The organism is Neisseria sp. P0022.S010 (assembly GCF_051956635.1).
Genome location: NZ_JBQCXF010000001.1, coordinates 1 through 57,671, shown reverse-complemented (window position 1 = coordinate 57,671; position 57,671 = coordinate 1). Strand labels below are relative to the sequence as shown.

The window sequence follows — 57,671 nt, the reverse complement described above, 5'->3', positions numbered from 1 at the left end:
CGGACAAGTCGTCAGCAAAGAGACCCTATCCATCGAGGCACTCGACCGCAAACTGGCTAAATTTGACCGCAGCATCGACGTACACATCTCCAGCATCCGCCACAAACTGGGCGATGCCTCCCTGATTCAAACTGTACGCGGCTTAGGCTACCTGTTTGTTAAAAACTAAAGATTAAACAGATCAATGAAACTGTTTCAACGCATCTTCGCCACATTTTGCGCAGTCATCGTCTGCGCAATCTTTGTGGCGAGTTTTTCATTTTGGCTGGTACAAAACACCCTCGCCGAAAACCAATTCAACCAACGCCGCACCATCGAAACCACATTGATGAGCAGCATCATCTCCGCGTTCAACTCGCGCGGAGACAGCGGTGCGCGCGAAATTCTTTCGGAATGGAAAAACAATCCGGTTTCCAATGCCGTTTATGTGATTACCGGCGACGATAAAAAAGATATTTTAGGCCGCAACATCGACAGCCTGTCCATCGAACGCGCCCGCATCTTCGCCATCAACAATCCCGAATCCGATTTAGCCCACATCGAATACGACCGTTTCGGCGAAGAATACCTCTTCTTCATTAAAGGCTGGGATAACCATCAAGCCCAACGCCTGCCCAGCCCGCTTTTCATTCCCGGCCTGCCGCTTTCGCCGATTTGGCACGAATTTATTATTCTGTCTTTCATCATCATCGTCGGCCTCTTGATGGCATATATCCTTGCCAACAACATCACCAAGCCCATTAAAATTCTTGGCGGCGGTATGGACAGGGTAGCCAACGGCGAACTCGAAACCCGCATTTCCCAGCAAGTTGACGACCGTGACGACGAATTGTCCCACCTTGCCGTACAGTTCGACAAAATGGCCGAAAAATTGGAAAAACTTGTGGCCAAAGAGCGTCATTTGCTCCACCACGTTTCTCATGAAATGCGTTCGCCGCTGGCGCGCATGCAGGCAATTGTCGGCCTGATTCAATCTCAGCCGCAAAAACAAGAGCAATACCTCAAGCGGCTTGAAGGCGAGCTGGTGCGCATGGATACTTTGGTAGGTGAATTATTGACCCTCTCCCGCCTAGAGACTTCCAATATTCCTTTGGAAAAAGAAAACCTCAAACTCGTTCCGTTCCTAACCAACTTGATTGAGGACAACCAAAGCATTGCCCACCAAAACAATCAAAGCGTTACCCTGAGCATTGACCCCAAAATCCCTGAAAATGCCGTGATCAGTGCCAACGAAGGCTATCTGTACCGCGCCTTTGACAACGTTATCCGCAATGCCATCAACTACAGTCCGGAAGGCAGTACCATTCAGGCCCATATCGGACAAGACGGCAAACACTGGATTATCGATGTTACCGACAACGGCCCGGGTGTCGATGAAATGCAGCTTCCGCATATTTTTACCGCCTTTTATCGTGCCGACTCCAGCGCACACAAGCCCGGCACCGGCTTGGGACTTGCCTTGACGCAACACATCATGGAGCAGCACTGCGGCAAAATCATTGCTGAAAATATCAAACCCAACGGCCTGAGGATGCGTTTTATCCTTCCCAAAAAGAAAGCCGGAGACAAAAAAGAAGCCTAAAAATAAGGCCGTCTGAAACTCTTCAGACGGCCCAAAACACAAATAAGGAACCATCATGAATGCAACCGTCCAAACCGGCTACTTCTTCATGCCCGAACACATCATCCTTGTCGGCGCCAGCGAACGTCCGCACAGCCTTGGTGAACGCATTTTCAGCCACCTGCTCGGTTCCTCATATCAAGGCAAAATCACGCCCGTCAATCTCCGCCACAGCAGCGTCGCCGGACTCCCTTCCTACTCCAGCCTCAGCAAAATTCCAGGCCAGGCCGACTTAGTTGTCGCCGTCATCCCGCACGACCATTACGACACACTGTTCAAAGCCTGCCGCAAAAAAGGCCTGCGCCACATTATCCTGATCCAAGATTGGGAAAACCTGCCGCCCGAATCCTGCAAAAACGCCCGTTCCATCATTCAAAAATATCACGGCGACGAATTAAACATCAGCGTTTGTAACAGCGCAGGCGTCCAACTTCCCTCACTCAATCTCAATATCGGCACCCAAGCCGACTATCCGGCCGGCCATATCGCATTACTCACCGGCCACAGCACTGTCAGCCGCAACATCAACCATCTGCTGAACACAATGCATCAAGGAGTATCGCGCCATATCAGCCTCAACTACAACCTAAGCCCCACCACATCCGCCGACTGGCTCAACCGCTTCGGCCACAACCGCCATACCAAAGTTGCCGTCATCCACTACAATCCGGCCGAAAACCAACGCGAGCTGTTCAGCGCCATCCGACACTTTGCACGCCACACCCCGCTTATCCTGTTGTCCACACACTACACCGACGACACAGACAAAGCCGTCCTACACAGCCTCAGCCGCCATTGCAACTTCCTGCCGGTATTCAATACCAACGAACTCGAAGCAGCCTTAAAAGCCCATCTTTCCGGCATTCCCGTCATTACCCATCCCACTATTTTGTCCGATACGCCGATAGAATGGCTGCGCAGCACCGCCGATGCCTGCCAATTGACTCTCAACCTTCCAACCGACGCACCATCCATCCAACAAGGCTGCATCGGCAGCGACCCCACGCCCGCACGCATCCACCGCCTGGCACTCGAACAATTGCAAAATCCGCACACCCAAGCCCTGCTCGGCATTATTTCGCCGGACACACCAGATGCGTACGGCATTCATCAAACACTGAATAACTTAGCACAAAAAACCAGCAAGCCCATTCTCATCAGCCATCGTTTTTCAGACGGCCTGACCCGGTTCAACACCCCGGAAGAAGCCTTGCTGACACTTTATTTCCGCAATCAAACCGCCTGTTTGCAACAAGCGCAAAACACCCCCGCCCCGGCCAAAACAGGCCGTCTGAAAACGCCTAAAAACAAAAGTATCGATAAAGCCATTGCATCTGGTCAAACCGAACTGATGGCAGAAGCCCTATACCTGCCTCCGTTCCAAACCCAAAAGCACAATGCCGTTCAATTCCGATTCAGCCGTCATCCCATTTACGGCAAGATCCTGACCGCCCATTACAACGGCCAAACCCAAGCCGCATTACCGCCCTTTACCACGCTCGATATCCAGCGTTTAAGCCAATTTGCAGAACTTGACAACACTTCCGTTCTCAATCAATTCCTGCACTCCCTAAACACGCTTATCCACAACAATCAGCATATCGGCGACATCATCCTCAACTACAACGGCAGCCAATACAGCAGCACCATCATTCCCGAAATTGTGGAAAAACCAGCCGCGCCGACAACCAAAATCCCCAAAAAAGCCGTCCAAACCTTAGAACAAGCCGCCGCCAAAATGCAAAGTGCCGCCGCCTACCTCCAACAAAAAAATCCGGCTGCAGCCGAATTCCTACGCAACACCGGCGAAGCCGCGTCCGAACTGCTGCACCCTAAAACCGAAACACCCGAAATACAAAACGTACTCGCCCCCTACCCGAATCAAACCGACACATTCGTCCTGCCCGACGGCAACACCCTGCACATTCGCGCACTAGAGCCTGAAGATGCCGAAGCCAAACAAAAATTTGTCCGCCAATTACCTGCGGCCGACCGCTATACGCGCTTCATGACCCACACCAACGAATTGCCGCAGCCTACACTCGCACGGCTGACCCGCCCCGATTTCCATAACGAATGCGCATGGGCCGCCTTCGCTTCAGACGGCCGTATCGTCGCAGTCAGCCGTTATAGCCGCATCAATCGCAACGAATGCGAATTCGGCATTACATTGGCCGCCGAAGCCCGCAAAACCGGCTTGGCCGGCAAAATGATGAGCCTCATTATACAAACTGCCACACAGCAAGGTTATCAAACCATGAATGCGGAAATCCTCAAAGAAAACACACCAATGCTCAAACTCGCTGAAAAATCAGGATTTACCGTTACCCCGTTGGAAACCGACCGCGGACTGTATCAAGCAAGCCTCGATTTGAACGAATGGCAAAACAGCAACAAAAACAAATAAAAACTTGCATAACCCGTGTGAAATATCCTAAAATTAGCGGTTTCTATATATCCGCATTTTTCAAAAGGACTCAAAATGGTAGTTATCCGTTTGGCTCGCGGCGGCTCAAAACACCGCCCTTTCTTCAACGTAGTCGTAACTGACTCTCGCAACCGTCGTGACGGCCGCTTCATCGAGCGCGTAGGTTTCTACAACCCCGTTGCCAACGAAAAACAAGAACGCGTACGTTTCGACGCAGACCGCATCAACCACTGGGTCGCTCAAGGCGCGAAAGTTAGCGATGCAGTTGCCAAACTGATTAAAGAGCAAAAAATCGCTGCTTAATCAGCTGAAACGACCATGACAGACACTCAAAAACGGGTAGCCATGGGCTACATCAAAGGCGTATTCGGCATTAAAGGCTGGCTTAAAATTGCCGCCAATACCGAATACACCGACAGCCTGCTGGACTACCCAGAGTGGCAGTTATGCAAGGATGGCAAAACCCTGAATGTCACGCTTGAAACAGGTAAAATTGTCAATGGCGAACTTCAGGTCAAATTTGAAGGTATAGACGATCGCGATCAAGCATTTGCCTTGCGCGGCTATACCATCGAAATTCCCAGAGAGTCATTCGCCCCTACTGAGGAAGACGAATACTACTGGGCAGATTTAGTCGGCATGACCGTCATCAACAAAGAAAATATCGTCCTCGGCAAAGTCAGCAACCTGATGGAAACCGGCGCGAATGATGTTTTGATGATTAAAGGCGAACACGGACAAATCCTGATTCCCTTCGTCTCCAACTATATCGAATCTGTTGATACCGACAGCAAAACCATTATCGCCGACTGGGGTTTGGACTACTGATGCTGATTCAAGCCATCACCATTTTTCCAGAGATGTTCGACAGTATTGTCGAATATGGCGTTACAGGCAGGGCAAGAAAACAAAACCTTTGGCAGTTTCAAGCCATCAATCCCCGAAAATTTGCCGACAACAAACTTGGCTATATCGATGATCGCCCCTTCGGAGGCGGCCCGGGAATGATTATGATGGCACCGCCGCTTCAAGCGGCAATTGAAGAAGCTAAAACAAACTCGCAAAAACCTGCCAAAGTAATTTATCTCAGTCCGCAAGGTCAGCCGCTGACACACAAAAAAGCCGCAGAACTTGCCGAACTGCCCCATCTTATCCTTCTATGTGGACGCTATGAAGGCATAGATGAAAGACTGTTACAACGCAGTGTGGACGAAGAAATCAGCATTGGCGACTTTGTTGTCTCGGGCGGTGAATTACCCGCCATGATGTTGATGGATGCCGTCTTAAGATTGGTACCGGGTGTATTGGGCGATATACAGTCAGCCGAACAAGACTCATTTTCAGACGGCCTTTTAGACTGTCCTCATTACACCAAACCCGTAGAATTCCAAGGCATGATGGTTCCTGATGTCTTACGTTCAGGAAATCATGGCTTGATTGCCGAGTGGCGATTGAAACAATCGCTGCGACGCACTTTAGAGCGCCGACCCGATTTATTGGAAAAGCGCAGTTTAATCCCAAAGGAATCCCGCCTCTTAAAAGAAATCTTGCAAGAGCAACAGGAAATCCAATCATAACTTAGGAAAAACAAATGAACTTGATTCAACAATTAGAGCAAGAAGAAATCGCTCGCTTGAACAAAGAAATCCCTGAATTCGCTCCAGGCGACACCGTTGTCGTATCTGTACGCGTGGTTGAGGGTTCTCGCAGCCGTCTGCAAGCATACGAAGGTGTGGTTATCGCCCGCCGCAACCGTGGCCTGAACAGCAACTTCATCGTTCGCAAAATCTCTAGCGGCGAAGGTGTAGAACGTACTTTCCAACTGTACTCTCCTACCGTAGAAAAAATCGAAGTTAAACGCCGTGGTGACGTACGTCGCGCCAAACTGTACTACTTGCGTGGCCTGACCGGTAAAGCGGCCCGCATTAAAGAAAAATTGCCTGCTCGCAAAGGTTAATCGCTTTCTTCAAAAACCCACTTCAATGAAGTGGGTTTTTTGTTTTTATACAAGATCTCCTCGTCTTTCTTACACAATCCTGTAAGCCAATCACAATTCCCATCTCACGCATAAACTTAAACAGAATCATAACCCCCTACTTTTGACCTCTATAAAAAAGGCCGTCTGAAACAAAAGATTCAGACGGCCTTGAATTACATCGGGCGGTTATTTAAACCATCCTGCTAATGCTGGAATACGTGATAACAACAATGTATCCAAAATCCAAATAACAGCGATTGCGGCAACGGCCGTTGGGAAAATCACAGCCAAAATCAGAAGTGGCACAGCCATTGCCCACCATACCGGCAATTTGATTTTCTGCGCAGGAGGAACCAAACCACGCGCTTCAGAAGGACGGCGTTTCCACCACATCACACAGCCGCTGACACAGATAAAAATAATCGCCAGGCAGAACACAACATTCGCCAACACGCTCCACCAGCCCAGTGTACCCATATGCAAAGCAATACTTGCCGCCATGAATTTACCAAACCAGTTGTAATCATCGAAATGAATATCAGCCAGGATTTTGCCGCTGTATTGATCAATATGTACCGTACGGTCGGCGGTCGGACTAATCATATCGTAACTCATTGAGTCTTGCGACAGCGTCCATACACCGGTCTCACCCTTAGGTAAATTAAGCTGATAGCGGCCTTTAAAGCCAATTTCGCGTGCAAAGCGGTCAACCGTCTCCAACGTCATCGGCTCGCTCGGATTAATGCCGTTTTCGCCCAGTGTCGTACCGGAAACCGGCATAGGCGTCAGCTCTAAAATCCACGGTACTTCTTTGGATTTGCCATCATTCAACACATCGCCATGAGTTGGCACGGAAGATACCGGATTAGGTTCCACGCCCCATTTGCCGGCTGGGAATTGGCTCCATGCCTGCACAGCCTTACCGCCCCAAATACCTGCCCAAGCAATACCAGACAAACAGAACAGCAGCAAAATCAAAGAAACCCAAGAGCCAACCGCACCGTGTAGGTTACGCCACCAAGAACGGCCTTTGCCTGCTTTAGGTAAAAGGACGGCCTTCAGACTACGCTGTTTTACCCACCACAAATAAATACCGGTCACAATCATGATGATGGTTAGCGACGCAGCAGTTTCCAACAGGTAGTCACCAGTCGCACCCATCATCATATCGCCGTGGATTTCATCCATCGTGTGATACCAGCCTTGACCGCGCGGCATCGTGTTCACGACTTTTGCCGTATAGGGATCAACAGCAACCATAGTGGCTTTATCGTCATTGTTCACGCGGAATACGGCAACCATATCATCTGCGCGCGGCGCAATATACTGCACTACAGAAGCAGTTTCCGGATTCACAAACTGTCTGGCAGCTTCAGCCTGAGCCGACAAAGGCTGAACCACTGCCTGCGGCGTAACATGTATGCGTTCGCCTTCTTTACCGGTGATATTGGCAAATAGCAGCATTCCCAACCCTGTAACAGCGAGCAGGGTTAAAAACGGCGCAACCAAAAGTCCGGCATAGAAATGCCATCGCCAAACAGTCAAATAACGGCGGTTAGCCTGTTGTTCATTTTGGGAAGTTGGTTTTGTTTCCATATATTCTCTTTATATAATTAAAGCAGACTAATCCTTAAGAATTATTAGCAAGCATTTTAATCAAAACCATTCATTTACGAAACCGTTTTTCAAGCGTAGCTTTGAAATACTTCAATATTTAGTTTGCAGGCCGTCTGAAAAAACAAAATAGACAGAAAACAACACTTTACTGAAAACCCGTTTTAATCATTGCGGTTTCGGCAGAATTTGGTAGAATACAGGCATTACTTATTTATTCATCAAGCCGCCAAGCTTTGGCGGCTTGTATTTTTATTTCCAATCCGGCTCCCGCGCGTGGCCGGATAAAATTTTAAAAGCATCATCATGCTTTCATGGAGAACTCAATGCAAAAAATCCCTTTGACCGTCCGCGGTGCAGAATTGTTGAAACAAGAACTTCAACACCTCAAAAGCGTAGCACGCCCAGAAGTCATCGAAGCCATCGCCGAAGCACGCTCACACGGCGACTTGTCTGAAAACGCAGAATACGAAGCCGCCAAAGAGCGTCAAGGCTTTATCGAAGGCCGTATTGCCGAGCTGGAACACAAACTCTCTATGGCCCACATCATCAATCCTGCCGAAATCCATGCCGAAGGCAAAATCGTATTCGGCACAACAGTAACACTGGAAGATTTGGAAACCGAAGAACAAGTAACCTACCAAATTGTCGGCGAAGACGAAGCAGACATTAAAAAACGCAAAATCTACGTTGGCTCCCCAATTGCCCGTGCCTTGATCGGAAAAGAAGAAGGCGACGTTGCAGAAGTTCAGGCCCCCGGCGGCGTGCGTGAATATGATATTATTTCCGTACAATACATCTAAATAAACTCAAGGCCGTCTGAAAACGTTCTCAGACGGCCTTTTGTTACACCATCACAACTAAAACAGAATTTCCCAAAGAGAAACCAGATGAGTCTGCCCTACAAAATCACTCAAACCGCTGCTGCCATTTGGCTAGGCATGCAACTGACAGCAGGCTATATTGTCGCCCCCATCCTATTCCATCTCCTGCCTAAGATGCTGGCAGGCGAAATCGCCGGCATTTTGTTTGCCATTACCGCAATATGCGGCTTAGTTATTTTTGGCGCAGCCTATGCCTTTTTCAGACGGCAACTGGCCTCCCTCTCTTGGTGGGTTTTGGTACTTTGGCTACTCTTAGCCTGTAATCATCTTTTGGTTACGCCGGTTATCGAGGCGCACAAGTACGGACTGGATAACTGGCTCTTATCCCTAGTAGGCGGAACATTCGGCATTTGGCATGGCTTATCCAGGATTATTTTTTTAATCTGTACGATACTGGCAGCGATGTGCGTATGGAAATGGCCCGGGCCAAACTAAACTGTTTTAATAAAAGGCCGTCTGAAAATAAATCTTTCAGACGGCCCTTCTCATTTTGAAATCACGAATTATCTTAATTACTCAAATACAAGCCATAAAAAATGCCCCGCATATCGCAGGGCATTTTTCACAAACCGATTAAGGTTTAGCGTAACCGTGAACGCCATTGTAAGGAGCTGGGATCCAACCTTCATCAGTAGCAGGCAATTCGCCTTGACCTTCGATAGTTTGGCCTGGAGCAACTTGACGAGTGACAACGCTGCGGATTTTAACATCAACGCGGCGGTCAGGTTCGATACAAGCGATAAGAGCAGCACGTTTCTTAGCTTTAGAAACTTTTTTGCCCAGTTTAGCAACTTCAGCTTCACAAGTAGCAGTCATGCGAGCTTGAGATTCGCCCAGACCTACTGCAGAGATTTTGCTAGAAGCAACGCCATGACCTACCAAATAGTTAGCAACTACGTTAGCACGACGCTCAGACAGAGCTTGGTTGTATTGCTCAGAACCCATGAAGTCAGTGTGACCTTCAACACGTACAGTTTGTACGCTTTCGTTGCTCAGGCGTTGGGCCAAAGCGTCCAGGTTTTCTTGAGCTTCAGGACGCAAGTTATCTTTGTCGAAGCCGAACAGAGTTTTAGTAGACAGAGAAACAGTTTCATCAACATACTCAGGAGCTTGTTGTACAGGAGCAACTGCTTCGCGGTCACCACATTCAACACGGCCTTGGGTAGCTTTGTCGAAGTAGCTGTTTTTCCAGCATTCGCCGTAGTTGTTACGGACGATTTCTTGAGATTGGCTGCTTACGGTGTAACCGTGTTTGGTATGCGCTTCGCTGGCCATTGCGGTGCCAGAGGCAACCAAGGCAACGAACAATGCGCTTAATTTCAGCTGTTTGGTCATTTTATTCCCTCATCAAATTGTTATGCGGCGGACTAGGAAAGCAACCGCTGCAAAGTACCAATATACAGGCCGCAGTATCAAAACAGCGACAAATCGGATATATCAGGTTGCACTATAAAGAAGCGCAAGGCAAACTGTCAATACTCGATGCCTTCAAACAATTATGAAGTGCCTGCTTCCTAGTAGTTAATCATGCCGAAAAATCAATCTTGTGTCATTAATTTAGGGCAAAATCAGACAATTCACCTACCCGAAGTTGTACAAAAACAACAAAATTCCTTTCCCTCTTCCTTCCTGCATTTCCTGTTTTCATATCATTAAAAGATATTTTCATTAAAAACAACCATTTTCAAAACTCGGGGCAAAACTGGGCAAAATATGTTAAATTACAGACCGTTTGTCGCACAAAATCCACAATAACAACGTATCCGATACTGCTACCATGAAACTGCAACAATTACGTTACGCCCTTGAAGTTTACCGGCACAATCTGAATGTCTCCGAGGCTGCCGATGCGCTTTTTACATCCCAGCCCGGCATTTCCAAACAAATCCGCCTGCTTGAAGAAGAATTGGGTATCCAAATTTTTATCCGCAGCGGCAAGCGTGTGGTTTCCGTTTCGCAACCGGGCAAAGCCGTGTTAGAGATTTCGGAACGGATTTTGCGCGATGTACAGAACATTAAAAATATCGGCAGCGAATTTACCGATCATGACAGCGGCTCCCTGACCATTGCCACGACGCACACCCAGGCACGTTATGCATTGCCTAAAATCGTTGCAGAATTTGTGAAAAACTACCCTAAGGTCAATTTGACCATCAAACAAGGCAGCCCTTCCGCTATTGCCCAAATGGTCAGCAGCGGAGAAGCAGATTTGGCAATTATTACCGAACGCATTGACGATCACCCCGAGTTAGGCAAACTGCCCTGCTATGAATGGAACCATGCCGTCATTGTCCCGCACGACCACCCTCTTTTAGACTGCCGCAATCCTTTAAGCCTTGAAAATTTGGCTTCTTTTCCGCTGGTTACTTACGAATTTGCGTTCAACTCCGGCAGCAGCATTGCGCGTACCTTTAATAAAGCGCATATCGAGCAACCTGATGTTGCCTTATCGGCTGCCGATACGGATGTATTGAAAACGTATGTACGCTTAGGCTTAGGCGTGGGTTTGATGGCCAAAATGGCTTACGATCCCGTTGTCGATCAAGATTTGCAGCTGATAGACGCGGCTCACTTATTTGAGCCGTCGCCCACCTGGATAGCCTTGCGCACCGACACTTACCTGCGTGGTTATGCCTATGATTTTATACAGATGTTTGCACCAAAACTGACCCGCGAAGCGGTTGACCGCATTCTGTACACGCCGGTCGTTGAAGACTTTTCAATTTAACATCTAACTATCACTTGCGTAACTTAACAATTATTCTTTAACTTGTGTTAAAAAGGCCGTCTGAACAATTTCAGACGGCCTCAGATTCAGATAGCGTGCGAACAACCGGAAACCATTTTCTTCAAAGTTGTCGCATCTAGGATTTTGATGTGCTTGTGTTCAACCGAAATCAAGCCTTCGTGATGGAATTTGGATAAGGTGCGGCTGACCGTTTCCAGTTTCAGCCCTAAATAGCTGCCGATTTCCTCACGCGACATCCGCAGGATAAAATCGTTGGCGGCAAAACCTCGGGAATAGAGACGCTGAGATAAGTTAAGCAAAAATGCGGCCAAGCGCTCTTCGGCGCGCATATTGCCCAAAAGCAACATCACGCCCTGATCTCGGACAATTTCACGGCTCATCAAGCGGAAAAAGTGAGAGCGCAGGCTGGGAATATCCTGACCGAGTTCTTCAATGTGCGTAAACGGAAGCTCGCATACTTCGCTGTCTTCCAAAGCCACAGCATCACAACTATGAATATGGGAACAAATCCCATCCATCCCGATCAGCTCGCCCGACATAAAAAAGCCGGTTACCTGATCCCGTCCATCCTGGCTGGCGACTGTTGTCTTAAAGAAACCTGCACGGATGGCAAATAAAGAGGTAAACGGCTCGCCGGCGCGAAATAAGTACTCGCCTTTTTTCAGACGGCGGCTTTGACGGATCACCGCATCCAATTGTAAAAATTCGTTAGGCATTAGTCCGACAGGCAAACACAGTTCGCGTAAAGAACATGTGGAACACAAGGTTTTCATTTGATGTGTTGCATTGTGTGTAGCCATAACGCACCTTTAATTTGCTTAGTTCTCTCAATCCCTGATTAAGCCGAATAACTATTGACCCATATCAAAGTCGGCATATCATTATGAGGCATTCTACCAAACTATCGAAATTTTGACTAAAATTTTCCCTAATTTCCTTACTTCATACTACAAGCCCCGACCATGAAAATCATCCCCATCTCAAATAACACCAACACAAACAATGAATTACCGGAATTCGACCGCGAATTGATTGCCAGTTTGCCATCAAGCGGTCCGCGTTATACATCCTATCCGACCGCCGACCGCTTCCATGAAGGCTTTAAAGAAGCCGAATATATCCAAGCTTTAAACCTGCGCAACATGGGCGCGCTCAACAAACCCCTTTCACTCTACATCCACATTCCCTTCTGCAATACCATCTGCTACTACTGCGGCTGCAATAAAATCATTACCAAAGACAAAAGCCGTGCCGATGCCTATATCCAGTATCTGGAAAAAGAAATGGAATTGCTGGCACCGCATTTGGGCGGACGACACCAGCTTGCGCAACTCCACTTCGGCGGCGGTACGCCGACATTCCTAAGCGACGACCAACTCGAACGCGTCTTCGAAATGATCCGCAAATACTTCCAGCTCATCCCCAACGGCGAATACTCCATCGAAATAGACCCGCGCAAAGTCAGCCGCGAGACCGTCCTCAAATTGGGCAAACTCGGCTTCAACCGCATGAGCGTCGGCATTCAAGACTTCGATCCTAAAGTGCAGGCAGCCGTCAACCGTATCCAAAGTTACGAAGAAACCAAAGAAGTCATCGATGCCGCCCGCGAAGCAGGGTTCAAATCCGTCAGTGTCGATTTGATTTACGGCCTTCCGCACCAAAACACCGAAAGCATCAAAACCACCATTGACACGGTCTTGTCCCTCGACCCCGACCGCCTCGCCCTCTACCACTACGCCCACCTGCCGCATATCTTCAAACCGCAACGCCGTATCGACACCAATGTCGTACCCGGCAGTGAAGAAAAACTCGATATGCTGCAATATTGCGTTCAAACCCTGACTGAGCGAGGCTACGTTTTCATCGGCATGGACCACTTTGCCAAACCTGACGACGAGCTCTCCATCGCACTCAAAGAAGGTTTCCTGCAACGAAATTTCCAAGGTTATTCCACCTATGCCGACTGCGACTTGGTGGCGATCGGCGTGTCCTCTATCGGCAAAATCGGCAGCACCTACTCCCAAAACGAGCGCGATATCGATGCCTATTACGCCGCACTCGACGCCGGACACCTGCCCATCATGCGCGGCTACCAGCTCAATCAAGACGACATTTTGCGCCGCAACATCATTCAGGATTTGATGTGCCGCTTCTCGCTCGACTATCGGATTTACGAAAGCGTGTTCGGCATTCCGTTTAGCCGTTATTTTGCAGCCGAACTGGAAGATATGAAGCAACTGGAAACCCTCGGCCTGGTCCGCCTCAAACCGCACGGCCTGACCGTTACGCCGAAGGGACGTTTCCTGATCCGCAACATCGCCATGGTGTTCGACTATCATCTGCGCCATAAAGAAACCAAAGCCAAATATTCACAAACCGTATAAACACTTAGGCCGTCTGAAAGTATGTGTTATATTTCAGACGGCCTTTTTTCACATCAAAAGCAACAAAATGGATCAACCCGATTTCTTCCCCATCCCCAGTCCCTGTATAGGTGTCTGCGAAGCCAATGCCAAAGGTTATTGCAAAGGCTGCCTGCGCAGTCGGGAAGAGCGCTTGTACTGGCTCCAGATGACCGACAGCCAAAAGCATCAAGTCATGCACCTTCTGTCTCTCAGGAAAGCCAAAATCCGCAACCGCAAAATAGAAAAGCCCGACACGGGCGAACAACCGGTTCAAAATCTGCTCGATTTCTAAACCGCCCTCACCACACACACCAAAAGGAAAAACATGAAAAGACTGCTCGCCTGCCTGCTTGTGCCATTGACCGCCCTTGCCCTGGGTGCCTGCAAACCCGCCTCAACTTCACCCGACAGCAAACCTACCGAACTCAACTGGCAGCAGCCCAAACTCACCAGCAATGTTTGGAAAATCAGTAAAGAAGGCCAACCCGATTCCTATCTGCTCGGCACCATCCACATGGGGCAAACCAATCAAACCTTGTCTTCCGATGCCCTCAAACTGTTGCAATCCGCCGACCAACTGACCACAGAAGTTGACGCATTGCCGGACAGCAGTCCGGAAACAAAAAAAATGTATCAAAAATACTTCAAAGAAGTCATGAGTACCGAACCGCTCAGCCGCAAGCTTGGAAAAGCAGATTTCCGTCTTTTACAAGAAATCTATTCACAAAATGAAGAAAGCCGACCCATCGCCAAAATTGCCGACAAACTCCACCCGTGGGCAGCATTGGTTTTTGCCGGCAGCGCATTTCCCCAAGGATATAGCTCAGAAACCGGTGCAGATATGTTGCTGACCAACGCAGCAGTCAATATCAACAAACCGCGTGGTTCATTAGAAAGCTTGGACGAAGTTTCCGCAATCTTCAAAGCACAGCCAGAAGAAACCATGATCAACTTTCTGAAAGCCAGCATTAAAACCAATAAAGAAGAAACCGAAGATGTCAAAAAACTCCATCAAGCTTATTCAGACGGCCGCTTTGAAGAACTCATTCCACTTTTGGAAGAAACCGAACAACGCACCCTCAAACGTGTTGATACTAAGTACGCCAAAGCCATGTACGATTGGCTGAAAAACGATCTCCTGATCCGCCGCAACCAGGCATGGCTGCCTAAAATCCGCAAGCAATCCGCCAAACAAAGCACCATCTTTGCCGTCGGCATTGCCCATTTACCCAGCGAAAAAGGATTAATCGAACTATTGCGTCAAGAAGGCTATCGAGTGACGCCCGAACCCAAAGTCCTGATTTGGCAATAAATCCCAATCCAACAACAAGGCCGTCTGAAATTCTTTCTTTCAGACGGCCTTTATTTAATCTCTATTAAATGAAGCGGTAAGCAATGTTGAGCGCAAAATCAATCGCCCAATGCCGCTACCATCACCGCTTTAATCGTGTGCATCCGGTTTTCTGCCTGATCAAACACGATGCTGGCTTCGCTTTCAAAGACTTCTTCCGTTACTTCCACACCATTCAGGCCGAATGTCTCATAAATCCACTCGCCGACTTTGGTTTTGCGATTATGGAAAGCAGGCAGGCAATGCATAAACTTGACTTGCGGATTTTCCGCCGCCGCCATCAGCTCAGGCGTAACGCGGTAATCTTTCAGCAAATCGATACGTTCCTGCCACGCCTCTTTAGGCTCACCCATGCTGACCCACACATCGGTATGGATAAAATCCACGCCTTTTACGGCTTCTTTCACATTCTCTGTCAACAGAATCCGTCCACCGGTCTCTTTGGCAACAGCCTGCACCGTCTCGATAATGTTTTCAGACGGCCACAGGCTTTTCGGCGCACCGATACGCACGTCCATGCCCAGTTTCGCAGCCAACACCAGCAACGAATTGGCCATGTTGTAACGCGCATCACCGACATAGGCAAACGCAATTTGGTTCAAAGGCTTGTCGCTATGCTCGCGCATCGTCAGTGCATCAGCAAGCATTTGAGTCGGGTGGAACTCGTTGGTCAAACCATTGAACACAGGCACGCCTGCATACTTGGCCAGCTCTTCCACCACATCCTGTCCAAAGCCGCGATACTCGATGCCGTCAAACATCCGCCCTAAAACACGCGCCGTATCCTTAATGCTTTCCTTATGCCCGATTTGGCTGGCAGAAGGCTCCAGATAAGTTACTCCTGCCCCTTGGTCGCGTGCGGCCACTTCAAACGCGCAACGGGTGCGGGTCGATGTTTTCTCAAAAATCAGGGCAATGTTTTTTCCCTGCATCCGCTGCACCTCGTTTCCTGCTTTTTTAGCGGCTTTCAATTCGGCGGCAAGGTCGAGGTAGACGGTGATTTCTTCGGGCGTGAAATCCAAAAGTTTCAGGAAATGGCGGTTTTTCAGGCTCATGTCGTATTTCTCTTTTCTAGCGTGGGCGTTGCCCAACATTTTTCTCCGTGCAGATTTCGTCGGGCTTCCACCGACCTTCTGCTGCTCAATTTTTTAACGTGCGAAGCCTGCCCGAAGCATGGCCCCTTATCCTCTATCAAAACTCAAAACAAGGCCGTCTGAACCTCGCCTCGCTCCAAGGCAAGCAACGATTGTTTGCGGTTCAAACCGCCTGCGTAGCCGGTCAGTTTGCCGTCGCTGCCGATAACGCGATGGCAGGGAATCAGGATAGACACTTTGTTCTGCCCGTTGGCAGCGGCAACGGCGCGAATGGCCTTAGGATTACCCAACTGCTGTGCCTGCTCCTTGTAGCTGCGCGTTTCGCCGTAAGGAATAGTCAGCAACGCATTCCATACCTGCTGCTGAAAGGCCGTGCCTATCGTTTCCAAAGGCGTCGCAAAAACTTTCAGACGGCCTTGGAAGTATAAATCCAATTCTTGGCGCAAAAGTTGCGTTTGCTCATTTTCTTGAAAAATAAACTGTCCGTGCAAAGCTTTTTGGACAGCCGTGATTTCCTGCCCTAGCTGTTTCTGACCGACAAATTCCAGCAGACACAAACCCTTGCCACCGAACACCGCCAACATCTCGCCCAAAGGCGTGGCAAGCGCGGCTGCAGTCAGTTCGTTCGGACTATCCGGATAACGCTTTTCCAACAGTCGGATGGTTCGGCGGGTACGGACATATTCTTCAGGGGCGCAACCGATACTGTCGATAAAATCCTGCTCAAGCTGCTTGGCTTCGTGTCCCGTAAGACGCTCGTGCAGCAAGGCTTCGAAGCCGGTGGAAAAATCGGTTTCCAGTCGCTCGCGGATTTCATTCCACTTTGATGGAAGCGCATCTAAAGAAGGCAGAGTAATCATCTGCATTTACTCCCGATAATCAACAAACCCCAAACGATTACCCGACGGATCAAAAAATTCCACAGCCCATCCGGTACGAATACGGAAAGGTTCACTTAGAAAACGGATATTTCTACCCTGTAACGCCGCATACTTCGCCTGCACATCATCCACTTCAATCCACACAGCAGGTGTCATATTGGGAAATTTATTCCGCTCTTTGAGAATGATGGCAGCTTCTTCTTCACCCACCCGAAAAGCAACCATGCCACTTTCGGAAAAGTCGAATTTAACGGGCAAATCCAGTACATCTTGGTAAAAACGGCAACTGGTAGCCAGATCATCTGTAGGAAAGAAAAAATTATCGTACTTCATCATTATTTCTCCTTATCAACGAGTTGGTATCACAATATCACTTAAGAAAATTGAATGGAATGCCCTATCAATAAAAAGACTTAATAAAAATCTACCTTCCTGAAAATGTGTCCCCGTATCCATTGCCATTCTTATTATGATAAAGAATTGATTGAACCGTCGTAGGATGTTCCTTAAGGTATTGCCTCAATATATGCCGATTTTGGCGGAGTAATAACCTTTCTGTCGTTTTCAGACGGCCTTTTCACTTCAACAAGCGTTTCAACATACCCTCATACACCGCCGACAGCTTCGGAATATCTTCCAAACGTACGTTTTCGTTGATTTGGTGGATGGTCGCGTTGGACGGGCCTAATTCGATGAGTTCTTTGGCAATGGCCTTGATGAAGCGTCCGTCCGAAGTGCCGCCAGTGGTGGACAATTCGGCCTCAACGCCACAAATCTCGGCAATGGCTTCGCGTGCCACGTCGGTCAGTTTTCCTGCCTGAGTCAGGAACGGTTGGCCTGAACAAGACCACTGCAAATCGTATTGCACACCGTGTTTGTCCAAAATGGCGTGGACGCGTTGTTTCAGCCCTTCTTCGGTGGACTCGGTAGAAAAGCGGAAATTGAATTTGACGTTCAGCTCGCCTGGAATCACATTGGTCGCGCCTGTGCCGCCGTTAATATTGGAAATTTGGAAACTGGTCGGCGGGAAGTATTCGTTGCCCTCGTCCCAAACTTCCTGCGTCAGCTCCAGCAAGGCCGGAGCAAAAGTATGCACGGGATTGATGGCCAAATGCGGATAGGCAATATGGCCTTGCTTGCCTTTGACGGTCAGATTGCCCGACAACGAGCCGCGGCGGCCGTTTTTCAACATATCGCCCAATTTATCCACGGCAGTCGGTTCGCCGACGATACAGTAATCAATCAATTCGCCGCGCGCTTTCAACACATCGACGACTTTGGTCGTGCCATCCAGCGCATCGCCCTCTTCGTCCGAAGTAATCAGGAGCGCAATGCTGCCTTGATGATCGGGATGTTCGGCAACGAAACGCTCGCAGGCGGTAACGAAACAGGCAATGCTGGTTTTCATATCCGCTGCACCGCGACCATACAAACGGCCTTCACGCTCGGTCGGTTCAAACGGAGGCGAATCCCATTTTTCAACAGGACCTGTCGGCACGACGTCGGTATGTCCGGCAAAGCAGAACACCGGAGCCTGTGTACCGCGGCGCAACCAAATGTTTTTGGTGTCGCCGAAATGAAGCTCTTCTACGGCAAAACCGATTTTTTGCAGGCGTTCGGCCAGCAGTTGTTGGCAATTTTGGTCATCCGGTGTAACGGACGGGCGGGAAATCAACGCTTTGGCGAGTTCTAGGGATTGGGTTTCGGTCATTGTGTTCACTTTGAAAAACAGGCCGTCTGAAACGTTCTGAATATGATTTTCAGACGGCCTTGAGTTTATTTAAAGATACTGAATGGGCAGTTTGTCTTTCTGCGTCCTGAGTTATTTTCCATGACAAGCTTCATACAGCGGCAGTAAGTCTTCCACTGTTTCCACTATCCATTTCGCGACATCCTGCTTGCCCAAATCATCGCGTTCGATGTGTTTGCCGATACAGAAGAAATCTTTGTCGTCTCGAAGCTTTCTATCGCCGTCGCTTTGTTGGGCAACGGTACGATAATCGTCATATTCACTTTCCGCACCGTGCCACATATCGAAGGAAGCGTATTTTTCAGTATCAAAATTATCCAGCCAGCGGTTGTAATCAGGCAACGCAATAGGGGAAACATCGGCTTTATAGCAGTGCCAATCCAAGCTGACGCTCAAACGGCGGCGGTTGAGCAAAATCGATAAAATTGCTGCGGAATTTTTATATTGTTCGTATTTGAAATAGGCAAAGAAATGGGCGCGGACCTGCCAGCCGTTACACCAGCGTTCGATATGCGGCGGCGCAAACGGCGCACCCAATTCGGCGGCAACCTGCTGGATCAGCTGCTGCCATACCTGCCAGTTTTCTTTATAGTCGGCCTTAATTTGCGGAATACTTTCAGGCTGGTATTTTTTAAGCTGGGAAAATTGGAAAAAGGGAATATTGAACAAATCGCAACTTTTTGGGGTCAGCATAATATATCCTTGAGACGATTGTTTCAGACGGCCTTATTTGCGGCGGCGTGCAGCCATAATTTCGCCGATTTCGGTCAGTTTTTCCTTGGGGATAAAGGTTTTGCCCATATCAAACAGCGGCTCTTCAATCGCCAGATGAACATCATATCCTGCGACAAAGCGTTTGAACGCTTCCGCATCAGGAACATAGGCGTTGTCTGCTTCGAGTTTGGCAAATTCGGCGGATACTGCCGCCCAGTTGTTGTGCAGGCTGACATGTTGGCGCAACAGCTCGTCAACGCTTTCTTGAGCTTGCGGCGCATATTGCAATAGAAGCGGGAAGAAATTTTCTTCTTCGTCTTCATGGTGCAACGGCGCGGCAACATTAAAATATTGGGCAATCTGGCGGATGGTTTGCAAAACGATTTGATTGCAGCCGTTTTCGGCAATATAGTCCGACAACATGGCAACCTGGCTGCAGAAACGGCGCACTTTACCATGACAGGCGTACAACATTTCAATGGGTTCGGCAAAAGTAACGCTTTTGGTTTCAAACGGATTCATGGTTTTGAGGTTTTATTCTTAAATTAATGTTTCCAGATTATAACAAAACAGCCTGCGCAAGGCAGGCTGTCTGTTTTCAAGCTTAAAGCGGATTAGTCAACCAAAGTAACTTTACCGTTCATCAAAGCACCGTGACCTGGGAAGGTACAAGCGAATTTGTATTCGCCGCCGGCCAATTTAGCAGGATCCAGAGTCAGGGAAGCTTCTTCGCCGCCGCCAACCAGTTTGGTGTGGGCAACAACGCGTGCGTCGTCAGGTTTAACGTAGTCAGTTGCAGCAGCACCGGCACCGTCTTTGAAAATACCGTCCATGTCTTCGGCTTTACCGATGACGATGTTGTGACCCATGCTTTCTTTAGGTTGGGTACCGGTGTGTTTCAAAGTGATGGTGAATTCTTTACAAGCTTTGCTTACTTGGATTTCTTTAGTGTTGAACTGCATAGCGTCGTTGGCTTCAACAGTAGTCGCGCAGTTGCCGGCAGCAGGAGCGGCGGCAGCATCGGCCGGAGCAGCTTCAGATGCAGGAGCAGCATCGGCAGGTGCAGTAGTTTCTGCAGGAGCAGCTTCAGAAGCAGCGGAAGCAGCAGGTGCTTCAGCAGGTTTTGCAGCTTCTTGAGAGCATGCAGCCAAGCCGATAACGGCAGCGGAAATCAGAGCCAGATAAGCTTTCATTGATGTATCTCCTAATGATGAGAGTCTTGTTAAGTTCTATTAATAGAACCCGCGCGAATATATTAACAAAGGCAAATGCCAGACTTAAACTTATTTCACGCAGAACGATAAGAAATTCAGGCGTTATTTTGCTACAAACTTCACACGAAATCAAAGTTTCAGGCCAAGTTTACATCAGTTTACCTAAAAGAAAACAGTTACTGTTTAGGTCGTATTTCTTTAGTATTAGATGCTATCAGTCAAATGAAATAAGTTTTAACATTTATTAACCATAATCTCATTTGGCATGATTTTATCGGCTGTGTTTGCGTACCAATTCTGCCAATGCAGCTGCCAATTCGGGATGCCTGCCTTCCAATTTGGCCGCAGCCGCATCGAAGCTGTCCAAAGCGGCCTCGCTCAATCGCAAGCTGTTGGTTTTTGGCTGGGACGGAGGTTTGGGGATCACCCTGACCGCCACTTCCCGTATTCCGTCGTGCAATGCTTGCAACTTGGGCAACATGGCGGGCAGGATCATTTTCAAACGCGAAGCAGCCATATTGTTGGCGGCCAGCAAAACCAGTCTTCCGTCTTCAACACAGGCCGTCTGAAAATGCGGATGCAGGTTGACCGGCAAAACCGTTTTGATTTTTGCATCCAATTTCCGCCATTGTTGCGATTGTTGCAACAAGCCCTCCAATAAGCGGTCGCGCTTGCCCAATTGTGCTAAATCCATATATTTCAGACGGCCTTTCAGTAAATTAACCAAACCATTACAATTGAAATACGGCAAAACCGCCTTTATTTCAAACAGCATTACCGCGTTATACAAGCGCTTGTGTTAAAATCCCAATTTCGCCCACTATTATATCAAGGCGCAGGAATTATTCATGCTGACAAACATTGCTAAGAAAATCTTCGGCAGCCGCAACGACCGCCTGCTGAAACAATATCGTAAATCCGTTGCTAAAATCAATGCACTCGAAGAACAGATGAAAGCGTTGAGCGACGCGGATTTACAGGCCAAAACCGCCGAATTCAAACAACGCCTCGCTGACGGACAAACGCTAGATGATATTTTGGTTGAAGCCTTTGCCGTCTGCCGCGAGGCATCCCGCCGTGTATTGGGCATGCGCCACTTCGATGTACAACTGATCGGCGGTATGGTCCTGCACCATGGCAAAATCGCCGAAATGCGTACCGGTGAAGGTAAGACATTGGTGGCCACCCTTGCCGTTTACCTGAATGCATTGTCAGGAAAAGGTGTACACGTCGTTACCGTCAATGACTACCTCGCCTCCCGTGACGCGGGCATTATGGAGCCGTTGTACAATTTCTTAGGATTGAGTGTCGGCGTGATCGTAGCCGATTTGCAACCTTTCGAACGCCAAACCGCTTACGGTGCCGACATTACTTACGGTACCAACAACGAATTCGGCTTCGACTACCTGCGCGACAATATGGTGACCGACCAATACGACAAAGTTCAGCGCGAATTGAACTTTGCCGTTGTCGACGAAGTGGACTCCATTTTGATCGACGAAGCGCGTACGCCGCTGATTATTTCCGGCCAGGCAGATGACAACATCCAGCTCTACCGCGTGATGGATGCCGTTCCGGCCCACCTTATCCGCCAAGAAACCGAAGAAGGCGAAGGCGATTACTGGGTAGATGAAAAAGCACACCAAGTTATTCTGAGCGAAGCCGGTCACGAACACGCCGAGCAAATCCTGACCCAAATGGGCTTATTGCAGGAAAACGACTCGCTCTACTCTGCCGCCAATATTTCCCTGATGCACCACCTCATGGCGGCATTGCGTGCGCACACCCTGTTCCACAAAGACCAACACTACGTCATTCAAGACGGAGAAATCGTGATTGTGGACGAGTTCACAGGCCGTCTGATGGCCGGCCGCCGTTGGTCCGAAGGCTTGCACCAAGCCGTTGAAGCCAAGGAAGGCGTAGAAATCAAACGCGAAAACCAAACGCTTGCATCTATTACCTTCCAAAACTACTTCCGCCTGTACAGCAAACTGTCCGGCATGACCGGTACGGCCGACACCGAAGCCTTCGAGTTCCAAAGCATTTACAACCTCGAAACCGTCATCATCCCGACCAACCGTCCGGTACAACGCAAAGACTTCAACGACCAAATCTTCCGCTCGGCCGAAGAAAAATTTGAAGCCGTTGTCAAAGACATTGCTGAATGCCACAAAAACGGCCAACCGGTTTTGGTCGGCACCACCAGCATCGAAAACTCCGAACTGGTTTCCCGTTTGTTACACGAAGCCGGTCTGCCGCACAACGTTCTGAACGCCAAAGAACACGAGCGCGAGGCATTGATTGTGGCCCAAGCCGGTAAAGTCGGCGCAATTACCGTTGCCACCAACATGGCGGGCCGCGGTACCGATATTGTCTTGGGCGGCAACCTCAAACATCAAATCGAAGCCATCCACGCCGATGAAACTCTGAGCGAACAGCAAAAACAAGCGCAAATTTCCGCCCTTGAAAGCGGCTGGCAAACCGAACACGACCAAGTTGTGGCCGCAGGCGGTTTGCACATTATCGGTACGGAACGCCACGAAAGCCGCCGTATCGACAACCAATTGCGCGGTCGTGCAGGCCGTCAGGGTGACCCAGGCTCTAGCCGTTTCTACCTGTCGTTTGAAGACCCATTATTGCGCCTCTTTGCTCTCGACCGTGCCGCCGCCATCCTCAACCGCCTGGCACCCGAGCGCGGCGTTGCCATCGAACACGGCCTGCTGACCCGTCAAATCGAAGGCGCGCAACGTAAAGTCGAAGGCCGCAACTTCGATATGCGTAAACAGGTTTTGGAATACGATGACGTTGCCAACGACCAACGTAAAGTGATTTACCATCAACGTAACGAAATCCTGACGACTAAAGACGTCAGCGATTTGACTCGCGAAATCCGCGCCGACGTTATCAGCGACTTGGTTGATTACCACATTCCGCCTGACAGCATGGAAGAGCAATGGGACATTCCGGCACTTGAGCACCAACTTGCCGCCGATTTCCGCCTGCATGTCGATATTAAAGGCTGGCTGAAAGAAGACAGCACTTTGGACAACCAAGACATTAAAGAGCGTCTCATCAAACGCATCGAAGACGAATATGCTGAGAAAGTCGAATTGGTCGGCAAACAAGCCATGTCGGATTTCGAACGCAACGTTATGCTGCAAGTTATCGACAACCAATGGCGCGAACACCTCGCCGCCATGGACTACCTGCGCCAAGGCATTCATCTGCGCAGCTATGCTCAGAAAAATCCGAAACAAGAATACAAACGTGAAGCTTTCATCATGTTTGAAAACCTGTGGCGCAGCATCAAACAAAACATTGCCGCTTTGCTGACTGCCGTTCAAATCGAGCGCAACAGCGAATACGACCACACCGCCGCACAAAGCGTCAGCGATGTTCAAACCGTCCACTCCGACGCGCCCGATATGGAAGAATTGCTCGGCCAATCGCAAACCGATTTGGTGACCGAAGCATTCGATCCTGACGGTACCGACTTCAGCCCTGAAGCGCTTGCACAAAACGGCCTGATTGTTCACCGCAACGATCCTTGCCCTTGCGGCAGCGGCCTGAAATACAAACAGTGCCACGGTAAATTGAACTAAGCAGTCAATTCAAAAGGCCGTCTGAACAATGAAACGAGAATCTTTGATTTCGTTCTCACGTCTGTTCAGACGGCCTGAGAATTATCCAAACAAAAAATTTCCAAACCCAATTTCAAAAGAGTATCCCTATGGCAGGCAATACTTTCGGACAAATCTTTACCGTTACCACTTTCGGCGAAAGCCACGGCGCAGGCTTGGGCTGCATCATCGACGGCTGTCCGCCCGGATTAGAATTGAGCGAAGCGGATATCCAATTTGACCTTGACCGCCGAAAACCCGGCACCAGCCGCCACGTTACCCAACGCCGCGAAGCCGACCAAGTCGAAATCCTCTCCGGCGTATTCGAAGGCAAAACCACCGGCACTCCTATCGCCCTCCTGATCCGTAATACCGACCAACGCAGCAAAGACTATGGCAATATCGCCACCAGTTTCCGTCCCGGCCATGCCGATTACACCTACTGGCACAAATATGGCACACGCGACTACCGCGGCGGCGGTAGAAGTTCCGCCCGCGAAACCGCCGCACGTGTTGCCGCGGGAGCAGTCGCTAAAAAATGGCTGAAAGAAAAATTCGGCACGGAAATTACCGCCTACGTCACCCAAGTCGGTGAAAAAGAAATCCAGTTTGAAGGTTACGAATATATTTCCCAAAATCCTTTTTTTGCCGCCAACCAAAGCCAAATTGAGGACTTGGAAAACTATATGGACAGCGTACGCAAAGCATTGGACTCTGTCGGCGCAAAACTGCATATCGAAGCGGCTAACGTCCCCGTCGGCTTGGGCGAACCGGTTTTTGACCGCCTCGATGCAGAAATTGCCTATGCCATGATGGGCATCAATGCCGTCAAAGGCGTAGAAATCGGCGCAGGTTTTGATAGCGTAACGCAACGCGGCAGCGAGCATGGCGACGAGCTCACACCTCAAGGTTTTCTATCCAATCACTCAGGCGGCATCTTGGGCGGCATCAGCACCGGGCAAGACATTCATGTGAATATTGCCATCAAACCGACCAGCTCCATCGCCACACCGCGCCGCAGCATCGATATAGAAGGCAATCCTGTCGAGCTTGCCACACACGGCCGCCACGACCCCTGCGTCGGATTACGCGCTGCTCCGATTGCCGAAGCCATGCTGGCATTGGTCTTGATTGACCACGCCTTACGCCATCGTGCACAAAATGCCGATGTACAGGTCAATACACCGGACATCGCCAAACTGGGAAAATAACCGTTTATTTCTGAATATTCTCAGAAAAATTTAGCCAAATCACAGTCTTTATACTACAATAGCACCTTATTGCCGTATGAAGAAAATACGGATTTAGATTAGAGGAATACAACCGCAATGGCACAAGAAACCGCTTTGGGCGCTGCGCTGAAATCTGCCGTCCAAACCATGAGCAAGAAAAAACAAACAGACATGATTGCCGACCACATTTACGGCAAATATGATGTGTTCAAACGATTCAAACCGTTGGCTGTCGGCATCGACCAAGATTTGGTTGCCGCCCTGCCCCAATACGACCCTGCACTGATTGCACGCGTACTGGCCAACCACTGCCGCCGCCCACGCTATCTGAAAGCCTTGGCCCGTGGCGGCAAACGTTTCGACCTGAACAACCGCTTCAAAGGCGAAGTCAGCGCAGAAGAGCAAACCATCGCCCAACAGCATCCTGCCGTTCAACAGGCATTGGCTGCACAAGCCGAACGCCAAGCCGCTAAAGCTGCCGCTGAAGCAGAAGTGGCTCCTACTCAAGCTGAGGAGACCAACAACGCTGCTGAATAATGTTCAGACGGCCTGTTATAGCTTGTTCTAAATAAAGACCCCGATTCAATGACTTTCTTTAATGTCGTTGAATTGGGTTTTTTATTGCCTTAACCTTATAGTGGACTGATTAAAAATAGCTTTGTTTGCCCTCACCAAACCAAGTTTTGAAACCAAAAATCTTTTCTAAAATATTCCCAATAAGGTATTTCTCTATCACCTTGATTATTCTTGTATCAGTTCAAACATTGAAAAGCATGATTTATGCATCGTTAAAACAAACTAAAATCTATCCTTTACAAAAATAAGCAAAGGCCGTCTGAAATCTATCTTTCAGACGGCCTTTTTCAATCAAGTAGTCTTAAAACACGGCCTGCAAAACCAAATAGCTGACAACAGACAAAACGGCAGCAGCAGGCAAGGTAATGACCCAAGCAAGGCCGATCGGTTTCATCAATTTCCAGTTGGCATTGCGGTTAACCAAGCCGATACCCAAAACGGCACCTACCAAGATATGGGTACTGGAAACAGGCAAGCCCATAAATGATGCGGCCATCACAACGGCGGCGGCAGAAAGCTCTGCAGAAAAACCTGACGCAGGGTGCATTTCCGCCAAGCTGGTCCCTACGGTTTTAATCACTTCTTTACCAACAAACCACAAACCGACGATCAAAGCGATACCGAAAGTCAACATAGCAATCGGCGGCACGGCGTTTTGAGCAGTAATGCTGTTGGTACGCAGCACATCCATAATCGCGGCAAACGGACCAATCGCATTGGCAATATCGTTCGCACCATGGCTGAATGCGAAACCGCAAGCGGTAAATACCTGCATCCATGAGAACATTTGGAAAGTCGATTTATCCAAATCTTTGCGTTTCAAACTTTTGGCAAATACAAACGTACCCATCCAAATAGCCGCACCGATCATGAAAATGGTCAGGAAGCTGTTGACATTGCTCATGCCCAAATGCAGATTTTTCAGACCTTTGAAAATCAACATGGCCGCAATCATCATACCGCCGACAGAAGCAATAAACGGCACCCAGGAATGCAGGGCTTTGTAAGAATCCACTTCACCCTTACGGCTGTCAAAGCGGTACAGGCCGCGATAATACTCAGACTGCAACTCTTCGGGATCAAAGTCCGGCTCATCATAAATTTGGGCATCGTGCGCCATTTTGGTGGCGTATTCGACTTTTTCAGATTCACTTAAGGCCTCAAAAAACTGGCGGTGCTCTTCTTTATAGGCTTTCTTCTCCAGTTTGATGCCTTTCAGCGTATTGCCGGCCCAAGAGTTGTAATCCAAAACATTTTTCTTAATTCGTGAAAACAACAGATAGGAAACGATGCCGCCCAAAACCGGGGACAAAATCCAAGATAAGGCAATCTCGCCCAATTTATCCCACTGAATCAATGCAACGGAATCTACGCCGTTTAACGTCGCCATGCACAATGCACTACCGACAATACCGCCGATAATGGCATGCGTTGTCGAGACAGGAAGGCCTTTGTGCGACGCAAAAAGCAGCCACAATGCCGCAGCCAAAAGCGCAGACATCATAATAAAGACAAACTGCATCGGATCCAAATGCATCGCATTCAAATCGACAATACCCTTGCGGATGGTATCTGTCACCTCGCCGCCGGCAATCACTGCGCCGCTGACTTCAAATACTGCCGCAATCAGCAAAGCTTGCGGAATGGTCAATGTGCCGGAGCCGACACTTGTACCAAAAGAGTTGGCAATATCGTTACCGCCCACATTAAACGCCATGAAGACGCCGAAAAAGGTGGCAAGGATAAACAGGCCGGAGTGGTTGTAATGGGTATAACCCAGGCCCCAATAAATAAAATAGCCGACCATGCTCACAAGCATAGCGGCGAAAGCCGTATTAATCAGCTTCAAGTTCGCACTCGACTGAGTTTGAGCCATGGAAAGTTTCCTTTTGGAAAACATGTTGAGTCGCGCTATTTTAACCTCTTTGTAATCTTTCTTGCACCAACTATTTACATTAAACGCCGAAATTCCCGTAAAAACGTCAAAAGGCGTTAAAATGTCATTTTACCTTCCCTTTCTGTAACCGAAATGCAACCCCAATACTATATCGGCATCATGTCCGGAACCAGCATGGACGGTGCCGATGCCGTACTGATTCAAATGCAGGGCAAACAATGGCAACGCGCCGTCGCCCACAGTTTTCTACCCTATTCAGACGGCCTGCGCCAAGAATTGTTGGCACTGCAAGACATAGGCGAAAATGAATTGCATAGAAGCAATATCCTGGCGCAAACACTCAGCCGCCTATACGCCCAAACCGTACAGCAACTGTTGACAGAGCAAAACCTGTCTGCCAAAGACATTGCCGCAACCGGCTGCCACGGACAAACCATCCGCCACGCGCCTGAACACGGTTACAGCATTCAACTGGTCAACCTCTCGCTTTTAGCCGAGCTGACCGGCATTTTCACGGTCGGAGACTTCCGCAGCCGCGACCTTGCCTGCAACGGCCAAGGTGCGCCCCTCGTCCCAGCCTTTCACGAAGCACTGTTTCGAGATGCGAATGAAACCCGAGCCGTACTCAATATTGGCGGCATTTCCAATATCAGCATCCTCCCGCCCGACAGCCCTTCTTTCGGCTTCGATACCGGCCCCGGCAATATGCTGATGGATGCATGGATGCAACATATTTGGCAGCAGCCTTACGACAAAAACGGGGAAAAAGCCGCACAAGGCGAAATCCTCCCTGACCTGCTCGCTTCCCTGCTCGACCATCCTTATTTCAGCCGCCCTTATCCCAAAAGCACAGGCCGAGAGTTGTTTTCCCTAAGCTGGCTTCAAGGCCGTCTGAAAGGTGATGAAAAGCCGGAAGACGTAATGCGCACATTGGTCTTTTATACTGCACAAACCATTTTTGATGCGACCAAACAAGCTGCCCCGGCGATTCATCATCTTTATATCTGTGGTGGTGGCATCCGCAATCCGGTGTTAATGCAAGACTTAGAAACCCTGTTTTCTCCCGACACCCAATTGCACAGCACAGCCAAGCTCCATCTTGACCCACAATGGGTCGAAGCCGCCGCTTTTGCCTGGCTTGCCGCCTGTTGGTGCAATCAAATTCCAAGTAATCCCCACCATGCAACCGGCGCACATTCACACCGGATTTTAGGCTCTGGACATTACGGTAACTAAAGTCGGATAAATAAAAAGGCCGTCTGAACATTTTCAGACGGCCTTTACCATACTAACTCTTCACTTATTCCTCTTCCGGCAAACGGTTGATTTTCACACGGGCAATCCGTTGTCCGTCTTTTTCAACCACTTCAAAACGCCAACCGTGATAATCGATGAAATCGCCCACATCAGGAATACTTTGCAACTCTTCCATAATCAAGCCGGCAACGGTATGAAAGTCAACGTCTTCCTCTTGGGCAGGCAAATTTAATTGAGAAGCCAATTCCACATACTCCAATGCACCATCCACAGACAGCGTTTCATCCTGACTGGCTGGAGCAGCTTCTTCTTCCTCACGCTCGAATTCCTCGGGGAATTCCCCGGCAATGGTTTCCAACAAATCTTTCATGGTCACCATACCCAACACTGCACCAAACTCATCCACCACCAAGGCATAATCCGCGCTGCTTTGACGGAACAATTCAATCGCATTCAATGCCGTCGTACTGTCCGGCAAAATCAACGGCTGGCGCAAGGCCGTCTGAATATTGATTTCTCCCGATTCAAGCAGCTGGTTCAGCAAATCTTTTTTACTGATATAGCCCAAAGGCTCATCTACACCTGCCTTACCGACAACCAACAAACGGCTATACGGCGTATTTTTCAACTGCGCATTTTGCTCTTCCCGACTTTGGGAAATATCCAATTTCTCAATTTCCCGACGCGGAATCATCACACCCATAATCGGACGCTCCGCCAAAGTCAGCACGCTGCGAATCATGGATTTTTCGTTTTCTTCAAAATGCTCGTCATCGCCGCCGTTATCGCCTGCTTTTGCCAAAATGCTTTCGCGGATACCCATCATGCCCAACACATTTTCAGCGGTGCGCTTACGCCAAGAAGTGCTGATGTAGTCATTTTTGCGGGCATTCTTTTGCGAAACCTGATTAAACAGTTCGATCAAAATCGAGAAGCCGATCGCCGCATACAAATAGCCTTTCGGAATATGGAAATGGAAGGCTTCCGCAATCAGGCTGAAACCAATCATCAACAAGAAACCCAAACACAACATCACTACGGTCGGATGCTTGTCCACAAAGGCGGTCAACAGTTTGCTGGCGGAAATCATCACCGTCATCGCCACAACCACTGCACCCATTGCCACCACAATATGATCCACCATCGCCACTGCCGTAATAACAGAATCGATAGAGAAAACCGCATCCAAAATCAAGATTTGCGCCACAACACCCCAAAAAGAAGAATGCTTCTTCTGCCCTTCAGCAACCGCAAATTGATTGTGGCCTTCAAGGCGTTCGTGCAGCTCGGTAGTCGCTTTATAAAGCAGGAAAATACCGCCGGCAAACATAATCATGTCTTTACCGGAAATCTCCAAGCCGCCCAGCTCAAACAAAGGACGCGTCAGCGTCATGATGTGCGCCATAAAGCCCAGCATGAAAATCCGAATAACGACAGCCAAACCCAAGCCCGTTATCCGCGCCCTATCCCGTTGCGACGGTTTGACCTTGTTTGCCAAAATTGCTACGAAAACAAGGTTATCAATACCTAAAACAACTTCCAAAACCAGAAGCGTGGCAAAGCCTATCCAAGTATGCGGCTCGGCCAACCAACTGAAATCCATAATGATTGCGTTCCTTTAAAATACAAAAAGGCAGCCGTTCCGCTTAAAACGGACAGACTGCCAAATTTCGGGCATAAATAAAGGGAAAGAAGCGGTATAACAACTACTCTGCTCTGCGTCTTTCATGAAAAATTTATGCCCCGGTCAAAAATAATGGCAAACAGTTTATCAGTTTGACGAAAGAAAGGCAAAGTCCGACAGCATATTTTCTTTTAAAAACAGTCTACAGCTGCCAACAAATCACTTTTTCCAGCGTTAACAAAAGGAATCGGTCGATATATTTGGTGATTATGGTTTGTTCGGTTTGCTGAAAGAAGATTCTTATAAGAAATCCCCTAAATGCCTGAGTGAAAATTTATTTTTTTTACCAAGGTCTCAAACCGTCTAAAAAATTGGGATTTTTTCAGACGGCACGGTTTATATAGACAATAATTTTCTTAGAAAATATAACGATTATATTCTTTCAGAAATTACGGATATACTTAATCTCCATACAGTTAAAGTAATTAATCTGCCATCTAAATAAGAATATTCTAATTGAAGAGCATCATCTTCAAAGCAAATATTTCCAGCTGTAAATGTATTGCCATCTAGCCTACCTGTTATCTTATATTGTGCACTATCACCTATTCTTTCAAAAGGAATAATAACAGATTCATCTGTATTAACCTCTTCCAATATAAACTCATCAATAATGAAATAGTCAAGTTCCACATTGTAAACTTTATTCACTTCAATAGCCATTGGACAACAATTAAGGAAACAATATAGATCGTTATTTTCTATAGAAAAATATGCAAATTCCTCAATTATTTCATCCATTTTTTTTAGCTTTGCTGAGTAAATCATTTTTAACCTTTCATAAATTATTTTACTTCATAAATTGTTTTATCTTTTGGATTGCTACGATTTATAGATCTTCAAAAGTCTTTTCCACTTTTCACATGGATGGTTGTGATGTAACCTTGATGATTTGTTCCTATAAAGGCTGATGAATTAAGTGTAATCATTTAATCAATTATCATCAAAATATCTTAAAATATTAACCAATAGATAAAATAAAAACCACCATACAAGATGGTGGTTTTCAAATCTGGCTCCCCGACCTGGGCTCGAACCAGGGACCTGCGGATTAACAGTCCGTCGCTCTACCGACTGAGCTATCGGGGAATTAAAGATGAAATTATATAGAAAATATCAGAAGCCTGTCAAGCAACAATCTATATAAAAACAAAAATATTTTTATATCTTTTTAATTTATAAAACTTTTATAAGATTTCAGCAATTTGTTTGGCCGCACGTTTCGCATCCAACAAAATCAAACCCAATTTACCGCTTTCTTTTGCCATCAATGCCAACACTGCATTTTCACCCGCCTGACTCAGCAAAATATAGCCATTTTTACCTTTAACCATTACCTGATCCAACTCACCGCAAGCCAACTCGTGTACGGAACGATTACCCAACGCCAAAAGCGTTGCCGACATCGCACCTACACGGTCTGCATTCAGGTGGGAAGGCAGCATAGTTGCGATTGGCAGGCCGTCTGTAGAAATAACTGCAGAAGCAGTGATATCCGCAGAGGTATTGTTCAAATCGCTTAATACAGAGATTAATAGTTGTTGCATAGTCGCTCCATTCTAAAATAAATATCGGTCAGGCAAAAATCAACGGCTGCCGTATCGGTGGTACAGCACTTTAACCAAAGTAACAAAAGCCTCTTTATTTAAATCAGGCATGCCGCCAATTACCAAAATCAGTTTGGTCATGCCAATATACAGCGGGAAAAAGGTCAATTCACTTTGACCTGAAGGATCGCAAATACCCCATGCGCTATTATTGATATGCAGGTTATTGCGGATCAAAAGACGGTGATTGTCTTCCATTTTGGCTACTTCGCTCGCCAAAAGACCCAATTCTTCTGCTGCCTCATGATGGAAATTGGCATTGGCAAAATACAAACCGTTTTCATCAGCCAACAAAGCTTTGCCAGAATTCGACAACTGTTCCAACAATGTCGGTAATTGTTCGTCAGTCAGATGGATGTCCTCTGTGCTGATTTCCTCATCTCCGTACAAAAACTCCAAGCGTTGGAGGCGATACAACAGGTTTAAAGCGGTATTGATATCGCTGGTGTCTGCCCACGCCAAAAGTTTTTCACTGCTGATGGTTTCAGACGGCTCTGCGCGCAACAAACCATACAATAAAGTTCTGCTGGCGCTGGGCGTATCGCTTGAAACGGCATAATACGCACCTGCCGGTGTAATCTTAGGATATAAATTTGATTGTAAAGAGAGTGTCGCTTCCATCTTATACCTCTAATCCGGGATCAATTGAGAACAACATGGCAGTAACCAATTGTTTTACATCGTCTTCTCGACGTGCATCAATCTCAAAAACCGGTACATTAAAATTATTCTGTGCTAAATATTTTTGATAAACATCTACGCTTGGCAAGGAGCGGATATCCATCTTCGTTACCCCTACAACCAAAGGCGCTTTTTTCAGCAACTCTCGGAACGCATCCAAGAAGAATTGCAAGTCTTTCAATGGGTTGCTTCTTGTATTATCCAAAAGAAGTACCAAGCCCATGCTGCCTTGGCTCAGAATTTCCCACATGAAATTAAAACGCTCCTGACCAGGCGTACCATAAAGATGAACCTTGGTTTCCTCATCCAAATGAATGACACCGTAGTCCATTGCCACAGTCGTGTACCCCTTGCGGACAAGTGTCATATCGGATGCGAATGCATCGGTTTGAACCGGCGGTTCATCAGATAAAGCTGAAATTGCAGTGGTTTTACCTACGCCAACAGGACCGGTAAAGATAATTTTATTTTCTTTCATGACGTGTCCTTTACGATTTACCCAGCAACTTACGCATCAGGCGTTGCAACAGGCCGCGAGGTTGTTCTTTAGACGGACCGGCAACTTTTTGAGCCTCTTTGCTCATTGCTGTTTCAGGTACGTCTTTGCTATTCACATCAATCTGTTCATTCAAGGAAGGCGTATTATTCGCATCTGTTGCAAACTCTGTATCTGTCGCCAAAAAGCCTGTTATATATGTTGCCGATAAATAATTCAAAATATCAGGCATCTCTAATGGCATGACTTTATAAAGAACATTCAGATTAACGGATGTCTTCGTCAGAAATGCCGACAGACGCATAGATTCCGGAACATGCGCCAAACGGGTTAAGTTTGGCCAACGCTTGAGCGTAAAGACAGTTTGCGGCGTCATCGGATAAATCAGACGGCCTGATGCAGTCCAAATAGCCATCTGCCACAAGCATGACATAATGGTAACCTTGGCTTTCTCTTTCCATTGCGGATTATCAGGCACAGCCTTACACACAACTGCCAAGTTATCGTTTTTACACAATTTCTCCAGCTCATTGGCACTGACTGTCAGCAGTACACGTTGAATGCTGGGAAACACGATCAATATCGGCTTGCCTTCATGCAAGACGGCAATATCTTGGTGTCCTTGACTGGCAAATTTCAGCGCACCCAACAAGCCTTTATTTGGATTAAATCGGCGAATGGTGGCTTTTCTTGCGCCATCGGAATTTGATTGTCCTTTATTCTCTTCAGCCGCTTGTTGTTCAGACGGTTCAAAAACATTCCCGCCCTGAGCCAGGCTGCGCAAAACAGGAAACAAGGTATCGAATTTAACCGGCTTGGCCAAATAAGGAGTCGTTACGGTTGGCAATTCAGAAGAAAACATCGCCACAGGTACTTCCGGATAAGTTTTCTTCGACTCTTTCCAAGCTTCTACACCTGCCGGCGTATCGGTATCAACCAATACCAAATCCGGTTTTTCATCAGAATCAAGAGAAACGATGACGTAATTCGTCGTATTGTGCATTTTAAATGCCATACGGAATACCGCCTGCTGTTGCTCACCCATCTCCTGTAACATAACCCGTATGGTTTTAATTTTTGGTAAATGATTATTCATTACTCGTACTTTCTACGATTATCTTATTTTTTTGAATATTGGTTCATTCGTTGCAAGAGACGGCTCATTGCCAAGACAACCTCTTCAGGCAGGCTGACAACACGCTCGCGCAACAGGCGCAGGAATTGTTCTAAACGTCCCCAGTCTTCGACGCGTTCGTACAAATCAAACAAGATGATGTACAGCTGCGATTCTTGAGGATACTGTAAAACAGCTTGTTCCAGAGTGCTGATAGCCAAATCCAACTGACCGTAAGCCAACAGAGATTCCACTTCTTTCAGAGCTTCATCGGCAGGTGAAGAGCTTGCGCTGATGACAGAAGAATCTTTTTGAACCAAATCGCGATATTTGGCTTTCATCTGCAAAGAACTTGGCTGAATATAACCGCGCTTCAAACCAATCTCTTTAATTTGCTGTTCAGACGGCCCTTTTTCCAAATCATCAAAAATTTCGTGATAACCAAGGCTATAACCCCAACCAAGCATACGTTCTTTTACTTGACGGCCATATTGCCCCAAAGAGTGGTAAAGCTTCCACAGATGCTTGGCAAACTGCCCTACTTCTTCATTCTGATAATCCAGACGCAAGGCATCGATAATGAGACCAGCAGGTTTCGCAGAAGTTTGGATTGCTTTGTTGTATTGATGCAAAGCAGTCTCGTAACTAATCTTGTCTTTCAGGATTTTTGCACTGCGCTCCGGCTTGGCAAAACCAATCACCGCGCCCATCTCTTCAGGGCTGATTTCGCCAAAGTCTTTCTTGCCTAATACGATAGGCGCACGTTTGCCCATACCTGGCACGACGATGCGTTCGGCCGAATCGTTCTCAAAGGCAATATGCTCGTCGGAAGCAACTTCCAAACCGCTTTGTTCGCCAATTTGACGATCCACTTCCTGCATATTCCAACCGAGATGATGTTCGGCAAAAACGCGCAGGCGCAGGTTGGTTGAATCCAAAGCCAAACCGGCTTTCAAGTATTCAGCTACGCTGTCTTCAGAAAGGGAAGCACTATGGCGCTCAAGTGTATCTGCGAGCATATCGATATTGCCGACGCGCAGATTCAAACCGATTAATTCATGAACCAGTTTTTCCGGTGCACCATCTTCCAAAGTATTGAGATACCCGGCCAAAGACTCTGCGGCCTTACTCTCATAACCGAACTGTTTATAAACCTGGTATTCGGTCAATGGATCAACTTCTTGTGCAGAAACAGAAGCTGTAGCATTGCTTGAGCCACTTCCGCCCCATTCCCAATCTTGATTATCCGCATTGGAAACTGTCTGGTTGACTTTCTCAATCCAGTCGTTTCCATCCTCAGAGGAGGCTGTATGAGCGGCAGATTTATGGCCGCCTTTTGATGCATGTGCGCTTTGTTTGCCTGAGTTGCCTCTTTGTTCGCTACTTTGCTTATGACGAACAAAAAACAACACCAGCAAAAAAAGCACCAGCAAAAAAATAGTTAAAAGTTGATAGTTCAAGAACACCTCCCGGTCTTGTGCTGCAAACTGCATTTATTAACATCTGTTGCTTTACGCGCAACTTCAACGTTATGAATTCCCCAAACGAATGATGATAACATGAATGGACTCATTTTTACATTAAAAACCCTACTCACATAAAGGACTTGATACCAATTTACAACTCAAACACACCGATGGATTCAACATGCGAGGTTTGTGCAAACATATTCATGATTCCTACTGCCTTAAACTTATAGCCCTTATCCACCAAGACACCGGCATCCCGTGCAAATGTTGATGGATTGCATGAAACATATACTATCTTCTGAGGCAAAAACGGTTTGTGTAGTGATTTGACAACAGCATAAGCACCGCTTCTCGGCGGATCGAGCAACATCTTGTCAAATTTCCCCCATGACTCGACAGTCTTTTCATCGGTATCGAACAAGTCGGCAACAGAAAACGTCATATTCTCGGCACAACGATTCAGGCGGGCATTTTCCCTTGCCCTATCTACCAAATAATCGGCGCCTTCAATACCGACAACCGATGCGCCACTTTTCGCCAGCGGCAAACTGAAATTGCCCAAACCGCAAAACAAATCGGCAATCCTCTCCCCTTTTTGAGGGTTTAAAAGTCTGACGGCCCTTGCCACCATCACTTCGTTCAATTGCGCATTAATCTGCGTAAAATCACCCGGTTTGTAAGGCATTTCTACATCAAATTGAGCAAAATCATAGTTCAGAGCAGGCACATTCTCGGGATAAAACGGCAAGGATTCGGCATGATCCTGCAGCCATATTTGCCATGCTTTTTCAGCACCCGACAATATCTTATCAAACCAATTACGCAATTCGCTTAATATTTGTCCAAACGGTTGATTTACGAAACGAATGTTGAGTACGGTCACATTTCTCCCGCAATAAAACTCAACAAATTTCACTTTCACACCGTCATCATGCAGCTTTTGCAGCAAATTTCGGACATCAGGCAATTTATCAGAAACATGTTTAGGTAAAATAGAACAATGGCGGATATTGACGACATCATGGCTTTTTTTAGCCTGAAAACCGAGTTTCAGACGGCCTTTTTTATCCACCGCAACACTTAAACGCGCCCTATCGCGATAATACCAGGAGAAACCATATAAAGGAGGCAAAATTATCTCCGGCTTGACCTTACCTATCCGTTCCAACTGCTCTTCCAAAATCCGTTGCTTTAATGCAACTTGCGCGCCAAAGGAAACATGTTGGAGCGAACAGCCGCCACATGTATCAAAATAGCAACAAGCGGGCTCCACGCGTTCGGAAGAAGGTTTTAAAACCGTTTCGACCTGAGCTTCTGCAAACTGCTTTTTTTCTTTATGAATGGCAAACGTTACACGCTCTCCGGGCAGCGCACCGCCGATGAATACAGTCTTCCCATCGACTCTGGCAACACCCCTGCCCTCATAATCCAAAGAAAAAACTTCCGCCTCTTGATACCGTTCTTTCACACTCATACCGTTTCCGTCAGACAGCCGCTTACCGGCCGTCTGACAGCCTTCCAATACCGAAAGCGCATATTTTCTCACAAAAACACAGAGTTTCAGGTATCATGCGCCAAAAACTTTCATTTCAATCCCCACAAAAAAAGACGACATGAAAAAATTATTCCTTGGCCTGACAGCCGCCCTTCTAACCTCGGCCGCTGCTGCAAACACACTTATTCCAGACGTCTCTCCCGCCTCTTCCGGACAACACGTCGTTATCAATATTACGCAACAGCGTCTATTCCTCTACGACAACGGCAAACTGAGCAAAATTTATCCTGTTGCTGTCGGCAAAGCCATGACTCAAACCACTCTGGGCGAACACAAAATCGGCGCCAAAGCCTACAACCCGGTTTGGCACATCCCTAAATCCATCCAAAAAGAACGCAATGACGGCGTAAAAAGCGTACCGGCCGGTCCGAATAATCCGCTGGGTCCCGTATTTGTCCGCCTTGGCGACCCTAAATTGAGCCTGGGCATTCACGGCACCAATGCCCCTGCCAGCGTGCCCGGCGTCCGCAGCCATGGTTGCGTGCGCATGAAATCGCCTGACGCATTGGAATTTGCCAAAACCATCGCAACAGGTGCTCCTGCCTCTGTTATCTACCAAATGGCAAGCCTGAACGAAGATGCCAACCAAAACTTGTGGCTGGCTGCCTATCGCGATCCGTACAACAAGAAAAATCTTGATACGGCTGCCCTGAAAAAAAGCATTGCCGCTTGGGCAAAAGCGCACGGCAAAACCATTCCTGCAGCGCGTGTGGATGCAATCCTGAAAGGACGCACCGGCGCGGCAAACTGTCTGACCTGCGCCAAAGGCGTGAAACTCAAATCGCCTTTAAAATCTTTGGCATGGACCAGCGGCACGGATGCTTACAGCAAACCAAAAGTCATGCCGAAACCGGCTCCTGCTAAAGATGTGGTATTGCCTCAAGGCACCGAAATCGAAGTCGATGCTACCGACGATACAAACAAGGCAGCATCCGAACCGAAACAAAGCGTTCGTCCGACTCCGGTGAAACCGGCAAAACCTGCTGCCAAACCGGCAACCACTCCGGCCGAGACGCCTGCTTCAGCGCCTAAAGCCGCTTCCGAACCGGCTACTGCCCCGGCCTCTGCGCCTGTGAAAGAGGCTCCGGCAAGCAGCGAACCGGAAGATTTGCTGTTCTAAGCAGAACAAAACACATAACCAAAGGCCGTCTGAAACGAATTGTTCAGACGGCCTTTTCGTATTACTGGATATTGGAAATAGATGCCCCTCTTAATTCAGACGGCCTTTTTGCTTTCCAAATATTCTGACAAGCCGCGTTCGCGCAAAATACAGCTCGGACATTCATGACAACCACCGACCACGCCGTTATAACAAGTATGCGTCTGCTCGCGAATATAATCCAACACGCCCATTTCATCCGCCAATGCCCAAGTTTGCGCTTTGGTTAAATACATCAAGGGCGTGTGGATTTGGAAAGCGTAATCCATGGCCAGATTCAACGTAACATTCATCGACTTGACGAACACATCGCGGCAGTCGGGATAACCGGAAAAGTCGGTTTCGCACACGCCGGCAATGATATGGCGTATCCCCTGCCCTTTGGCGTAAATGGCGGCATAAAGCAAAAACAAAGCATTGCGCCCATCTACAAATGTATTGGGCAGGCCGTCTGAAGCCGTTTCAATCGCCGCCGTATCATCCATCAACGCGTTATGCGTAATCTGTTGCATTAGGCTCAAATCGAGCACGGTCTGCTTCACGCCCAAATCTTGGGCAATCCAACGCGCGCGCTCCAATTCGATGGCGTGGCGTTGTCCATATTGAAAAGTGATGGCCTGCACATTTTCAAGGCCATAGGTTTGAATTGCCTGAATCAGGCAGGTCGTTGAATCCTGCCCGCCCGAAAAAATAACGAGGGCTTGCTGTTTTTCCATTGTAAATTCCTAGTTTTGTTAACGCGGGAGGTTTGCGAACCGCGTGATTCGAAGATTGACGGATTATAACGGATTTCGTCTATAATCACGGCACTTCATTTTCTTTTATATAGCATAATTATGAGCATCTACGCCCTGAAACCAAAATTTCAAAACCTGTTGCGCCCCATCGTTAAGAGACTGTATCAAAAAGGCATTACTGCCAATCAGGTCACCCTGTTTGCCTGCGCCGTTTCCATTTTGATCGGTTTGCTTTTAGCATTGTTTGCAGGTGTATCCACATTATTCTGGCTTTTGCCGATCTGGTTGTTTGTCCGCATGGCGCTGAATGCGATGGACGGTATGCTGGCACGAGAATTCGGTCAACAATCGGCATTAGGCGGTTATTTGAATGAAATCACCGATATTGCCGCCGATGCTGCTTTGTATCTGCCTTTTGCCTTTATCGCGCCCTTCGGCGGCGTACAAATTGCCCTGTTTATTTGGCTGGCGGCAATGACTGAATTTTGCGGCGTTTTGGGACAAGTTCATGGCAACGGCCGACGTTATGACGGGCCATTCGGCAAAAGCGACCGTGCATTCTTTATCGGCGCATTGGCCGTATGGTATGCAGTCGCCGGCAGCTTCCATTCTCTTTTCTATATCCTTATGTGGCTCGCCTGCGCGGCATTGTTTTATACCTGCTACAAACGTGTCATCAATGGCTTGAAGGCCGTCTGAAACCTGTCCGCGTTCCTGGGTTAATCACCGTTTCAACCCATCAACCTGTTTTACTGAAAACAAAAAGGCCGTCTGAAACCATAAAGTTTATGGTTTCAGACGGCCTTTTATCCAGTAGCCAAGATAACTTACTGTTTACCCAGCTGACTGTAATCTACCAACATATACTTGGCAGTAATTTTCTGCGAAGCATTGCCTTCGTCGCCCATCAAAATCATCTGCGGCTTGCCGTTAACGGTAATCGAATCGACGGCTTCGACGTTGGTGATGTGTTGCAGATTAGGCAGTGAGATTTTTTGCGGTTCATCGGTCGGGTTGCCGCTCCAAGTCCACAGTTGCGAGAATTTCTGTCCATTCTCATCCTTCACTTCATTGGCAATTACGTAAGTTTTCAACACAGGATCATAGTTGAGGGAACGGATACCGCCGCCATCAATATCAATCACCGCCACTTCATCAAATTCAGGTTTGGCATTGCGCTCAAATACATCTTTCGGATTGCTAATAAATGCAACCAAAGCCATGTTGTTGAACTCAGGGTCACGGAATCCCAAAACAAGACGTTTTTTTACCGGATCAAACGCCATGCCCTCAATATTGATTTCTTCAAAAGAAACTTCAGCCTTGGTTTGCTCGCGAATCAAATCATGCAGCTTGTGGTCGGTTTCCAAAACCTGCGTCAGATTGTCGTAACTGGTCAGCCCCAACACATTGCCATCTTGGATTTTAAAGCGCATCAGATGTTCGCGGTCGGGTGAACGGTTGCCTTTACGGGTGCGCGAATGTGAAGTCAGCGCGTAGATAAAGCCTTCATTGTCGCGCGCCAAAGCCTCCAAGTCGCTCAGGCGGCGTTTGAAACCGGTAATCACGCGTGTATCCAATGCCTCGTCTTCCACAAACCTGCCGGTTTTATCAATGCTGACAATACTGAACGCATGGTTGGGTTCGTCTTCCGCAATCAACAAATTGCCGTCCGGAAGCTGTTGTACGGCGGAAGGCTCATACACACCGTTAAACATATTGATTCCCAGCGAACGCAGCTCTGCCGCATTGTTGGCCGGCGGTATCAGCAATGACGGCAATGTTTTCACGCCGATAAATGCCACCAGTGAAGCCAGCAAGCCCCAGCGGAATACCGCGTAAGACAAATTGATGTATTTGAACTGTTTGTCCGCCAACAAACCAAGCCAATAAAGATGGTCGCTCATCTTTTCATAGATTTGTTTACGGTCGCCCATAATCTCCTGCATCATTTCCCAATATTGATCTTTTTGCAGTTTCACACGGTCTTCATAAATCAAAATATTGGGTTGGCTGCCGCCAAAAAAGCGCGTTTCAGTACTACTGAGGCGGGTTTTCAAATCCCGCAGTTTAGAACGGCCGCGGATAAAATCCTTAAACCATGTCCGCGCCGCCTGCATTTTGCCGATACGTTCCGGCGAAGCAGAAAGTAACGCAAACACGATAGACGCGGCGGCAGTAATCATAAACGTACTGGCCGGAATCAGAAATTCGGGCGACGATGAAAAAATAAACGCGCCCGAAATCATCAGTGCAGACACGATAAAACCATTCAGCGAAATCATAATATTCGCTTTGGTTGCCGCCAGCGCCAACAATTCCATCTCCGAGCGTACAGCGTTGCGGAACATGGTTTCCACGCCCTTATTCGTACCCAACAGATCAGGCGCATTCAAATCCTCGGCTTTATTTTTTTTCTTTTTCGCCTTGTCTTTTTTGCGTTTGGCTTTCTTTTCACTTTTTTCAGACGGCATCTCAGAATGTTCAACTGCTTCCTGATCTTCTACCGCCTCCTGAATTTCTACCGTTTCAGCCGCAACCTCAACTTCGTTTTCAACAGTATTGTTTCGATTGCGATCCCAAAAATCAACGTCCTGTTGGGAATCGGCAGATACACCGTCGTTTAAAGGTTTGCCTTGGTCGCCCATCTGCTTCGGCCGGCCATTTTCCTTCCAATCATTCAAATCCATATCATGATTCCCAACATCAAACACTTTGAATTAAATGGAAAATAAAAAACATATTTAGTTCATTTATTTTAGGTAATTTACATGCCGCTTACACTCTTTAAATACCTAAATAGCAAACTGTCGCAGAACCCAAAAGCCCTGCGACAATCCGCCTTGCATCAAAATATTAATAGTCGATGCGTTCTTTAATAATTTTCAAATCAGGGTAAGACAAAACAATGTCGTACTCACGACCATCTTTAAAAGCCTCGATATCCAACACAGGCTGGCCTCGACGGCTATCGGCGTCAATATCGTGAACTTGATAGCCACGTTGTTCCAACATTTTTACGGCTTTAGCACGATTTTGCTCGAAGTTTTTGTCGCTGTAGATTTTTTGTTCAATGTAATCGCTGGCACCGGCAGTAGCGGCAGACAAAGCAACGATGGCGGTCAATAAGAATTTTTTCATGTTTGATTTCCTTTTTAAATGTGTATTCGGGTTTCGATGGATGTATTAAAACACAGTAAAATTAGCAGTTAATTAGTGCTTGGTTAAACGCAGTAAAGGCCATCTGAAAACTGTTCAGACAGCCTTTAACCTTAATTATCAAATTTCAAACGTATTGCCCAAGTGTAAATCCGGAGAGTTAGAAACAATGAAAAGCCTGCAGCGAATATTCACCCAACAAACGGACAAATCATGAACAAATTTTGCGAAATCACCTTTTGCCAACAAATCGGCAGCAACAAACAGCACAACCAAGATGCCCTTTTTAACGGCGAACAAGTGTTTCAATATAAACTCAAGACCGCTGAAACACGTCTTGAAACCCGTCCACGCTTTATCATCGGGATAGCTGACGGCATTTCCAATAGCAACCGTCCCGAAAAGGCCAGCAAATTAGCCATGCACCTATTAAGCCGTACAGCCAAACTCAGCCGTCAAACCATCAATCATATACAAGCCGCTTTATCTAAAGAGTTGGCAGAAGATTATTTTGGTTCCTCAACCACTTTTGTTGCCGCAGAAATTGACCAAACCACCGGCAAAACCAAAATCATCAGCGTAGGCGACAGTCGCGCCTATTTGATTGATACACAAGGAAAATGGAAGCAACTGACCCAAGATCACTCGATACTCTCCGAATTGCTGGATGGTTTGTCGGATAAAAAAGAAGAAGAGTTCACCACCATATATGGCGGCGTTTCTTCTTATCTAGCAGCAGATTATTCCGAATTCCAAGACAAAATGTGTCATATCGAACTTACGCTTAAAGCAGGAGAAAGCCTGCTGCTTTGTTCAGACGGCCTAAGCGACACCCTATCGGAAGAAATAAGAGAAAAAATTTGGCAACAATATGATAACGATAAGTCCCGTCTGACTGTATTTCGTAAATTAATTGCGAAACAAAGAGTTTATGATGATATGTCGGTAGTAGTTTGCCGATTGTAGTCTATAATGTTTACCTATTTTTCATACTAAGGGGTATATATATGAGCATAGAAAAAGCAGAAATACTCAAGATTGATGACATATTTAAATTAAATTTGAGTATCCCTAATTATCAAAGACCATACAAATGGACAATCAAAAATGTACAACAATTAATCGATGACCTGCTCCAAAATTTTAGGGAGGGGAAAAAAATATACCGCATCGGAACAATTGTTTTAAATAAAAATAAAGACTGTTCTGAAATATCTGAAATAGTAGATGGCCAACAGCGGCTTATTACACTCTCGTTATTGCTTCATAAACTGGGGAAGGATGTGTCTCTTTTAAAGGAAAAACCGAATCATAGCATCAGCAAAAATAATATTACAACGAACTATAATTTTCTTAAAAACTATAATTTCACAAATGAATTTAAGGATTACCTCCTTAACAGGTGTGAAATGGTTTGTATTGAATTAGATGACTTAGATGAGGCTTTTCAATTTTTTGATTCACAAAATGCCAGAGGCAAACCTTTAGAATCTTATGACCTCTTAAAAGCCTATCATTTAAGAGACATGAGAGATAAAGACGAGCGGATTATTCACCAATGTGTCGAACGCTGGGAAAAATCTGCAATGTCTAATGATATAAATAATTTAGATAAAATTATCAATTATATCTTATTTAGACTTCGCCGCTGGCATTACAAAGAGAATGCAGAAATATTTACATCAGATGAATTAGATACATTTAAAGGCGTTCATGAAAAAGTTGATTATCCTTACTTACACGGAATATTAGCTACTCATACCATACAAAAATTATTACATGAAAATCCATTTTTATATCGATCAATATCAGCATTTCAGGCCACACAAGTGTTAATCAATGGAAAATATTTCTTTGATTACATTGAACATTATACAGCCATCTATGAAAAACTATTCAAAGAAAAGGATGGATTGTTAGATAAAATTCATTCTATTAATGGAATTGATTTAGAAAAAGGAGTAATGACTTTTTTAAACAATCATAAATACAGCTATCGAACTGGTGATAAATACATTAGAAATTTATTTGAATGTACCGTATTGTTCTACTTTGATAAATTTGGAGAAAGCCATTTTGAAGAATTTATAACCAAAGCTTTTCTATGGGCTTACCGTACTCGGGTAGAATATCAGCGCATTACCTTCACGACCATTGAGAAAAAGGCTAGTGCTCCAGCCGGATTAATTTCTTATATTGAAAGATCCATTACTCCCGAACAAGTAATGCGTTTTATTCAACAAACCGGAAAAGTCAATTTTTCAAAACATGTAGACCCTAAAATAAAAGAGATTTTGGAAATTAAAGATGAAAACAAATAATGATTACGTAAAAACATTAACCATAAATGAATTATTAAATTTAAATAAAGACAAATATATTATTCCTATTTATCAACGTAATTACGCATGGGGAGATGATGAGATCAGCCTTCTTATCCAAGACCTATGGAATGCAAAAAATAAGAATAATTATTATATTGGCAGCTTAGTCATTTATAAAAGAGAAAATGGAGATTTAGAAGTCATAGACGGACAACAACGATTGACCACACTGACTTTAATCATGCACTACTTAAAATCAGATACCTTTGTTAGAAATGTATACTTTGAGCATAGACATGACTCCGACGATGCCTTAGAAGATCTTGACTCCGACTCTATACCTGATGTTTTTAAAAATGCTTTAAAATCAATAAAAAAATATTGGGAAACAGATAGGACAAAAGAAGAGAGAATGAGTTTGGCAGAGTTCTTACAAGAAAATGTCAAAATTATTAGAACCGAAGTACCCAAAGACACCGACCTCAATCATTACTTTGAAATTATGAATACGCGGGGAGAGCAATTAGAAAAACATGAGATTATCAAGGCTACTTTAATGGAGGTTTTAGACACAGATAGTGAACGCTCTATTTTCGCCAAAATTTGGGATGCGTGTTCTGACATGAGCCGATATGTTGTAATGGGAATTAACCAGTCACTTAGAGAAAATATTTTTGGCAAGAATTGGGAAAATACTATTCCAAAAAAATTTAATGAAATTATTGAGAATATTGCTGATACAGAAAAAACTCAACATTCAGATAACGGCTCCGCAAATGAAGAACAATCAATTCTTCAATTGATAACCGCCAATAATGAGGATATTCACTCTTCCCAAGAAAAAACAAACGAGCAGACAGATGGGCGTTTTAATTCCGTTATTGATTTTCCTAACTTTTTGATGCATATCTTGAAAATTTATCTAGAAAAATTTCCTACCGGCATTAACAAAACTACCTTTAAAAAGATTCCTCTGGATGAAAAAGAACTTTGGCGTGCTTTTGACAATGAAGACTGGAACAAAGAAAAGATTGTAAATTTCATAGATACATTGCTATCTTGTCGATATTTATTTGATAAATATATTATTAAGTCAAATTCACTACATTCAGAAAATGAGCATTGGTCTTTATGGGAAATCAAAAAAGAAGAATCAAAGAATTATTACTATAAAAATGTTTTTGGTATCGACAATGGCGATTCCATTGATACTCAAGAAACCAATAATAAAACCAAGAATGCAATAATGTTGCTTTCTATGTTTCATGTTTCTAATCCATCCCGAATCTATAAAAACTGGCTATATGCTACATTGCGTTGGTTATTCGAGAATAAGAAAAGTATTACTCAAGAGACATATATTCAGTTTCTTGAAAATCTTTGCGATAAATTTTATTTTGAAAACAACTGCAATGGAAACAGGGATTTTATGAAAATTATCTTAAATGATAATTACACCGCCCCTTCAGTACATAAGTCTTGGAATGATGGAGTAAACGTCCCAAATTTTGTATTTAATCGATTGGATTATCAATTATGGAAATATCAAGACAAGGTAGAGGTCTTTTCAGCTATTGACCAATCTAAACAATCTATCTGGAAAAATTTTAGATTTAGTTTTAGAAGCTCGGTTGAGCACCATTACCCACAAAATCCCTCTCAAGATTTTGGCCTAGATAAATTAGATACAAATGTCTTAGATAATTTTGGCAATCTATATTTGTTATCTCAAAGTAAAAATTCCAGTTTCAGTAATAAACTTCCAGATTGGAAACGGCAGTATTACAAAGAAAAGGATACTTATGATAGCTTAAAACAAGCTATTATGATGAGTTACGAAAACTGGACAGAAAGCGAGATAAAAGATCATGAGAAAAAAATGCTAGAAATCTTAAATGAACCACTGACTGACTCATCGTATCAACCATAATCGGCACTTAACATATCTCCCCATCATTTCATTCGTCCGTCTATCGGATAATCATTGCATTTATTTGATATGCCATGATACTGTTTAAAAACATGACTATTAGGAGTTTCTCATGTCCGAACAGCAAAAATACTTTTCTACCCAAGATGGTACTTCGCTTTTCTACCGCTATCGCCCTGCTGCCGATGGTTCTTCCAACAAAGCCATTGTGCTGTTCCATCGCGGACATGAGCACTCCGGCAGGATGATGTTTGTGGCGGACGAGCTGGGCTTTGATGATTTTGCCTATTTTGCTTTGGATGCGCGCGGTCATGGTTACAGCCCTGGTGAACGCGGCGATAGTCCGAGTATTGGCACTTCGGTTTCAGATGTAGATGATTTTATCCGACACATTCAAAGCGAATACGGCATCAAACCTGAAAACATCTGCGTGATTGCGCAAAGTGTCGGAGCGGTATTGGTTTCTACTTGGTTGCACGATTACGCGCCGAAAATCCGTTGCGCCGTATTGGCTTCGCCTGCATTCAAAGTCAAACTCTATGTTCCGTTTGCCCGTACCGGTTTGAAAATTATGCAAAAATGGCGTGGCAATTTCTTTGTCAACAGCTACGTCAAAGCCCACTATCTGACCCACAACGTCGAACGTCAAAAAAGCTACGACAATGATCCGCTTATTGCCCGCGCTATTTCTGTGCGTATTCTGCTGGGTTTATATGAAGCGGCCGAGCGCGTCGTTGCCGATGCACAAGCGATTACTACGCCTGTACAACTGTTGATTTCAGGCAGCGATTGGGTTGTTCATCACAAACCGCAACACGATTTCTACAACCGTTTGAGCAGCCATATTAAAGAACGCCATATCCTGCCCGGTTTCTACCACGATACTTTAGGTGAGCAAAACCGTGAAATTGCATTTGTCGAAATGCGCCGTTTTATCCGCGAGCGTTTCAATCAGCCTTTACAACAAGTCGATCTGACTCAAGCGCACTTATTTGGAGACAGCCGTCGCGAAGCTGACGAACTGGCTACGCCTTTGCCTGTTTGTACACCTCGCGGTGCATTTTGGGCAATATATCGTGCCTCGCTCAAACTGGGTTCGCGCTGGAGTGAAGGCTTGAGAATCGGCCAAGAAACAGGTTTTGATTCGGGCAGCACACTGGATTACGTTTACCGCAATCAACCGCAAGGCAGCAATGCTTTCGGTGTATGGGTGGACAAATACTATCTCAACGCCATCGGCTGGCGCGGTATCCGCCAACGCAAAGTCAATATCGGCAAAGCCATTCAGACGGCCTCAGCCAAACTGCGTGAAGCAGGGAAACCTGTACACGTTTTGGATATTGCATCCGGTCATGGCCGCTATGTATTGGATGCCCTGACTGCCGACACATTGCCTGATTCCGTACGCTTGCGCGATTACAGCCCGATTAATGTCGAAGCCGGACGCAAGCTGATTGCCGAGCGCGGCTTGCAAAACACGGTAACCTTCAATGAAGTCAATGCCTACGACCGCGCCAATTATCACGATTTACAGCCGCGCCCTACCCTGGGCATCGTCTCCGGCCTGCATGAATTGTTTGCCGACAACGATTTGATTTTGAACTCGCTCTACGGCTTCGGCGAAGCCATTGAAACCGGCGGCTACCTGATTTACACCGGCCAGCCGTGGCATCCGCAACTGGAAATGATTGCCCGTGCCCTGACCAGCCACAAAGCAGGCAGCCCAAACTGGGTAATGCGCCGCCGCAGTCAGCAGGAAATGGATCAGTTGGTTGAAAAAGCCGGTTTTGAAAAAATCCATCAATGGATAGACGAAGACGGTATTTTCACCGTGAGCTTGGCAGTGAAGAAATAAAAATAAAGGCCGTCTGAACAATTTTTTAACTTTCAGACGGCCTTATTTAAACCATGTACCTATCCATGAAATCCTCCCTCAAAACCTCCCTGCTCAAGCTGATTTTAGTCGGTATCCTGTTCTACACCAGCTACGGCATCTCCAATCATTACGCGGCATCGCTGGACTATGTGCCTGAAATCGCTTTTGCATGGGAGAGCAATATTCCGTTTTGGGCATGGACGATTGTACCTTATTGGTCGCTGAACCTGATGTATGCCGCGGCATTTTTTCTTTGCCGTGATACACATGAACAAAACCGATATGTAGCGCACCTTGTAGCTGCCCAACTGATTGCGACTGCTTGCTTCGTGCTGTTTCCGCTGCGTTTCGGATGGCCCAAACCGCCCGCTGATGGGCTGTCAGGCTGGCTGTTTGATTCATTGGCTGCATTTGATTTGCCATACAACCAAGCGCCATCTTTGCATATCGCGCTGGCGATTATCGTAGGTGCATTTTATTGGACGCGCTTTCCAAAAATCCGCCTGCCACTTTTCTTATGGCAAAGCCTGATTGCCTTGTCGGTACTGACGACTTATCAACATCATTTTATTGACGTGCCGACCGGAGCATTGCTCGGCTGGCTGGTGTTGTGGGCTTTCCCGCGTCAGATGACTTCGCCATTTAAACTGGGCTTGAGTAATGTACACTCAAGAAAGATTGCGGTGCTGTATTTGCTTGGTGCGTGTTTGACGACGTTACCCGCGTTGCTGGGTGGCGCGTGGCTGTGGTTGATATGGATTAGCGTGTCTTTGCTGATGGTGGCCTTTGCCTATTTGACTGGGAATGCAAACGTATTCCAAAAACAGGCTAACGGTAAATTATCGGCGGCAGCTACGGTTTTGCTGTTGCCTTATCTGGTGGGCGTGCGGCTAAACATGGCGTATTGGTTACGCGGTAAAGCAAAAATGGCACCAGTCCGCCATGATGTATGGATTGGCAGCGTTTTGGGGATTTCAAACCATCTGCCTGCCGTATTGGATGTATGCGCTGAATATCCCTGCTGTAGCTATCAAGGAGAATATCGCGCCCTGCCTTTAATGGATATGGTAACGCCGTCTGAAAACGATTTGGTTCAGACGGCCTCGATATTGGAAACCTTGCGCCAAAAACACGGTAAAGTATTGGTATGTTGCGCTTTGGGTTATGGAAGAAGTGCCACAGTGGTGCTGACGTGGCTGCTGGCCTATGGTGGCTGCAAAGACTTGGCGCAGGCGAAGGCCGAACTCAAACAGGCTCGGCCGCAAATGGTATTATCGCCGGCCACTGCCCAGGTAGTCGAAGCTGCGGCCAACCGTTTAAAACAAGGATAATGATGGACAACGCAACCGATAGCCGTATTACTGCCCACCTACTCTCTACCGCACATTATGTTGCCGCCTGCAATGCCTTGCTGCTCGCCTTGTCGGCAAAATATGGTGGTGCTTGGTTTGCGGTGCTACTCGTCTTAGCAGCGGTTTTGTTGTACTGCCATATCCGCATTCACTTCGACCGCCGCGTGTTCCAAGACTTTGCCGACAACCGCTACGCTCCTGAAGACTTTGACCAATCCTTACAGCAAAACGGTTTGCGCCAAATTTCAGGCAGCCGCACTTTGACCCAACGGATAAACGGCGCACTTTCCTTATGGCGCAAAAGCTTATACCTGACCGCCGCCCAATTTTTAATTTTGCTTATCCAAAGCATTTGATTATTTTTGCTGATTTACCCAAACCAAATCCTTAGCGGTATCTCACCCCCAAAGGCAGAAACAATGAAAAACTTCCTCAAAAAACAACTTGCCTGGCTGACCGACCAAGCCTTGTGTCTGTCGGTCTCTTTTCTTACGGGCGTACGCCCCAAAAGCCCGCGCGAGCTGACATTCAATCAGCACCAAAAGGTCTATTACGCCAATCACGGCAGCCATGGCGATTTTGTATTGGTGTGGATTTCCCTGCCCCGCCGCTGGCGCTTGTCCACGCGCCCTATCGCCGGTTCGGATTACTGGCTGACGAGCAAACTCAAACGCTTCATCATTCAAAACGTTTTCAATGCCTTGCTGATTCCGCGCCATAGCGATAATCCGCAATTGATTACCGAACAGATGAAAGACGCGCTGAACGCAGGCGACTCCTTGATTATTTTCCCTGAAGGCACGCGTAATACTGACGACAACACCATCCTGCTGCCGTTCAAGTCCGGCATTTATCATCTGGCAAAAAGCAAACCCAATACCGAATTTGTTCCGATTTGGATAGACAACATCAGCCGCGTACTGCCCAAAGGCAAAATCCTGCCTATCCCGCTTTTGTGTGAAGTTCATATCGGACAGCCGCTTACCTTGCAGGAGAACGAAGACAAAGACAGTTTTTTGACACGCAGCCGTGAAGCGCTGCTGGCACTCAGGCCGTCTGAAAACGACCGCAGCGAGCTTCGCCAAAATGAACCTGAAGTTCATCAAAACAAAGGAGGACAAGCATGAGCCTTTCTACGACTTCCCAACAAATCATTGTCGAACAAGCCGCCGCTCATCTGACTCCGCAAGCCGGCTATATTTTTGTCGGCGTATTTGCCGTATTGTGTTTTGCCAGCATCATCGGACAATGGCTCAAGCGCAAAAACGGTGCAGATAATGCCACCATCGCCAACCTCAACGCCCGCATTTACGCATGGTGGCTGATGACGCTGGTGTTGCTGGGTGCGTTTTGGTTCGGAAAAATCGGAACGGTTGTACTGTTTTTCCTGATTTCATTTGCCGCACTGCGCGAATTCATGACCCTCGTCTATCGCCGCCGCAGCGACTATTACAGCATGGTGGTCTGCTTTTACCTGCTGCTGCCGGTGCAATACTATTTCGTCTATGACGGCTGGTACGGCATGTTCAGCATTTTTATTCCGGTTTACGGCTTTTTGATACTGCCGATTATTGCCAGCCTCAGCGGCCAAACCGCGCACTTTTTGGAACGCGCCGCCAAAACACAATGGATGGCGATGATTTGCATCTTCTGCCTGTCCCATGTTCCGGCGCTGATGTTTCTCGACTTGGACGGCTTCGACAACGGCAACAATATCCTGTTGCTGATCTTCCTGATTGGCGTGGTGCAAGTATCGGATGTGTTGCAATACGTTTGGGGCAAACTGATCGGCGGTGCAAAAATCATGCCCTCGCTTTCCCCGTCCAAAACCATTTCCGGTACAGTCGGAGGTATTTTGTCGGCCACGGCCATTGCCGCGCTGATAGCGCCGATTACGCCGTTCTCCCACGGCCAAGCGGCCGTTATCGGCTTCATCGTCTGCCTGATGGGCTTCTTTGGCGGCCTGGTTATGTCTGCCATCAAACGCGATTATGGTGTCAAAGACTGGGGCAATATGATACGCGGCCACGGCGGCATGCTTGACCGCGTGGATTCGATTTGCTTTGCCGCGCCCGTGTTTTTCCACATCACCCGTTATTTCTGGAACGGCTAAACTTTAGGCCGTCTGAAAACTATTTTTCAGACGGCCTCTAATATCCGAAACCGCCAATCCGCCGACTCGTTATACAATACGCAACCCTTGTTATTACAGACACACGATATGAATAAACCCTCTCCAATCTTTCCCATTTTTCTTGCTACGCTTATCTTCGCCCTCATTGTTTGGTCAGGTATCAATCCCCATGACCGCGCGGTTTGGTACGCCGAAATCATCCCCGTAGCCTCCGTATTTCTCCTTCTGGTTGCCACTTACCGCATTTTCCGCTTCAGCAATTTGGCCTACTTATTCATGAGCTTCTGGCTGATTATGCATTCCATCGGCGCATACTATACTTTTGCCGATGTGCCGTTTGAATCCATCAACCGCTTTGTCGAGCCGATTTTGGGCGAAAACCGCAATCATTACGACCGTATTGCCCACTACATCATCGGCTTTTATGCCTACCCGATGGCTGAATGGCTGCTGCGCCGCAAGCTGTGTAATCTGCCGCTGGCTCTGTTTTTCTCCCTGTTCTTCATCATGAGCGTGGCTGCCGCCTATGAAATCATCGAATGGCAATATGCCGTTATCGACGGCGGAGAGGCCGGACTGGAGTTCTTGGGTTCTCAAGGCGATATTTGGGACGCGCAAAAAGACATGCTTGCCGATACTTTGGGCGCGTTAACCTCGCTGTTTATTTTTGTGTTTACCCGACCCGATAAACGTTTGGGTTCCTCTTAAATACATCCCTTTAAAGCAAAAGGCCGTCTGAAACCAGATTTTCAGACGGCCTTTTTTCATTTTTCTATCGCTATTATTGTAAAAATTAATAAATACGATAGTTAAAAACATAAGTCGATTTTGAAACAAAATCCGTCATCAAAATTTTTAAGCACATGAAATATATAAAAAACAACGTCTGTTAAGATTTTGTAAACAATATGCCTACGTCAACCTGAATTTTTCAATTTGATTTAAATCAGCATATCTTGTGTCATTAATCCATAAAATATCCGGAATTCTACAAAATATTGATTAACCCGATAGAGGTTATCATCAAGACGAGGAACACAAAATGCAGAAAATTCCAGAATTGGTCTGCCCCGCCGGCAACCTGCCTGCACTGAAAACCGCTGTGGACAACGGTGCGGACACGGTTTACATGGGTTTGAAAGATGCGACCAATGCACGAAACTTTCCGGGACTGAATTTCGATATGAAATCGGCGCGGGAAGGCGTAGCTTACGCCCATGCGCGCGGGCGCAATGTACTGATGGCCATCAATACATTCGCACAAGCCGGCCAAGTGGAGCGTTGGCACGCTGCTGTGGATACGGCGGCGGATTTGGGTGCCGATGCGATTATTGTTGCCGACCCCGCCATCATGGCGTATGCGGCAGACAAACATCCGAATTTACGCCTGCATATGTCGGTACAAGGTTCGGCCACCAATTACGAAGCCATCAATATGATGAAAGAGCTGTTCGGCATCCGTCGTGCCGTTTTGCCGCGCGTACTGACCATCGATCAGGTCAAACATGTGATTGACAATACTGATGTGGAAATTGAAGTCTTTGGCTTCGGCAGTTTGTGTGTGATGGTGGAAGGCCGTTGCATCTTGTCGAGCTATGCAACAGGCGAATCGCCCAATATGCAAGGTGTCTGCTCTCCGGCAAAATCCGTCCGCTGGGAACAACTGCCCGACCGCATGAACGTACGTCTAAACCAGGTATTGATAGACCAATACAAACCCAATGAACCGGCAGGTTATCCAACCTTGTGCAAAGGCCGCTTTGAAGTCAATGATGAAACCTACTATGCTTTGGAAGAACCGACCAGCCTGAATGTTTTGGAAATGTTGCCCGAACTCATCAAAATCGGTGTGTCCGCCATCAAAATCGAGGGACGCCAACGCAGTCCGATGTATACGGCTCAGGTAACCAAATCCCTGCGCCAAGCACTGGATGCAGCCGCAGCCGACCCGTCGCATTTCAAAGTCAATCCGTCCTGGAACAATGCATTGAGCAAAGTTTCGGAAGGTCATCAGACAACTTTGGGCGCATACAACCGCCCATGGAAATAAGGGGGAAAAAAATGAATTCATTGAAATTGTCGCTGGGCCCTATTTTATTTTTCTGGCAAAAAGAAGCCCTGCTGGAATTTTACGTTTCCATGCTGGATACGCCGTTGGATACGGTTTATTTGGGTGAGGTAGTCTGCTCACGCCGTCAGAAAATGCGCTTTGCCGACTGGTTCGGACTGGCTGAAGACCTGGCGGAAAGCGGTAAGGAGATTATTCTTTCTTCACAAGTCCTGCTCGAAAGCGAATCCGATCTGAAACGCCTGCGCAAAATCACGGAGCAGGGAAAGTTTAAAGTTGAAGCCAACGACATGGGTGCGGTCAAATTGGCACGCGAACACGGCATCCCGTTTGTTGCCGGTGCAAGCCTGAATATCTACAATGAAACCACTTTGGACGTATTCCGAAAATTAGGGGCATTCCGCTGGATTGCACCGTCCGAGCTGAGCCGCGATAAGGTTGCCGAAATCATCAAGGCTTCAGACGGCATTGAAACCGAACTCTTTGCTTGGGGCAAAATGCCACTCGCCTATTCATCACGTTGCTTTACCGCCCGCCATTACAATCTGAATAAAGACAGTTGCGAGTTCCGCTGCCTCGACCACGAGCACGGTATGGCCATGAATACGCGCGAAGGCCAGCCGTTTCTCACCATCAACGGCATCCAAACCATGTCTTACGGCTGCCAAAACCTACTGCCCCACCATGAAGACTTGAATAAAATCGGCGTGAATATGCTCAGACTGTCGCCACAAATGCACGGCATGGCTGAAATTATCCAAATTCACCGCGATGTATTGGATGAAAAAGCCACATGGGAAGATATCCGCCCCGAGTTAGAACGACTGACTACCGGAACACTGGTTGACGGCTATTGGCGCGGCCAGCCCGGTATTGAAACCGTGAAGGAAGCATATTATGGCGCTGCCTGAAATCATATTACCCAAATGGATGGCGAAAATCGGTACCAAACTTCCCGGCAAACCTCCGCGCTTTATTTTGGTCTCCGTATTGAATACCATGCTGAAAAAAGGTTTACTGCCTGCTGATATGGAACTTTTTGCCGGAAGGAAATTCGAAATCGAAGTTTTGGATGCCGGTATAAAAGTGCGGTTTAGTGCCGATACGGAAAAATTCCTGGACGACAACTTCAGCGGCGCTCCCGATCTGAGATTGGCCGCCAACGGCATAGACTTCATGCGCATGATGATGCGCGAGGAAGATCCCGACACCTTATTTTTCAACCGTAAATTGCAAATTGAAGGCGATACGGAACTGGGGTTAATTACCAAAAACTTACTCGACAGTGTCGAGTGGCCTTTCAGCGAATGGTTCCTGAAACGCAGTACGTCCACTTTGGATTGATGAATTTTGGTTGAACCAAGAACAAAGGCCGTCTGAATGTTTCAGACGGCCTTATATATTTTGCCTCTTTGATATGTCTTTTCTTATTGGTTTTATCAAATATAAAAAAGCGTACCTTGTTAGGTACGCTTTTTTCAATCCGACTCAAAATTAGAATTTTGCACCGGACTCATTTGCCATAAAGTCTACAGCCGCTTTAACCTCATCGTCACTCAAGCTGCTGTTGCCGCCTTTGGCAGGCATTGAATTAAAACCTTCAAGCGCGTGTTTGTGCAAAGTGTCTTTACCTTGCTTGATTCGAGGAGCCCAGTCGTCTTTTTTACCGACAACAGGTGCGCCCGGAATCATACCGCCATGACATGTTTTACAGTTGGCTTCAAAAACAGCTTTGCCATCTACCTTAACCGGAGCCGCTTCTGCTTTTTCAGCAGGTTTGGCTTCAGCAGCCGGAGCAGCTTTGGCATCTGAAGCAGCTTTATCGGCAGCAGGAGCCGAAGCGGCCGCCGGAGCAGAAGCATCGGCAGGTTGAGCTGCCGGAACAGGCTCGGCTTTTTTAGCAGGAGCTTTTTTACCGTCTTTGTTGGACAAACCCCAAACATAGGCAGTCATGATATGCAGCTTGTCTTTGTCGAGGAAGTGACCCCAAGCCGGCATTTGACTGTGTCGGCCGTTGGTGATGGTTTCGATAATCGATTTTTGAGTACCGCCCCACAACCATACGTTGTCGGTCAGGTTCGGAGCAACGCCTTGGATACCTTGACCTTTGTCGCCGTGACAGGTAAAACATCTTGCTGGGGGACCGTTAAACAAGACTTTACCACGTGCGGCACGTTCTTCATCGTATTGGTCTTTGGATTTGGATAAGGACATGACATAGTGTGCCACATCTTTTACTTGCTCTTCACCTAATTCAGGACCCCAAGCCTTCATTGTTGCCGTACGGCCTTTTTCAATGGTTTCCTGAATTTTTTCAGGTTCGCCGCCCCACAACCAATCGTCGTCGGTCAAATTCGGGAAGCCTTTGGAGCCTTTGGCATCTGAGCCGTGACATTGGATACAGTAGGTATTGAAAAGGTTTTGCGCAATAGCACGGGCTTCAGGATCTTTAGCCACTTTCTCAATCGGCATATTGGAAAATTTAGCATACGCTTTACCGTATTGCTGATTGGCTTTGGCAACTTCTTCTTCATATTGACCATGGCTGCTCCAGCCCCACAGGCCTTTGTAATCGCCGATACCTGGATACATAATCAGGTAGCCGACGCCAAACAGCCATGTGCAGACATAAAGCCAAAACCACCAACGTGGCAGAGGGTTGTTGTACTCCGAAATGCCGTCCCACTCATGGCCTGTGGTTTTTACTTCTTCGCCTTTTTTAGGGCGTTTCACAACGTTTTGCGAAAGCAGAAGCCAAGCCAGGCCGATGAAGCTGAGCACGACGATAACGGCAATATATATACTCCAGAAACTACTGGTAAATTGGGATGTTGTGTTCATTATTTTGCTCCGTGATCACGGACTGACTGAGCTTGATCGTCCTTTTCAGACGGCCTTTGTTCGTCATTATCGAAAATACTGCTGGCAGCATCGTCATAGTTTTTCTTATTGCGTCTATTGAACACAATATAGAGGACTAAAATAAAGCTGATGAATACCCAAACAGTAAAGAGCGAGCGAGCCCAGTTAGCGTCCATGATGTTACCTTACGTTTTTCAAT

The 57,671-nt window shown here is 46.9% G+C and carries 56 protein-coding genes, 1 tRNA gene and 1 riboswitch (1 of these 58 running past the window's edge); of the genes, 31 read left to right on the top strand and 26 right to left on the bottom strand.

Annotated elements, in window-relative coordinates:
• The 7 genes from misR to rplS all read left to right on the top strand — a co-directional run.
• Positions 1–169 carry the final stretch of a two-component system response regulator MisR gene (gene misR / locus ACTHUT_RS00285; RefSeq protein WP_003748666.1) on the top strand. 509 nt of this gene lie to the left of the window's left edge, so the window shows 169 of its 678 coding nt (coding positions 510–678); the start codon falls outside the window, past its left edge; the stop codon is at positions 167–169.
• 15 nt (positions 170–184) lie between these two features.
• Positions 185–1,582 carry a HAMP domain-containing sensor histidine kinase gene (locus ACTHUT_RS00280; protein WP_036493156.1) on the top strand — a complete coding sequence of 466 codons (1,398 nt, stop codon included), beginning with the start codon at positions 185–187 and terminating at the stop codon, positions 1,580–1,582.
• Between the two features lie 55 nt (positions 1,583–1,637).
• Complete coding sequence (locus ACTHUT_RS00275; protein WP_440386112.1) at positions 1,638–4,028, top strand: GNAT family N-acetyltransferase; 2,391 nt, start codon at positions 1,638–1,640, stop codon at positions 4,026–4,028.
• Between the two features lie 75 nt (positions 4,029–4,103).
• A complete protein-coding gene (rpsP, locus tag ACTHUT_RS00270; RefSeq protein ID WP_003684452.1) occupies positions 4,104–4,352 on the top strand; it encodes a 30S ribosomal protein S16 in 249 nt (82 codons plus the stop codon).
• Between the two features lie 15 nt (positions 4,353–4,367).
• Entirely contained in the window at positions 4,368–4,877 is a 510-nt protein-coding gene (gene rimM, locus ACTHUT_RS00265) for a ribosome maturation factor RimM (RefSeq protein WP_036493152.1), read from the top strand.
• A complete protein-coding gene (gene trmD / locus ACTHUT_RS00260) occupies positions 4,877–5,626 on the top strand; it encodes a tRNA (guanosine(37)-N1)-methyltransferase TrmD (RefSeq protein ID WP_295697833.1) in 750 nt (249 codons plus the stop codon). Before rimM ends, trmD begins: the two co-directional genes overlap by 1 nt.
• Positions 5,627–5,640: 14 nt before the next feature.
• The gene (gene rplS / locus ACTHUT_RS00255; RefSeq protein WP_003679470.1) at positions 5,641–6,006 is read left to right on the top strand and encodes a 50S ribosomal protein L19; all 366 of its coding nucleotides are present in this window, start codon (positions 5,641–5,643) and stop codon (positions 6,004–6,006) included.
• Positions 6,007–6,213: 207 nt separating this feature from the next.
• On the opposite strand, the gene ACTHUT_RS00250 is transcribed toward rplS, so the two are convergent.
• Entirely contained in the window at positions 6,214–7,623 is a 1,410-nt protein-coding gene (locus ACTHUT_RS00250) for a PepSY-associated TM helix domain-containing protein (protein WP_440386111.1), read from the bottom strand.
• Between the two features lie 344 nt (positions 7,624–7,967).
• On the opposite strand from ACTHUT_RS00250, the gene greA reads away from it, so the two are divergent.
• The gene (gene greA / locus ACTHUT_RS00245) at positions 7,968–8,444 is read left to right on the top strand and encodes a transcription elongation factor GreA (RefSeq protein ID WP_440386110.1); all 477 of its coding nucleotides are present in this window, start codon (positions 7,968–7,970) and stop codon (positions 8,442–8,444) included.
• A gap of 87 nt (positions 8,445–8,531) precedes the next feature.
• Entirely contained in the window at positions 8,532–8,960 is a 429-nt protein-coding gene (locus ACTHUT_RS00240; protein ID WP_293210198.1) for a DUF4149 domain-containing protein, read from the top strand.
• 138 nt (positions 8,961–9,098) lie between these two features.
• Here ACTHUT_RS00240 and ACTHUT_RS00235 read toward each other — a convergent pair whose 3' ends face one another.
• Positions 9,099–9,860 carry an OmpA family protein gene (locus tag ACTHUT_RS00235; RefSeq protein WP_003748686.1) on the bottom strand — a complete coding sequence of 254 codons (762 nt, stop codon included), beginning with the start codon at positions 9,858–9,860 and terminating at the stop codon, positions 9,099–9,101.
• Between the two features lie 442 nt (positions 9,861–10,302).
• Between ACTHUT_RS00235 and ACTHUT_RS00230 the strand changes: the two genes are divergently transcribed.
• Positions 10,303–11,253 carry a CysB family HTH-type transcriptional regulator gene (locus ACTHUT_RS00230; protein WP_440386160.1) on the top strand — a complete coding sequence of 317 codons (951 nt, stop codon included), beginning with the start codon at positions 10,303–10,305 and terminating at the stop codon, positions 11,251–11,253.
• Positions 11,254–11,339: 86 nt separating this feature from the next.
• On the opposite strand, the gene fnr is transcribed toward ACTHUT_RS00230, so the two are convergent.
• Positions 11,340–12,074 (bottom strand): fumarate/nitrate reduction transcriptional regulator Fnr, encoded by a 735-nt coding sequence (fnr, locus tag ACTHUT_RS00225; RefSeq protein ID WP_003748691.1) that lies wholly within the window; start codon positions 12,072–12,074, stop codon positions 11,340–11,342.
• A gap of 162 nt (positions 12,075–12,236) precedes the next feature.
• Between fnr and hemN the strand changes: the two genes are divergently transcribed.
• The 3 genes from hemN to ACTHUT_RS00210 all read left to right on the top strand — a co-directional run bounded on the left by hemN (position 12,237) and on the right by ACTHUT_RS00210 (position 14,991).
• Positions 12,237–13,658 (top strand): oxygen-independent coproporphyrinogen III oxidase, encoded by a 1,422-nt coding sequence (gene hemN, locus ACTHUT_RS00220; RefSeq protein ID WP_440386109.1) that lies wholly within the window; start codon positions 12,237–12,239, stop codon positions 13,656–13,658.
• Positions 13,659–13,725: 67 nt separating this feature from the next.
• Complete coding sequence (locus tag ACTHUT_RS00215) at positions 13,726–13,971, top strand: DUF1289 domain-containing protein (RefSeq protein ID WP_440386108.1); 246 nt, start codon at positions 13,726–13,728, stop codon at positions 13,969–13,971.
• Positions 13,972–14,004: 33 nt separating this feature from the next.
• Entirely contained in the window at positions 14,005–14,991 is a 987-nt protein-coding gene (locus ACTHUT_RS00210; protein ID WP_440386107.1) for a TraB/GumN family protein, read from the top strand.
• A gap of 98 nt (positions 14,992–15,089) precedes the next feature.
• On the opposite strand, the gene argF is transcribed toward ACTHUT_RS00210, so the two are convergent.
• The 8 genes from argF to ACTHUT_RS00170 form a co-directional block, all read right to left on the bottom strand.
• The gene (gene argF, locus ACTHUT_RS00205; RefSeq protein WP_314060558.1) at positions 15,090–16,085 is read right to left on the bottom strand and encodes an ornithine carbamoyltransferase; all 996 of its coding nucleotides are present in this window, start codon (positions 16,083–16,085) and stop codon (positions 15,090–15,092) included.
• A gap of 143 nt (positions 16,086–16,228) precedes the next feature.
• Positions 16,229–16,984 (bottom strand): methylated-DNA--[protein]-cysteine S-methyltransferase, encoded by a 756-nt coding sequence (locus ACTHUT_RS00200; protein WP_440386159.1) that lies wholly within the window; start codon positions 16,982–16,984, stop codon positions 16,229–16,231.
• Positions 16,985–16,990: 6 nt separating this feature from the next.
• Positions 16,991–17,341 (bottom strand): VOC family protein, encoded by a 351-nt coding sequence (locus ACTHUT_RS00195; RefSeq protein WP_440386106.1) that lies wholly within the window; start codon positions 17,339–17,341, stop codon positions 16,991–16,993.
• Between the two features lie 241 nt (positions 17,342–17,582).
• The gene (gene dapE / locus ACTHUT_RS00190) at positions 17,583–18,716 is read right to left on the bottom strand and encodes a succinyl-diaminopimelate desuccinylase (RefSeq protein ID WP_440386105.1); all 1,134 of its coding nucleotides are present in this window, start codon (positions 18,714–18,716) and stop codon (positions 17,583–17,585) included.
• A gap of 111 nt (positions 18,717–18,827) precedes the next feature.
• Positions 18,828–19,448, bottom strand: coding sequence for a glucose-6-phosphate 1-dehydrogenase family protein (locus ACTHUT_RS00185; protein WP_004519621.1), 621 nt, complete (start codon positions 19,446–19,448; stop codon positions 18,828–18,830).
• Between the two features lie 33 nt (positions 19,449–19,481).
• Entirely contained in the window at positions 19,482–19,991 is a 510-nt protein-coding gene (locus ACTHUT_RS00180) for a hemerythrin domain-containing protein (RefSeq protein ID WP_070836867.1), read from the bottom strand.
• Between the two features lie 92 nt (positions 19,992–20,083).
• Positions 20,084–20,662 carry an azurin gene (gene azu / locus ACTHUT_RS00175; RefSeq protein ID WP_003748712.1) on the bottom strand — a complete coding sequence of 193 codons (579 nt, stop codon included), beginning with the start codon at positions 20,660–20,662 and terminating at the stop codon, positions 20,084–20,086.
• A 292-nt stretch (positions 20,663–20,954) separates the two neighbouring features.
• A complete protein-coding gene (locus ACTHUT_RS00170) occupies positions 20,955–21,377 on the bottom strand; it encodes a DciA family protein (RefSeq protein WP_440386104.1) in 423 nt (140 codons plus the stop codon).
• A gap of 154 nt (positions 21,378–21,531) precedes the next feature.
• Here ACTHUT_RS00170 and secA point away from each other — a divergent pair, with 154 nt between their 5' ends.
• From secA to ACTHUT_RS00155, 3 genes are all read left to right on the top strand, one after another.
• Complete coding sequence (gene secA / locus ACTHUT_RS00165) at positions 21,532–24,285, top strand: preprotein translocase subunit SecA (RefSeq protein ID WP_188213527.1); 2,754 nt, start codon at positions 21,532–21,534, stop codon at positions 24,283–24,285.
• 128 nt (positions 24,286–24,413) lie between these two features.
• Complete coding sequence (gene aroC / locus ACTHUT_RS00160; RefSeq protein ID WP_440386103.1) at positions 24,414–25,514, top strand: chorismate synthase; 1,101 nt, start codon at positions 24,414–24,416, stop codon at positions 25,512–25,514.
• A 117-nt stretch (positions 25,515–25,631) separates the two neighbouring features.
• Entirely contained in the window at positions 25,632–26,072 is a 441-nt protein-coding gene (locus ACTHUT_RS00155; RefSeq protein ID WP_003748722.1) for a ProQ/FINO family protein, read from the top strand.
• Positions 26,073–26,412: 340 nt separating this feature from the next.
• Here ACTHUT_RS00155 and ACTHUT_RS00150 read toward each other — a convergent pair whose 3' ends face one another.
• Positions 26,413–27,987, bottom strand: coding sequence for an inorganic phosphate transporter (locus ACTHUT_RS00150; protein ID WP_003748724.1), 1,575 nt, complete (start codon positions 27,985–27,987; stop codon positions 26,413–26,415).
• Positions 27,988–28,140: 153 nt separating this feature from the next.
• Between ACTHUT_RS00150 and ACTHUT_RS00145 the strand changes: the two genes are divergently transcribed.
• Positions 28,141–29,244 carry an anhydro-N-acetylmuramic acid kinase gene (locus ACTHUT_RS00145; RefSeq protein ID WP_440386102.1) on the top strand — a complete coding sequence of 368 codons (1,104 nt, stop codon included), beginning with the start codon at positions 28,141–28,143 and terminating at the stop codon, positions 29,242–29,244.
• A gap of 64 nt (positions 29,245–29,308) precedes the next feature.
• Here the strand turns inward: ACTHUT_RS00145 and ACTHUT_RS00140 are convergent, their stop codons facing one another.
• From ACTHUT_RS00140 to rlmD, 9 genes are all read right to left on the bottom strand, one after another.
• Entirely contained in the window at positions 29,309–30,868 is a 1,560-nt protein-coding gene (locus ACTHUT_RS00140; protein ID WP_440386100.1) for a TerC family protein, read from the bottom strand.
• Positions 30,869–31,321: 453 nt separating this feature from the next.
• A complete protein-coding gene (locus ACTHUT_RS00135; RefSeq protein WP_049323926.1) occupies positions 31,322–31,717 on the bottom strand; it encodes a hypothetical protein in 396 nt (131 codons plus the stop codon).
• 245 nt (positions 31,718–31,962) lie between these two features.
• Positions 31,963–32,038: transfer RNA gene (locus tag ACTHUT_RS00130), tRNA-Asn, on the bottom strand.
• A gap of 98 nt (positions 32,039–32,136) precedes the next feature.
• Positions 32,137–32,496 (bottom strand): roadblock/LC7 domain-containing protein, encoded by a 360-nt coding sequence (locus ACTHUT_RS00125; protein ID WP_003679682.1) that lies wholly within the window; start codon positions 32,494–32,496, stop codon positions 32,137–32,139.
• Between the two features lie 39 nt (positions 32,497–32,535).
• Positions 32,536–33,177: a hypothetical protein gene (locus tag ACTHUT_RS00120; protein ID WP_003748732.1), complete on the bottom strand. Its 642-nt coding sequence runs from the start codon at positions 33,175–33,177 to the stop codon at positions 32,536–32,538.
• A 1-nt stretch (position 33,178) separates the two neighbouring features.
• Positions 33,179–33,715: a GTP-binding protein gene (locus ACTHUT_RS00115; protein WP_440386099.1), complete on the bottom strand. Its 537-nt coding sequence runs from the start codon at positions 33,713–33,715 to the stop codon at positions 33,179–33,181.
• A 10-nt stretch (positions 33,716–33,725) separates the two neighbouring features.
• Entirely contained in the window at positions 33,726–34,829 is a 1,104-nt protein-coding gene (locus tag ACTHUT_RS00110) for a response regulator (protein ID WP_440386098.1), read from the bottom strand.
• A gap of 23 nt (positions 34,830–34,852) precedes the next feature.
• Positions 34,853–36,340: a 23S rRNA methyltransferase gene (locus tag ACTHUT_RS00105; protein WP_070822019.1), complete on the bottom strand. Its 1,488-nt coding sequence runs from the start codon at positions 36,338–36,340 to the stop codon at positions 34,853–34,855.
• Between the two features lie 124 nt (positions 36,341–36,464).
• Complete coding sequence (rlmD, locus tag ACTHUT_RS00100) at positions 36,465–37,790, bottom strand: 23S rRNA (uracil(1939)-C(5))-methyltransferase RlmD (protein ID WP_440386097.1); 1,326 nt, start codon at positions 37,788–37,790, stop codon at positions 36,465–36,467.
• Between the two features lie 139 nt (positions 37,791–37,929).
• Between rlmD and ACTHUT_RS00095 the strand changes: the two genes are divergently transcribed.
• Positions 37,930–38,991 carry a L,D-transpeptidase gene (locus ACTHUT_RS00095; RefSeq protein WP_188213518.1) on the top strand — a complete coding sequence of 354 codons (1,062 nt, stop codon included), beginning with the start codon at positions 37,930–37,932 and terminating at the stop codon, positions 38,989–38,991.
• 95 nt (positions 38,992–39,086) lie between these two features.
• Here ACTHUT_RS00095 and queC read toward each other — a convergent pair whose 3' ends face one another.
• Entirely contained in the window at positions 39,087–39,746 is a 660-nt protein-coding gene (queC, locus tag ACTHUT_RS00090; protein WP_049323921.1) for a 7-cyano-7-deazaguanine synthase QueC, read from the bottom strand.
• 3 nt (positions 39,747–39,749) lie between these two features.
• Positions 39,750–39,795: riboswitch (PreQ1 riboswitch) on the bottom strand.
• 71 nt (positions 39,796–39,866) lie between these two features.
• On the opposite strand from queC, the gene ACTHUT_RS00085 reads away from it, so the two are divergent.
• A complete protein-coding gene (locus tag ACTHUT_RS00085) occupies positions 39,867–40,466 on the top strand; it encodes a CDP-alcohol phosphatidyltransferase family protein (RefSeq protein WP_440386096.1) in 600 nt (199 codons plus the stop codon).
• Positions 40,467–40,594: 128 nt separating this feature from the next.
• On the opposite strand, the gene ACTHUT_RS00080 is transcribed toward ACTHUT_RS00085, so the two are convergent.
• Both ACTHUT_RS00080 and ACTHUT_RS00075 read right to left on the bottom strand, forming a co-directional pair.
• Positions 40,595–42,241: a Pycsar system effector family protein gene (locus ACTHUT_RS00080; RefSeq protein WP_440386158.1), complete on the bottom strand. Its 1,647-nt coding sequence runs from the start codon at positions 42,239–42,241 to the stop codon at positions 40,595–40,597.
• 382 nt (positions 42,242–42,623) lie between these two features.
• Positions 42,624–42,908 (bottom strand): PepSY domain-containing protein, encoded by a 285-nt coding sequence (locus tag ACTHUT_RS00075; RefSeq protein ID WP_440386095.1) that lies wholly within the window; start codon positions 42,906–42,908, stop codon positions 42,624–42,626.
• A gap of 231 nt (positions 42,909–43,139) precedes the next feature.
• Here ACTHUT_RS00075 and ACTHUT_RS00070 point away from each other — a divergent pair, with 231 nt between their 5' ends.
• The 12 genes from ACTHUT_RS00070 to ubiT all read left to right on the top strand — a co-directional run bounded on the left by ACTHUT_RS00070 (position 43,140) and on the right by ubiT (position 55,954).
• Positions 43,140–43,892: a PP2C family protein-serine/threonine phosphatase gene (locus ACTHUT_RS00070; protein WP_440386094.1), complete on the top strand. Its 753-nt coding sequence runs from the start codon at positions 43,140–43,142 to the stop codon at positions 43,890–43,892.
• Between the two features lie 41 nt (positions 43,893–43,933).
• Positions 43,934–45,247, top strand: coding sequence for a DUF262 domain-containing protein (locus tag ACTHUT_RS00065; RefSeq protein WP_308881760.1), 1,314 nt, complete (start codon positions 43,934–43,936; stop codon positions 45,245–45,247).
• Positions 45,234–47,180, top strand: coding sequence for a DUF262 domain-containing protein (locus tag ACTHUT_RS00060; RefSeq protein WP_440386093.1), 1,947 nt, complete (start codon positions 45,234–45,236; stop codon positions 47,178–47,180). Before ACTHUT_RS00065 ends, ACTHUT_RS00060 begins: the two co-directional genes overlap by 14 nt.
• A gap of 112 nt (positions 47,181–47,292) precedes the next feature.
• Positions 47,293–49,035 (top strand): bifunctional alpha/beta hydrolase/class I SAM-dependent methyltransferase, encoded by a 1,743-nt coding sequence (locus tag ACTHUT_RS00055; RefSeq protein ID WP_308881758.1) that lies wholly within the window; start codon positions 47,293–47,295, stop codon positions 49,033–49,035.
• A gap of 53 nt (positions 49,036–49,088) precedes the next feature.
• A complete protein-coding gene (locus ACTHUT_RS00050) occupies positions 49,089–50,387 on the top strand; it encodes a phosphatase PAP2/dual specificity phosphatase family protein (protein WP_440418659.1) in 1,299 nt (432 codons plus the stop codon).
• A 2-nt stretch (positions 50,388–50,389) separates the two neighbouring features.
• A complete protein-coding gene (locus ACTHUT_RS00045; protein ID WP_440386091.1) occupies positions 50,390–50,764 on the top strand; it encodes a hypothetical protein in 375 nt (124 codons plus the stop codon).
• Between the two features lie 63 nt (positions 50,765–50,827).
• Positions 50,828–51,535 (top strand): lysophospholipid acyltransferase family protein, encoded by a 708-nt coding sequence (locus tag ACTHUT_RS00040; protein WP_440386090.1) that lies wholly within the window; start codon positions 50,828–50,830, stop codon positions 51,533–51,535.
• Complete coding sequence (locus tag ACTHUT_RS00035) at positions 51,532–52,521, top strand: phosphatidate cytidylyltransferase (protein ID WP_440386089.1); 990 nt, start codon at positions 51,532–51,534, stop codon at positions 52,519–52,521. The genes ACTHUT_RS00040 and ACTHUT_RS00035 overlap by 4 nt, the downstream gene beginning before the upstream one ends.
• 108 nt (positions 52,522–52,629) lie before the next feature.
• Positions 52,630–53,250: a DUF2238 domain-containing protein gene (locus ACTHUT_RS00030; RefSeq protein ID WP_440386088.1), complete on the top strand. Its 621-nt coding sequence runs from the start codon at positions 52,630–52,632 to the stop codon at positions 53,248–53,250.
• Between the two features lie 334 nt (positions 53,251–53,584).
• Positions 53,585–54,592, top strand: coding sequence for a ubiquinone anaerobic biosynthesis protein UbiU (gene ubiU, locus ACTHUT_RS00025; protein ID WP_003748766.1), 1,008 nt, complete (start codon positions 53,585–53,587; stop codon positions 54,590–54,592).
• Positions 54,593–54,603: 11 nt separating this feature from the next.
• Positions 54,604–55,521: a U32 family peptidase gene (locus tag ACTHUT_RS00020; RefSeq protein WP_440386087.1), complete on the top strand. Its 918-nt coding sequence runs from the start codon at positions 54,604–54,606 to the stop codon at positions 55,519–55,521.
• The gene (gene ubiT / locus ACTHUT_RS00015; RefSeq protein ID WP_440386086.1) at positions 55,508–55,954 is read left to right on the top strand and encodes a ubiquinone anaerobic biosynthesis accessory factor UbiT; all 447 of its coding nucleotides are present in this window, start codon (positions 55,508–55,510) and stop codon (positions 55,952–55,954) included. The genes ACTHUT_RS00020 and ubiT overlap by 14 nt, the downstream gene beginning before the upstream one ends.
• Before the next feature lie 150 nt (positions 55,955–56,104).
• Here the strand turns inward: ubiT and ccoP are convergent, their stop codons facing one another.
• Positions 56,105–57,451, bottom strand: a complete 1,347-nt coding sequence (gene ccoP / locus ACTHUT_RS00010; RefSeq protein WP_440386085.1) for a cytochrome-c oxidase, cbb3-type subunit III — start codon at positions 57,449–57,451, stop codon at positions 56,105–56,107.
• Positions 57,451–57,648 (bottom strand): cbb3-type cytochrome oxidase subunit 3, encoded by a 198-nt coding sequence (locus ACTHUT_RS00005; protein ID WP_003748776.1) that lies wholly within the window; start codon positions 57,646–57,648, stop codon positions 57,451–57,453. Before ACTHUT_RS00005 ends, ccoP begins: the two co-directional genes overlap by 1 nt.
• Positions 57,649–57,671 lie beyond the last annotated feature (23 nt).

Bases quoted from the DNA above. Each gene is read 5' to 3' on its own strand.
- ACTHUT_RS00280 (WP_036493156.1), top strand. From the start codon at position 185: ATGAAACTGTTTCAACGCATCTTCGCCACATTTTGCGCAGTCATCGTC.
- ACTHUT_RS00275 (WP_440386112.1), top strand. From the start codon at position 1,638: ATGAATGCAACCGTCCAAACCGGCTACTTCTTCATGCCCGAACACATC.
- rpsP (WP_003684452.1), top strand. From the start codon at position 4,104: ATGGTAGTTATCCGTTTGGCTCGCGGCGGCTCAAAACACCGCCCTTTC.
- rimM (WP_036493152.1), top strand. From the start codon at position 4,368: ATGACAGACACTCAAAAACGGGTAGCCATGGGCTACATCAAAGGCGTA.
- trmD (WP_295697833.1), top strand. From the start codon at position 4,877: ATGCTGATTCAAGCCATCACCATTTTTCCAGAGATGTTCGACAGTATT.
- rplS (WP_003679470.1), top strand. From the start codon at position 5,641: ATGAACTTGATTCAACAATTAGAGCAAGAAGAAATCGCTCGCTTGAAC.
- ACTHUT_RS00250 (WP_440386111.1), bottom strand. From the start codon at position 7,623: ATGGAAACAAAACCAACTTCCCAAAATGAACAACAGGCTAACCGCCGT.
- greA (WP_440386110.1), top strand. From the start codon at position 7,968: ATGCAAAAAATCCCTTTGACCGTCCGCGGTGCAGAATTGTTGAAACAA.
- ACTHUT_RS00240 (WP_293210198.1), top strand. From the start codon at position 8,532: ATGAGTCTGCCCTACAAAATCACTCAAACCGCTGCTGCCATTTGGCTA.
- ACTHUT_RS00235 (WP_003748686.1), bottom strand. From the start codon at position 9,860: ATGACCAAACAGCTGAAATTAAGCGCATTGTTCGTTGCCTTGGTTGCC.
- ACTHUT_RS00230 (WP_440386160.1), top strand. From the start codon at position 10,303: ATGAAACTGCAACAATTACGTTACGCCCTTGAAGTTTACCGGCACAAT.
- fnr (WP_003748691.1), bottom strand. From the start codon at position 12,074: ATGGCTACACACAATGCAACACATCAAATGAAAACCTTGTGTTCCACA.
- hemN (WP_440386109.1), top strand. From the start codon at position 12,237: ATGAAAATCATCCCCATCTCAAATAACACCAACACAAACAATGAATTA.
- ACTHUT_RS00215 (WP_440386108.1), top strand. From the start codon at position 13,726: ATGGATCAACCCGATTTCTTCCCCATCCCCAGTCCCTGTATAGGTGTC.
- ACTHUT_RS00210 (WP_440386107.1), top strand. From the start codon at position 14,005: ATGAAAAGACTGCTCGCCTGCCTGCTTGTGCCATTGACCGCCCTTGCC.
- argF (WP_314060558.1), bottom strand. From the start codon at position 16,085: ATGAGCCTGAAAAACCGCCATTTCCTGAAACTTTTGGATTTCACGCCC.
- ACTHUT_RS00200 (WP_440386159.1), bottom strand. From the start codon at position 16,984: ATGATTACTCTGCCTTCTTTAGATGCGCTTCCATCAAAGTGGAATGAA.
- ACTHUT_RS00195 (WP_440386106.1), bottom strand. From the start codon at position 17,341: ATGATGAAGTACGATAATTTTTTCTTTCCTACAGATGATCTGGCTACC.
- dapE (WP_440386105.1), bottom strand. From the start codon at position 18,716: ATGACCGAAACCCAATCCCTAGAACTCGCCAAAGCGTTGATTTCCCGC.
- ACTHUT_RS00185 (WP_004519621.1), bottom strand. From the start codon at position 19,448: ATGCTGACCCCAAAAAGTTGCGATTTGTTCAATATTCCCTTTTTCCAA.
- ACTHUT_RS00180 (WP_070836867.1), bottom strand. From the start codon at position 19,991: ATGAATCCGTTTGAAACCAAAAGCGTTACTTTTGCCGAACCCATTGAA.
- azu (WP_003748712.1), bottom strand. From the start codon at position 20,662: ATGAAAGCTTATCTGGCTCTGATTTCCGCTGCCGTTATCGGCTTGGCT.
- ACTHUT_RS00170 (WP_440386104.1), bottom strand. From the start codon at position 21,377: ATGGATTTAGCACAATTGGGCAAGCGCGACCGCTTATTGGAGGGCTTG.
- secA (WP_188213527.1), top strand. From the start codon at position 21,532: ATGCTGACAAACATTGCTAAGAAAATCTTCGGCAGCCGCAACGACCGC.
- aroC (WP_440386103.1), top strand. From the start codon at position 24,414: ATGGCAGGCAATACTTTCGGACAAATCTTTACCGTTACCACTTTCGGC.
- ACTHUT_RS00155 (WP_003748722.1), top strand. From the start codon at position 25,632: ATGGCACAAGAAACCGCTTTGGGCGCTGCGCTGAAATCTGCCGTCCAA.
- ACTHUT_RS00150 (WP_003748724.1), bottom strand. From the start codon at position 27,987: ATGGCTCAAACTCAGTCGAGTGCGAACTTGAAGCTGATTAATACGGCT.
- ACTHUT_RS00145 (WP_440386102.1), top strand. From the start codon at position 28,141: ATGCAACCCCAATACTATATCGGCATCATGTCCGGAACCAGCATGGAC.
- ACTHUT_RS00140 (WP_440386100.1), bottom strand. From the start codon at position 30,868: ATGGATTTCAGTTGGTTGGCCGAGCCGCATACTTGGATAGGCTTTGCC.
- ACTHUT_RS00135 (WP_049323926.1), bottom strand. From the start codon at position 31,717: ATGATTTACTCAGCAAAGCTAAAAAAAATGGATGAAATAATTGAGGAA.
- ACTHUT_RS00125 (WP_003679682.1), bottom strand. From the start codon at position 32,496: ATGCAACAACTATTAATCTCTGTATTAAGCGATTTGAACAATACCTCT.
- ACTHUT_RS00120 (WP_003748732.1), bottom strand. From the start codon at position 33,177: ATGGAAGCGACACTCTCTTTACAATCAAATTTATATCCTAAGATTACA.
- ACTHUT_RS00115 (WP_440386099.1), bottom strand. From the start codon at position 33,715: ATGAAAGAAAATAAAATTATCTTTACCGGTCCTGTTGGCGTAGGTAAA.
- ACTHUT_RS00110 (WP_440386098.1), bottom strand. From the start codon at position 34,829: ATGAATAATCATTTACCAAAAATTAAAACCATACGGGTTATGTTACAG.
- ACTHUT_RS00105 (WP_070822019.1), bottom strand. From the start codon at position 36,340: ATGCAGTTTGCAGCACAAGACCGGGAGGTGTTCTTGAACTATCAACTT.
- rlmD (WP_440386097.1), bottom strand. From the start codon at position 37,790: ATGAGTGTGAAAGAACGGTATCAAGAGGCGGAAGTTTTTTCTTTGGAT.
- ACTHUT_RS00095 (WP_188213518.1), top strand. From the start codon at position 37,930: ATGAAAAAATTATTCCTTGGCCTGACAGCCGCCCTTCTAACCTCGGCC.
- queC (WP_049323921.1), bottom strand. From the start codon at position 39,746: ATGGAAAAACAGCAAGCCCTCGTTATTTTTTCGGGCGGGCAGGATTCA.
- ACTHUT_RS00085 (WP_440386096.1), top strand. From the start codon at position 39,867: ATGAGCATCTACGCCCTGAAACCAAAATTTCAAAACCTGTTGCGCCCC.
- ACTHUT_RS00080 (WP_440386158.1), bottom strand. From the start codon at position 42,241: ATGCCGTCTGAAAAAAGTGAAAAGAAAGCCAAACGCAAAAAAGACAAG.
- ACTHUT_RS00075 (WP_440386095.1), bottom strand. From the start codon at position 42,908: ATGAAAAAATTCTTATTGACCGCCATCGTTGCTTTGTCTGCCGCTACT.
- ACTHUT_RS00070 (WP_440386094.1), top strand. From the start codon at position 43,140: ATGAACAAATTTTGCGAAATCACCTTTTGCCAACAAATCGGCAGCAAC.
- ACTHUT_RS00065 (WP_308881760.1), top strand. From the start codon at position 43,934: ATGAGCATAGAAAAAGCAGAAATACTCAAGATTGATGACATATTTAAA.
- ACTHUT_RS00060 (WP_440386093.1), top strand. From the start codon at position 45,234: ATGAAAACAAATAATGATTACGTAAAAACATTAACCATAAATGAATTA.
- ACTHUT_RS00055 (WP_308881758.1), top strand. From the start codon at position 47,293: ATGTCCGAACAGCAAAAATACTTTTCTACCCAAGATGGTACTTCGCTT.
- ACTHUT_RS00050 (WP_440418659.1), top strand. From the start codon at position 49,089: ATGTACCTATCCATGAAATCCTCCCTCAAAACCTCCCTGCTCAAGCTG.
- ACTHUT_RS00045 (WP_440386091.1), top strand. From the start codon at position 50,390: ATGGACAACGCAACCGATAGCCGTATTACTGCCCACCTACTCTCTACC.
- ACTHUT_RS00040 (WP_440386090.1), top strand. From the start codon at position 50,828: ATGAAAAACTTCCTCAAAAAACAACTTGCCTGGCTGACCGACCAAGCC.
- ACTHUT_RS00035 (WP_440386089.1), top strand. From the start codon at position 51,532: ATGAGCCTTTCTACGACTTCCCAACAAATCATTGTCGAACAAGCCGCC.
- ACTHUT_RS00030 (WP_440386088.1), top strand. From the start codon at position 52,630: ATGAATAAACCCTCTCCAATCTTTCCCATTTTTCTTGCTACGCTTATC.
- ubiU (WP_003748766.1), top strand. From the start codon at position 53,585: ATGCAGAAAATTCCAGAATTGGTCTGCCCCGCCGGCAACCTGCCTGCA.
- ACTHUT_RS00020 (WP_440386087.1), top strand. From the start codon at position 54,604: ATGAATTCATTGAAATTGTCGCTGGGCCCTATTTTATTTTTCTGGCAA.
- ubiT (WP_440386086.1), top strand. From the start codon at position 55,508: ATGGCGCTGCCTGAAATCATATTACCCAAATGGATGGCGAAAATCGGT.
- ccoP (WP_440386085.1), bottom strand. From the start codon at position 57,451: ATGAACACAACATCCCAATTTACCAGTAGTTTCTGGAGTATATATATT.
- ACTHUT_RS00005 (WP_003748776.1), bottom strand. From the start codon at position 57,648: ATGGACGCTAACTGGGCTCGCTCGCTCTTTACTGTTTGGGTATTCATC.